This is a genomic window from Alistipes sp. An54, assembly GCF_002159375.1.
GTDB classification, from domain to species: domain Bacteria; phylum Bacteroidota; class Bacteroidia; order Bacteroidales; family Rikenellaceae; genus Alistipes; species Alistipes megaguti.
The window spans coordinates 57,672-115,342 of record NZ_NFIA01000008.1; the positions used below are offsets into that span (position 1 = coordinate 57,672).

The window sequence follows — 57,671 nt, forward strand, 5'->3', positions numbered from 1 at the left end:
CTCTTCGCCAAGACCTCCAAGGCGCTGACGCGGCTGAACGAAATGCTGCGTCAGGGGCGGATCCACAAGATCTACTGGGCGCTGACCGAGGCGACGCCCGTCCCCGAGCAGGGGGAACTGCACCACTACATCCTGCGCGACGGCCGTACGAACCGTTCGCGGGCTCTGGACGCCCCGAAAGGGGATGCCAAGGAGGCGCGGCTGCGCTACGAGACGCGGGGTCGCGGCCGCAACTACACGCTTGTCGAGGTGGAGCTCCTGACGGGACGTCACCACCAGATCCGGGCCCAGCTCTCGAAGATCGGCTGCCCGATCCGCGGCGACCTGAAGTACGGGGCGCGGCGTTCGCTGCCTGGCGGGGGAATCTCGCTCCACTCGCGGCGGGTGGAGTTCGAACACCCGGTGCGTCACGAACTGATTTCGGTTGTGGCGCCCGTTCCGGCGGGGGACAACCTCTGGGCCGCCTTCGAGAATCTGTAGCGGAGGCCGCACGACGCCTCTGCTGCGCAGGAATGAAATCCCGAACGATATGCGACTGTTGATACAACGTGTGAAATGGGCCTCCGTGACGATCGGCGGCCGGCTCTACTCCCGCATCGGAGCGGGTTTGCTGGTGTTCGTCGGCGTGGGGAACGACGATGGGGAGGAGGATCTCGAATACCTGGCCGGCAAGCTCATACGGCTTCGGATCTTCGACGACGAGGCGGGCGTCATGAACCGTGACGTGGTGCAGACCTCCGGCGAGGTGCTGGTGGTGAGCCAGTTCACGCTGATGGCCTCGACGCGCAAGGGCAACCGCCCGAGCTACATCAAGGCGGCACCCGAAGCCGTTTCGCGGCCGCTTTACGAACGCTTCGCCGTGCGGGTTGGCGAACTGCTGGGACGGCCCGTTGCCACGGGACAGTTCGGTGCCGACATGCAGGTTGAACTGCTCAATGACGGTCCGGTAACCATCTGGATCGACTCCAAAAACAAAGAATAACACGCCTGAACCTTTCCTTATGAAGAAGACGATGCTGCTGCTGAGTGCAGCCTGGGCCTTCGGGACCGTATTCTTCGCATGCGGCGATGACAAGCCGGAATCATCCGGCGAGTGGTTCGATACGCCGACGGTCGAGGTTGAGGGGATGATGGCGCGGGTGAGCTGCACCACGACCCTCGGTGAGGGGATTGTGACGGCGGAGAATGCGGGATTCGTCTGTACGGCGGAGTCCGGGAGCTCGCAGACCGAGCGGGACATCACCGTGACGGGCACGACGCTGACGGGACGGTTGCAGGATCTGCAGCCCGATACCCGCTATACGGTCCGGGCCTTTGCGACGCTGGGCTCCGTACGGATCGAGAGCCCCGCGGCGACGTTCCGCACGGGGACCGTTCCCGCGCCCGAGAGCCAGGATCTTACGACCCGGACGGGATGGGCCGAACTCCCGGCGATGGATCCCGCCTCGGAGGAGCTCTTCTATGCGGCCCACTACTGCGAGGGGCTTCCCGGCGGCCGCAACTATACGGTCTGCTGCGACGTGGAGGGGCGGATCGGAGTATGGTCGGCCTTCCCGCTGCACAAATGCTACCAGGGCAATCAGACGCGGACCAACAAGTGGGCCTATGATCCCGAGGTGCCGCGGTTGATCCAGCCGTCGCTGACCAGCGGTTCCTACCAGCCGCAGCCCGGCTACTCGAAGGGGCATCTGCTGGCTTCGGAGGACCGCACGGTGAACTATGCGGCCAACGTGCAGACCTTTTATGTGACGAACGTGGCGCCACAGTGGCAGAAAAGTTTCAACAGCGGCGTCTGGTCGTCGCTCGAGGGCGATTGCTGGAACAACATCTGCGCAGATACGCTCTACGTCGTTTCGGGCGTGTGGGGCGTGCACGAGACGGCGACGGTTACCGACAAGGCCGGAAATCCGTGTCGGGTTCCGAGCCACTTCTTCCGGGTGCTGCTGCGTTCGAAGGATGGCGATACGGGGCGGAAGGTGCAGGAGATGTCGGCCGAAGAGCTCCAGTGTGTGGGTTTCTGGTTCGAGAACAGGGCCTATCCGAGCGGCAAGCCTTCGGCCAACATGGTGTCGGTGGCCGAGATCGAGCGGCTGACCGGCATGCGCTTTTTCGTAAACGTCCCCAATGCCCCGAAGGAGACGTTCGATGCCTCGGCGTGGAGTTTTCGATGACAAACCATTTAACGACAGAAAAATAACTCATGTGGATCGGGGATGTTGTAAGATGCCCCGGCAAGAATGATCCGTTAAGTTTATGAAACGCATTTTTACCCTTTTGATGGGCGGTCTGGTGCTCTTTTCGACCGCCTGTGACTCCGACAAGGAGAGTGGTGTGACGGGCAGCGAATGGTTCCTGACCCCCGAGAGTACGGTGAACGGCACGACCGTTGAGGTACGTTGCGAGACGAAATTCGGCGCCGGCGTGCTGACCGGAGCGAATTCGGGCTTCACCTATGCCGCGGTGACATCGGCCGGCGTCGGCTCCTTCGAGTCGACGGCTACGGCCACCGCTTCGGGCAGCACGATCGCCGCCACGCTGAGCAACCTGCAGCCCGAGACGCTCTATGTGGTCTATGCCTATGCCGATTTCGGCGGGGCCCGCATGCAGAGCACCGGCACGACCTTTACGACGGGAACCGTCACCGATCTTCCGGACCCGGATCCCGACGGCCCGGCCTTCGGCACGCCCGAGGCTACGAACGTTACGGCTTCGGGTGCGACACTCAGCTGCGGTTTCGCCTTTGAGCAGCCGACGGCAGACTATACGCTGTATTTCGAGTATCGTCCGGTTTCGGGCGGCAGTTATACACAGAAGAGCGTGACGGCGGGTACGGGCGTCAAGAGCGTGACGCTGAGCGGACTGACGGCTTCGACCGCGTATGAATTCCGCCTCTGCGCCGAGTGGCAGGGCGAGAGCTACGTGAGCGGTATGGGCCGCTTCACGACGTCGTCATCCGAGGGCGGCCTGACCGCCTATTCGGGCTGGGCGGAACTCCCGATGGTGCAGGATAAAAGCGACTATTATTATGCCTACCACCTTTGCCCCGATGTTTATGTTCCCGGGACGAATAATCGCCAGTTGAGACGTAATTACAGTGTCTGCTACAGTGACGATTTGAAGTGTGCCATTTGGGTGGCAGCTCCCATGCATACGTGTTATGCCCAAAAAAATACAAAGCGTACGGATGCTTATCGGGAAGATCCTGATATTTCCGTTTCACAACCGGGCAAATGGGAAGGTTACACACGGGGACACTTGCTGGGTTCGAGCGAACGGCTGGTAAGCAATGCCACCAACCGGCAGGTCTTCTATTATTCGAATATCGCACCCCAGTTGGGTCAGCCGTATTTTAATACGGGAGGTGGAGCCTGGAATACCCTGGAAGACTGGGTGGATACCCAATGGGGAAATACAGCAGATACGACCTATCAGGTGATCGGTTGTTATTGGGCCGATCGCAACAAAAAGGTGAGCGGCACGACCATTCCGACTCATTTCTACAAGGTGTTGTTGCGGACCAAAGGTCACAAGAACAAATGGGTCGTGGATTGTTCCCGTGATGAATTGCAGTGTATTGCCATTATGATTGAGCATCGGACCTATTCGAAATCCGAGGTTCCGCAGCCGAGTCAGTATGCATCGAAAGGCCTGCTCATGTCGGTCAAGGCGTTGGAAGAAAAGACCGGTCTGACTTTCTTTGCGAACGTCCCGAACGCCCCGAAGGACACCTACAACCCTTTGGACTGGGACCTTTAACCGCACGCGGGGACGATGATCTATCCGTGGGGTGACAGCCGGCGGTTCAACTCCTATGCGGGGTACTTCCGCCGGCGGTTCGGCGGCCGGGTGCAGAAGCTCTCGGTCGATGCGGGCTTCACCTGTCCGAACCGCGACGGAACGCTGGGGCGCGGCGGGTGTACGTTCTGCATCAACGGCGCCTTCACGCCGTCGTACTGCTCGCCGTCGAAGAGCATCACGCAGCAGATCGACGAGGGAATCGAGTTTCACCGCAACCGCTACCGCACGGCACAGCGCTACCTGGTCTATTTCCAGTCCTACTCGAACACCTACGCGCCGTTGGAGCGCCTGCAGGAGCTTTACGGCGAGGCGCTGCGCCATCCGGATGTGGCGGGGCTGGTGATCGGCACGCGTCCGGACTGCATCGACGAGCGGACGCTCGACTATCTGGCCCGCGTGGCCCGCGACCGCTACGTGGCCGTCGAGTACGGCATCGAGTCGACCTTCGATACGACGCTGCGGGCCGTGAACCGCGGCCACGACTTTGCCGCCGCCCGGCGGGCCGTGCGGATGACCGCCGAACGGGGCCTCAGCGTCGGAGGGCACTTCATTCTGGGGCTCCCGGGCGAGACCGACGTGATGCTTCTCGAACAGACGGCACGGATCAACGCCCTGCCGCTCACGACCGTGAAGTTTCACCAGCTGCAGGTTTTCCGCGGCACGGCCATGGCCGCCGAGTACGACGCCCACCCCGAACGCTTCCGCTTCTGGACGCTCGACGAGTACCTCGATCTCTTCGTGGAGATCCTCCGCCGCCTGCGCCCCGATCTGGTTGTCGAACGCTTCGCTTCGGAGGCCCCGCCGCGCTACCACTACGGCCGCAACTGGGGCCTGGTGCGCAACGAACAACTTCTCTCGATGTTGGAGCGAAGATTGGAGGAACGGGATGTTTGGCAAGGCGAAATTTTTACTACCTTTGTGGAGGATAAAGAAAACAATCCCCAATAGGAGCGTCCGAAGCGGCGGAATCCGGATCTCCGGGATCGACCGTACGGGGCCTGTTGCCGAATAATCAATCGCCCATGAAACCTAAAATTACACTGGAACTGGTGCTGAGGAGCGTCAAGGAGTATTTCCTGATGTTTTTCGGCATGATGTTGTATTCGTTCGGCTGGATCGGCTGCATTCTTCCGGCCAACGGTGTCGGCGGTGGTGCCGCGGGACTTTCGCTGGTGCTGTGCACGGCGCTCGAGAACATCGGCTTCCACATCCAGATCGGTACGATGGTCTTCCTGATCAACACCGCGCTGCTGATTGTTGCCGGGTTCATCGTGGGGTGGAATTTCGGCATCAAGACGATCTTCTGCGTGCTGGTCATCTCCGTGGGGATGAACTTCTGGCAGGATGTGCTTCCCGAGGGCAATTTCCTGGGCATCGACAACCTGCTGGCCATCGTCATGGGCGGTATTCTGGCCGGTGCGGGTATTGCGCTCTGCTTCTCGCAGGGGGGCTCGACGGGCGGTACGGACATCGTGGCGATGATCATCAACAAGTACCGTACGATCAGCTACGGCAAGATCCTCATCTATTCGGATTTCGTCATCATCGCCTCGTCGCTGCTCGTCGGCAAGGGCATCAGCGCCGTGATCTACGGCTACGTGATGACGGCCGTGGTGGGCTATACGGTCGACATGATCATGGCCGGCAACCGGCAGTCGAGCCAGGTGCTGATCGTCACGCACGACTACGAGAAGATGGCCGACGCCATCGCGCAGAACATCCACCGCGGCGTGACGCTGATCGATTCGCAGGGGTGGTACTCGAAGGAGAAGTCGAAGATCGTGATGGTGGTCTGCCGCAAGAGCGAGACGACGATGATCCTGAAGTTCGTCAAGACGATCGATCCGGACGCCTTCCTCACCGTGGGTTCGGTGATGGGGGTCTACGGCAAGGGTTTCCAGGCCATCAACAAGGTCTGACGCGATCGAATGCCGCAATATGCCGATATCGTCCTGCCGCTGGCGCAACCGGCCTATACGTTTGCTGTGCCCGAGGGGCTGACGCTCCGCGAAGGGCAGGCCGTAGCGGTTCGGTTCGGCCCGCGCAACAGGTTCTGTACGGGGATCGTCTGGCGGCTGCATGAGCGGCGTCCCGATTTCCCGCGTATCAAATCCGTACAACGTATTCTCTACGACGAGCCGCTTCTTTCGGCCCCGCAACGGCGGCTGTGGGAGTGGATCGCCTCGTATTACATGTGCTCGGTGGGCGAGGTGATGCGCTGTGCGCTGCCGTCGCTGATGAAGCCCTCGGGCGATACCGAGGAGGAGTTTTCGGAGGAGGAGTTCCGCCCCCGGATGGAGAGTTACGTCTCGCTGGCGCCGGAACTTGGCGGCGAGGAGGCCTTCCACGAGGTGTGCGAACGCCTCGAACGGCGGGCTCCGCGCCAGTACGAGGCGCTGCTGGAGATCGCCTCGGCGGGCGACGAGACGCGCATCTCGACGGGCGAGGTGGCGCGGCGACTGCTGCAGGCCGATTCGACGGTGCTGCATACGCTCGAACGCAAGGGGCTGATCCGGCGCACGGCGCACGAACGTACCGTCGAACGGGGCGGCTCGACCTTCCGCCTGCCGCAGCTGAGTCCCCACCAGCAGCAGGCGCTCGATACGCTGCGCGCCCAGTTTGCCGCCGGGCGGAGCACGGCGCTGCTGCAGGGAATCACGGGCTCGGGCAAGACCGAAATCTATATCCACCTGATCGCCGAAGTGCTGGCGCGGGGGGGCGACGTGCTGCTGCTCGTGCCGGAGATTGCGCTGACGGCCCAGCTGATCGAACGCATGGAGCGGATCTTCGGCAGCCGCGTGACGGCCTACCACTCGAAACTCACGAACCGCCGCCGTACGGAGACCTACCTGCGGCTGAGCCGGTCGCAGGGGGGCGAGTTTGTCGTCGGGGTACGGTCGTCGATCTTCCTGCCGTTGAAACACCTGCAACTGATCGTCGTCGACGAGGAGCACGACGCCAGCTACAAGCAGGTGGATCCGGCGCCGCGCTACAACGCCCGGGACTGCGCCGTGGTGATGGCGCGGCTGACCGGGGGCCGCACGCTGCTCGGCAGCGCCACGCCGTCGTTGGAGTCGTGGTCGAATGCCGCTTCGGGCAAATACGGAAAGGCGGTGCTGAACGAACGCTACGGCGAGGCGCGGCTGCCGGTGGTCTACATCTCGGACACGCTGCGTGCGGCCCGCCGGGGCGAGCGCCACGCCCACTTCAACAAGCTGCTGCTGGACAAGATCGGGGAGACGCTCCAGCGTGGCGAACAGGTGATGCTGTTCCAGAACCGGCGGGGGTTCTCGCCCTATGTCGAGTGTACGGAGTGCGGGTGGACGGCACGCTGCCCGAACTGCAACGTGACGCTGACCTACCACAAGAGCGGCCGGAAGCTGGTCTGCCACTACTGCGGCCATACGGAGGAGGTGCCGGCGAAGTGCCCCTCGTGCCGTGTGACGGATGTGGTCCCGGTGGGCTTCGGAACCGAAAAGATCGAGGAGGAGATCGCGCGGATCTTCCCCGAGGCGCGTGTGGCGCGACTGGACCGCGACAGCGTCACCTCGGAGCGCGCCTTCAACGCCATTATCGACGACTTCGCGGCGCGGCGCACCGACATTCTGGTCGGTACGCAGATGATCACCAAGGGGTTTGACTTTGCGGGGGTCTCGCTTGTCGGAATCCTCAATGCGGACAACCTGCTGAACAACCCCGATTTCCGGGCCGCGGAGCGGGCCTTCCAGCTGATGATGCAGGTCTCGGGCCGGGCCGGGCGGCGCGGTGACGGGGGTGAGGTGGTGATCCAGACGGGTGACCCGACCAATCCGGTGATCCGCCAGGTGGCCACGGGCGACTACGAGGCGATGGTGCGCACGCAACTGGCCGAGCGGCAGCAGTTCTTCTACCCGCCCTACGCGCGGCTGACGTCGCTTACGCTGCGCCACCGCGATCCCGAGACGCTGCGCAGCGGCGTCATGGAGCTGGCGCAACGGCTGCGCGTGCGCTTCGGGCGGCGCGTGCTGGGGCCGATGACCCCGCCGGTCGACCGCATCCGGGGCGAATACCTCGTAGGGCTGCTGCTCAAGATCGAGAGCGGGGCCTCGTCGGCCCGGGCCCGCGAACTGCTGGGCGCCGAGCTGAAATCTTTCTCTGAAAATCCGGCCTGCAGGGCCATAACCGTCGTGGTGGATGTCGATCCTCAGTGAGTTGCTGCACGATGTGGCGTCGTTGTTCTTCCCGGCGCAGTGTGCCGTCTGCGGCGAACCACTCGCGCGGGGCGAGCGGACGGTCTGCACGCTCTGCCGCGCCACGGCCCCGCTGACGGGCTTCTGGCGCGAGGCGGACAACCCCGTCGTGCGCCGATGCTGGGGTCAGGTGCCCGTCGTGCAGGCCTCGGGATTCCTCTATTTCGTCCACCGGAGCGGCTGGCGGCAGCTGATCCACTCGTTCAAGTACCGCGGGGCGTGGCGTACGGCGCGCGAGATGGGCGAGTGGTACGGGCGCTACCTGCGCGAGAGCGGGCTCTACGGCGATGTGGATTGTGTCGTTCCGCTGCCGCTGCACCCTTTCAAGCGGTGCCGGCGGGGCTACAACCAGTCGGAATACATTGCCGAGGGGATTGCCCGCCAGCTGGGCGTCGGGGTCGAGCGGCGGAGCGTCTACCGGCGGCGCAACACGCAGAGCCAGGCTCGCAAGTCGCGCCGCGAACGGGCCGGGAATGTCGAGGGGGCCTTTGCCGTGCGGCATGCGGAGCGATTGTCCGGTCGCCACGTGCTGCTGGTCGACGACGTGATGACGACGGGCTCGACCCTGTTGTCGTGTGCCGCGGAGATCCTGCGGGCGGTTCCCGACTGCCGGATCAGCCTGGCGGCGCTGGCCGTTTCGCAGCGTGAACTGGGTGTCGGGGAGTGATCCGGCCGCGCCTCTCGCTGCGGTGGTGGCCGCGGCGGGGCGAATCTGAAAAAAGTATGCCCGGGAGGTTTTGATATGTCGGGCCGAATCCGTATTTTTGAGGTCCGAACAGAGCGGAAAATTCATGGCAAGAGACTACAACAATACAACCCAGCGCGGCAGCGCCTATTCGCGCAACCGCGAGGCCTACGAGGCCCTGACGGAGGGTGCGGGCAACGTGCCGCCCCAGGCTGTCGAGCTGGAGGAGGCGGTGCTCGGCGCGCTGATGCTCGAGAAGGACAGCATCATTGCCGTGCAGGAGTTCATCACCCCGGAGGCCTTCTACACCGAGGAGCACCGGTTGATCTACAAGGCCATCGAGGAGCTCTCGATGGAGCTCAAGCCCATCGACCTCTACACGGTGACCGAGCGGCTGAAGGCCAAGAAGGAGCTGAAGAAGGTGGGCGGCGCCGCCTATCTGGCTCAGCTGACCCAGAAGGTGGACTCGGCGGCCAACGTGGAGTTCCATGCCAAGATCATTGCCCAGAAGTATGTCCAGCGCGAGTTGATCCGCTCGGCTACGGAGATCCAGAAGCGGTCGTACGACGAGTCGACCGACGTCACGGAGCTGATCGGTTTTGCCGAGGGCGAGATCTTCAAGGTGGCCGAGGGACACGTCAAGCGCTCCGTGCAGTCGTCGAAGGAGATCCTGGCCCGGGCGCTCGAGCAGATCGAGGAGGCCTCGAAGAATACCAGCTCGTACAGCGGCGTGCCGTCGGGCTTCGCGGCGCTGGACCGCGTGACGCTGGGCTGGCAGCTGTCGGACCTGATCATCGTGGCGGCGCGTCCTTCGATGGGTAAGACGGCCTTCGTGCTGTCGATGGCGCGCAACATGGCCGTCGACCACGAACAGGGCGTGGCCTTCTTCTCGCTGGAGATGTCGGCCGTGCAGCTGATGATGCGTCTGATCATCGCCGAGACGGGCCTCTCGGGCAACGACGTCAAGTCGGGCCGTCTGACCCCCGAGCAGTGGCGCCACCTCGAGTCGGCGACCAAGCCGCTGGGTGCCGCTCCGCTCTATATCGACGATACGCCGGCCCTGTCGGTCTTCGAGTTCCGCTCGAAGGCGCGGCGTCTGAAGATCCACCACGACATCAAGATCATCATCATCGACTACCTGCAGCTGATGACCGGCAACCAGGATACGAAGGGCAACCGCGAACAGGAGGTGGCCTTCATCTCGCGTACGCTCAAGGCGATCGCCAAGGAGCTGAACGTGCCGGTGATCGCCCTTTCGCAGCTGAGCCGTGCGACGGAGATGCGCGGCGGTTCGAAACGCCCGCAGCTGTCGGACCTCCGCGAGTCGGGTGCCATCGAGCAGGATGCCGACATCGTGGCCTTCATCCACCGTCCGGAGTATTACGGCATTACGCAGGATGAGAACGGCATGCCCACGGCGGGTATGGCCGAGATTATCCTTGCGAAGCACCGTAACGGTGCGGTGTGCGACGTGCCGCTGCGCTTCCTCAAGGAGCAGGCGCGCTTTGCCGACCTGGACGATTCGATGCTGCCGCCGGCCGATGCGACCGAGAGCCAGCAGGCCTACGACGATTATGCGAGCGGTTCGAACAACTTCCCCACGGGGGCGGCTCCGGCAGGCGGAGCCCTGAGCGGTGCCATGGGGGGCGAGTTCGACGTCAACCGTTCGGCCAATCTGAACGACGAGGCGCCGTTCTGATCCGAAAAAAACGCGTCCATCATGTTTGTCCGTACATACGCCGGAGCCCTGTTGGGAATCGACGCCGTGAAGGTGACCGTCGAGGTCAACATCACGGGCGGCGGGCTGGGTCTGTATCTGGTAGGGCTTCCGGACAACGCCGTCAAGGAGAGCGAACAGCGCATCCGGGCGGCGTTCGAGAACTCGGGCGAACGGATGTCGGGCCGCAAGGTGGTTGTGAGCCTGGCTCCGGCCGACCTGCGCAAGGAGGGGTCGGGATTCGATCTGCCGATCGCCGTGGGAATCCTCGCGGCGATGGAGCGCATCGCGGCCGACGCGGTGGCCGATACGATGTTCGTCGGCGAGTTGTCGCTCGACGGCTCGCTGAGACCCGTGCGTGGGGTGCTTCCGCTGGCTGTTGCGGCGCGGCGCGAGGGGTTGCGGCGGTTGATCCTCCCGGCGGAGAATGCCGCCGAGGCGGCCGTGGTCGAGGGGATCGAGGTGGTGGGCGCCGCCACGCTCGGCGAGGTCATCGCCCACCTGAACGGCGAACGGACGATCGCGCCGACCCTTCCGTCCGCAGAGGATCCGTTCGACGCCTCGCGGATGCACTATGCCGAGGATTTCGCCGATGTCAAGGGGCAGACCCACGTCAAGCGGGCGTTGGAGATCGCTGCGGCCGGAGGCCACAACGTGCTGATGATCGGCGCCCCGGGTTCGGGCAAGACGATGCTGGCGCGGCGTCTGCCGACGATCCTCCCGCCGCTGACGCGCGAGGAGGCCCTCGAGACGACGAAGATCCATTCCGTAGCCGGGAAGAGCGGCTTTGCCGGCGGACTGATGACGCTGCGCCCCTTCCGGGCTCCGCACCACCTCACCTCGCAGGTGGCGCTGATCGGCGGCGGACAGTCGCCGCGTCCGGGCGAGGTGTCGCTGGCCCACAACGGCGTGCTGTTCCTCGACGAGCTGCCCGAATTCGGGCGGAGTGTCCTCGAGGTGCTGCGCCAGCCGCTCGAGGAGAAGCGCATCGTGGTCTCGCGGGCGAAGTACAGCGTCGAGTATCCGGCCAACTTTACGCTCGTGGCGGCGATGAATCCCTGCCCGTGCGGCTACTACAACCATCCGACCAAACCCTGTACCTGTTCGCCGGGGGCCGTGCACCGCTACATGGGGCGCATTTCGGGTCCGCTGCTGGACCGCATCGACCTGCAGGTTGAGGTGACGCCCGTCACCCCCGCGGAACTGGCCTCGGCGGCCCCGGGCGAACCGAGTGCCGCGATTCGCGAGCGGGTGATCCGGGCCCGGGCGTTTCAGGCCGAACGCTTCCGCGACGTCGAGGGGGTGCATACCAACTCGATGATGAATTCGCGTCTGCTGCGCGAGTATTGCCGGTTGGACAGTGCTTCGGAGGCGTTGCTTCAGCGGGCCATGGAGCAGTTGTCGCTGTCGGCGCGGGCCTACGACCGGATTCTGAAGGTGGCCCGCACGATTGCCGATCTGGCCGGTCGCCGGGAGATTGCCGCGGCGGACGTGGCCGAAGCGATCGGCTACCGCTCGCTGGACCGCGGGACCTGGGGCCGATAAAGGGCCGATAAAGGACCGATGGAGAGACGGCGAAGGACGGCAAAGAGATGATGAAGAGGCGACGAACGGGCGATGAAGATGGAAGGGTGGCGAGGCGGTGATGAAAGGAGGATGAGGGAGTTGGCTAAAGGGCGGCGCGGACGAATGGCCCGAACCCAAAACCCCGGTTCCCGAACAAAGAGTCGGATGTAGAAACCGAAGACGTGGGTTTTCCGGGTCCCGATTCGGCTGGAGAAAATGGAAAAGTTGAAACGGAAAAACGATATGAAACGAATTATTCTTTCGGGCGGCGGTACGGGCGGCCATATCTATCCGGCCGTGGCGGTTGCCGAGGCGCTGAAACGCCGTCTGGGCGACGAGGTCGAACTGCTGTTCGTCGGCGCCGAAGGGAAGATGGAGATGGAGAAGGTCCCGGCGCTGGGTTACCGGATCGTCGGTCTGCCGATCGCCGGTCTGCAGCGCCGTCTGGACTGGCACAATCTGCTCGTGCCGCTGAAGGTGCTGCGAAGCCTGCGGATGGCGCGGCGCGTGATCCGTGATTTCGGGGCCGATGCCGTGGTGGGCTTCGGCGGCTATGCGAGTGCTCCGGTGCTGTGGGCGGCCCAGCACATGGGCGTCCCGACGGTGATCCAGGAGCAGAACTCCTACGCCGGGGTGACGAACAAGATCCTGGCCCGGCGGGCACGGCGCATCTGCACGGCCTACGAGGGGATGGAGCGCTTCTTCCCGTCCGACCGCATCACGCTGACGGGCAATCCGCTGCGGGGACGCTTCTCGAAGCAGGGGGCCGACCGTGCCGAGGCGCTGAAATACTATGGACTGACGGCCGATCTGCCGACGATTCTGGTCGTAGGCGGATCGCTCGGGACACGTTCGCTCAACGAGATGATGAAGCAATGGATCCTCGATACGGGGGGTAAGGCACCCGTGCAGGTGATCTGGCAGACGGGCAAGTATTACGAGCGGGAGATGCAGGCCTTTTTGGCGGCCCACCCCGCGGCGCATGTCTGGCAGGGGGCCTTCATCGAACGCATGGACTACGCCTATGCGGCGGCCGATCTGGTCGTCTCGCGCAGCGGTGCCGGCACGGTTTCGGAACTGTGTCTGGTGGCCCGTCCGGTGCTCTTCGTCCCCTCGCCCAACGTGGCCGAAGACCACCAGACGAAGAATGCCCGGGCCCTTGAAGCGAAAGGGGCGGCCGTGGTGGTTCCCGACGCGGAGTGCCGCACGCGGGCCATGCCGCTGGCCCTGGAGCTGTTGGGCGACCGTGAGCGGCTGGCGGCGATGAGCCGCAACCTGGAGTTGCTGGCCAAACCCCACGCAGCGGACGATATTGTCGATGAGATCCTCAAAGTGATAAAATGATGGAACGCAAGAGTGTCTATTTTCTCGGAATCGGGGGCATCGGAATGAGTGCCCTGGCGCGTTATTTTCTGCACGAAGGGTGCCGGGTGGGCGGTTACGACCGCACGCGGACCCGTCTGACCGATCAGCTGGAGGCCGAAGGGGCCGCCGTCCACTACGAGGACGACGTGCGGCTGATCCCGGCGGAGTTCCTCGACCCGGCCCGCACGATTGTGGTCTACACGCCGGCCGTGCCGCACGACCACAGCGAATACACCTACTTCCGCGAACACGGCTTCCGTATCGAGAAGCGTTCGCAGATGCTGGGACATCTCTCCGAGGGGAAATACGTGATGGCGGTGGCCGGCACGCACGGCAAAACGACCACCTCGACCCTCATCGCATGGTTGAACCGTGCGCTGACGGGCGGCGGCTCGGCCTTTCTGGGCGGCATCTCGAAGAACTTCGACGGCAATCTGGTGCTGGGCGACGGCAAACGGCTGGCCGTCGAGGCCGATGAATTCGACCGTTCGTTCCTGCACCTGTACCCCGACGTGGCGGTGGTCACCTCGGCCGACCCGGACCACCTGGACATCTACGGTACGCACGAGGCTCTGAAGGCGGCCTTCGTGCAGTTCATCCGCCAGATCCGCCCCGACGGCTACCTCGTCATCAAGCAGGGGCTTGATCTGACGATCGACAATTCGGAGATCACCGTCTATCGCTACGCCTATGATACGCCGTGCGACTTCTACGCCCGCAACGTCGAGCTGATCGGCGGCGGACACTATCGCTACGACATCGTCACGCCGTCGGGGGCGATCGAGGGGTGTACGCTCGGCGTCCCGGGGTGGGTCAACATCGAAAACTCGGTGGGTGCCGTGGCGGCCGTCTGGTGTGCGGCCCACTTCGTGGGTCAGGAACTGGACGCCGATCGGATTCGTGAGGCGCTGGCCTCCTTCTCGGGGGTGAAGCGCCGCTTCGAGTTCTATGTCAATACGCCGAAGCAGGTCTACATGGACGACTATGCGCACCATCCGCGCGAACTGGCCGCCACGCTGACGTCGGTGCGGAAGATGTTCCCCGGACGGCGCATCACGGCCCTGTTCCAGCCTCACCTCTATACCCGCACGCGGGACCTCTACGTGGAGTTTGCCGAGGCGCTGTCGCATGCCGACGAGGTGGTGCTGCTGCCGATCTACCCGGCCCGCGAGGAGCCCATCGAGGGGATCACGTCGGAGATCATCGCCCAACGGGTGACGGTCCCGTGCCGCATCGTCGACCGCGAACATCTGGCCGAGACGGTCGCCGCGATGGATACCGACGTGGTGATCAGCTTCGGAGCCGGGAACATCGACGCCTGCTGCGAGGCGCTGGCCGAGGTGCTCAAACGGAAATCCTGATCCCGAAGCCCGATGGCGAAACCGACCCTGAAATATCTCCGACCGGTCATTCTGGGAGCCCTGTGGCTGGGGGTTCTCGTCTACATGGTGTGGGCGGGGATCTCGGTGTGCCGTGCACGCAGGGTCCGGCAGGTCCGGAGTCTGGAGATCGAGGTGGTCGACAGTACGTCGCAGGGCTATCTGGTGACGGGCCGGCAGGTGCGGAGCTGGATTGCACAGAGCGGAATCGGCACGATCGGCACGGCAGTTGGAGAGGTGGATCTGCACGCAATCGAACGGCTGATCGCCCGCAACGGCTTTGTGGAGCGGGTGGTGGCCTACGTCTCCGATCCGGGGGTGCTGCACGTGAAGATCGCGCCGCGCGAGCCGCTGCTGCGACTGCTGACCGACGGGATGAATGCCTATGTCACCTCGGCGGGATATGTCTTTGCGGCACCGCGGGCCTCGTCGCTCTACGTGCCGGTGGTGACGGGCTCCTACAGACCTCCCTTCCCGACGGATTATGTGGGCGATGCGCGCGATTACCTGGACGAGCGGTTGCGGCAGTGCGACGAGCGGATTGCCGAACTCGAACGGTCGAAGATCCCGGTTTACCGGCGTGAACAGACCTACGAGAATGAATATCGGATGATTCGTCGCGAACGGCTGAGGCGCCGCTGGTGGAAGGGCGAGAGTGCCGAGGCTTTCGACAAACGCGTCGAACAGCTGCGGGAGAAGAAGGCGCAGGCGCGTCGGACGTGGCGTTACCGCACGCGGGTGATTCGCGACGAGCTCGACCGGATCGACCGCCAGCAGGAGGCCGAGCTCCGCAAACAAAAAAAGTTGGAGAAAAGCTACGAAGATTTCATGAAACTCCTTACCTTTGTGGAGACTGTCGAAGAGGATGATTTCTGGAGGTCGGAGGTGGTGCAGATAGCCGCTTATACGACCCCCAGCGGAGCATTGGAGGTAGAGCTGACCCCGCGCAGCGGCAGCTATACGATCCTTTTCGGTCGGTTGGAGGAGGTGGACCGCAAGTTCGACAAACTGTTGTGCTTCTACCGCAACGGTCTTTCGACGCTGGGCTGGGACACCTACCGGGTGATCGACATCCGATACGACAATCAGGTAGTCTGCAAAAAGTAAAGGAACAATATACCGTGGAAAGAAAAAATTATACCGTAGCGATCGATCTGGGGTGCTCGTCGGTGAAGGTAGCCGTCGGGGAGCGGACTCCGGAGGGTTTGCTCGATGTGGCGTGTGTCGTCACGAAGCCCGTGAAGGAGGGTGTTCATGCGGGCCTGATCGAGAACATCGAACTGGTGAGTCAGGCTGTCCGGTCGGCGGTTTCGGAGGTCGAAGAGCAGTTCGGCATCCGCATCACGGAGGCTTATGCGGGGATCTCCGGCGAGTTCGTGCGCTGCGCCCGCCATACGGACCACGTCTTTGTCTACGATCCTCAGAACGGCGTCAACCAGAAGGATGTCGACGCCCTGTTTGACCGGATGCGCAACGTCCAGGCGCCCGATGACGAGACGATCATGGAGCGTGTCCCCCAGAACTACGTGGTCGACGACAGCCAGGAGGTGCATAACCCCGTGGGGTCGTTCGGCAAGAAACTCGGCTCGACATTCAACTTCATCCTCTGCCAGAAGACGCCGATACAGCGTCTCGACATGGCTCTGAAACGTCTCGGCATCCGGATGCTGGGGGTGGTCTCCGATGCGATGGCCACGCCCGAGGCCGTGCTGCTCCCCGACGAGAAGGAGGAGGGGGCTGCGGTGGTCAACGTGGGCGCCGGTGTGACCGACGTGACGGTCTACTACCGCAACGTGATCCGCTACATCGCCTCGATCCCGATGGGCGCCTCGGCCATCAACAGCGACATCCGCACGATGAGCGTGCCCGAGAAGCTGGTCGAAAGCCTCAAACTCAAATATGGTTCGGCAGTGGCCGAACTGGCCCCCGAGGACAAACTCGTCCGCGTCAACGGACGCACGCCCCGCGAGGCCAAGGACATCCTGCTGCGGAACCTGGCCACGGTGATCGAGGCCCGGGCCACGGATATCGTGGAGTTCGTGCAGCAGGAGATCAAGGATTCGGGTTTTGCCGACAAACTGGTCTACGGCATTGTGCTGACGGGCGGCTCGGCCAAACTCAAACATCTCGACGAGCTCTTTCGCCGCATAACGGGCATGGATGTCCGTGTTGCGCTCCCCGAAGAGGGGATCACCGGGACGTCGAAGGCCAAGGTGGCCGATCCGGCTCTTTCGACGGTGGTCGGCATCCTGCTTCACGGCGCTGAGCTGGGCGGTTGTATGGTCATCGAGAATCCGGTGGCCCCGGCCGCCACGACGCAGAGTGCTGCTTCGGCAGCAGCTGCTCCGGGGATGAATATTCCCAATCCGGTGCGGCCTTCAGGCATGCGTCAGCCCTATACGCCGACGCCTCCGGCCCCGGAGAGCTTCCGCCACGTGCCGCCGCGCCAGCCGCAGCCGACTCCTGCGGCCGTTGCTCCCGAGCCGGCCGAATCGGAGCCGGCAGCTCCCGCCGAGGAGCCGCAGGAGGAGAAGCATCAGCCCGAAACCCGCCGCAAACGTGACTGGCGCTCGATCTTCCAGAATACCTTCGACAAGATCAACAAGAGCTTCTCGGCCGCCGAGGACGAGGAAATCTGATCGAGGGGGGGGGGTGAAGAAGGGGCCGCCGAGGGGCATCTGAGAAGGAGGGCCGCCGGAGAATGTGGACGCCGAGAAGGGACCGCCGAAGCCGGGGACGGACTGTGATGGCGGACAGTGCGAGCAGGAAAAGATATGGAGTGTGGGTTTTGGGAGACCGGTTTGCCGAAGTCCCCGACCCGCCTCGAATGGAGACGATAAAAAAGAGAATTCAGATATGACAGACGAATTGATGTCGGAAATCAAGGTTCCGCGTACCGATGGATCGATTATCATGGTGGTCGGCGTGGGCGGAGCCGGAGGCAATGCCGTGAATCACATGTGGAACCTCGGGATCCGGGGCGTCACCTTCATGGTGTGCAATACCGACCAGCAGGCGCTGGACAAGAGCCCCGTGGAGAAGAAGATCCGCCTGGGGTCCGAGGGCCTCGGAGCGGGCAACGATCCCGAAAACGGACGCCGTGCGGCCGTCGAGACACTCCCCGAGATCCGGCAGGCACTTGAGGAGGCCGGCACCAAGATGCTCTTCATCACGGCCGGCATGGGCGGCGGAACCGGTACGGGAGCCTCGCCCGTGATTGCGAAACTTGCCAAGGAGATGGGGCTCCTGACGGTGGCCATCGTCACCTCGCCGCTGGCTGTCGAGGGTAAGATCCGTTACGAACAGGCCTTCCGCGGTATCGACGAACTGCGCGGTACGACCGATTCGCTGCTGATTATCAACAACGAAAACATTCTGGAGATCTACGGACGCCTCTCGCTCAAGCAGGCTTTCGGAAAGGCCGATGACATTCTGGCCTCGGCGGCCAAGGGCATTGCCGAGATCATCACCGTGGAGAGCGATCTGGTGAATGTCGACTTTGCCGATGTCTCGAAGGTGATGCGCGACAGCGGCCGGGCCCACATGGCCGTTGCCACGGCCGAGGGCGACAATCGTGCCGAGGCGGTTGCCGAGGCTTCACTGCGCTCGCCGCTGCTGGACCACAATCTGATCTCCGGAGCCAAGAATATCCTGCTGAACATCTCGGTGTCGAATGCCGACAGCCTGATGTACGAGGAGGTGGTCAAGATTCTGGAGTACATCCAGTCGCATGCCAGCGTGCAGGACGAACAGGGGGTCATCCACAATGCCAACATCATCTGGGGTACGAGCGAGAAACCGCAGCTGGGCAATGCCATCGAGCTGGTGGTGGTCGCCACGGGATTCGACGGCGACGAGGAGGCCCATGGCATGAAGCCCATTATCCCGGCGCAGCGTACGGCAGAACAGACGACGCCGAAGCCCGAGCAGGCCTCCGTACCTCCGGTGCTGGAGCCGATCAAGCCGGCGGCGCCCAAACCGGTTGTTCGTCAGCCCGAGCAGGTGATGCTGGGTGCGAAATCCTCCCGTTATGGAGATATCGATGCGTTGCTGGCCAAACCGGCCTACCAGACGCGCAATTCGAAGTTCATCGTCCAGATGCCCGGCGGGCGCAAGGAGGTGATCAAGGAGGAGACCCCCGCAAAAAATACGCAGCGTGAAGAGCCGAAGGGCGGATCGCTGTTTGATTAACCAATAACCGGAAAACTTGGAAGAAGCCGCTTATTCCTGGATCGCCTTTCACGGGTTTACGCCTCATGTCGTCGTACTGTGTGCGGTGACACTCTTCTTGTTGAGTATTTCGGCGCTGGTATCCGGCTCCGAAACCTCGTTCTTCTCGCTTTCGCACAACGATATCCGCCAGTTTCAGAAGAGTCGCAGCCCCCGGGCCGCGGCTGTCCTGCGCATGCTCTCGGATGTCGATCTGCTGCTGGCCACGATTCTGGTGGTCAACAACCTGGTCAATATCTGCATCGTCATCCTCACGGCAGGGATCATCGATTCGCTGTTCACCTTCCTGCGTTTCGAATTCCTCTTCAAGACGGTGCTGGTCACCTTCCTGCTGCTGTTGTTCGGCGAGATTCTTCCGAAGGTGCTGGCGCAGACCATGCCCGTGCGTTTCGCCCTCATGGTGGCCCGTCCGCTGTCGGTCCTGCGGTGGATCTTCTACCCGCTCTCCTACCTGCTGGTCCATGCCAGCAGCCGCATCAGCGAGAAGGCCGCCCACAAGAGCGAGATTTCGCTCGACGAGCTGGCCGACGCCGTGGACATGACCCAGAGTTCGAGCCCCGAGGAGCACGAGATGCTCTCGGGCATCGTCAACTTTGTCAACACCGAGGTGCAGGAGATCATGAAGCCGCGCGTCGACATGACGGCTCTCGACATCACGGACGACTACGACCATGTGAAGCATACGATCATCGAGTCGGGCTTCTCGCGCATTCCGGTCTACGAGGAGGATATGGACAACATCCGCGGAACCCTCTACGTGAAGGATCTGCTCCCCTATATCAACAACGGGAAGGATTTTGCCTGGCAGCAGCTGATGCGCAAACCCTACTTTGTCCCCGAGCATAAGAAGATCAACGATCTGCTGGCCGATTTCCAGACGAACAAGGTGCACATGGCCATTGTGGTTGACGAGTACGGTTCGACGCTGGGGCTGGTTTCGCTCGAAGACATCATCGAGGAGATCGTCGGGGAGATTTCGGACGAAAGCGACAACGAAGAGACCTTCTATACGCGTCTCGATGCCAAGACCTACCTCTTCGAGGGCAAGACCCATCTGGGCGACTTCGAGCGGATCCTCGAACTCGACGAGGATACCTTCGCCGACGTGAAGGGCGAGGCCGATACCCTGGCCGGTCTGATGCTCGAACTCAAGCGGGACTTCCCGCGCAAGGGGGATACCTTCCTCTCACATGGTATCCGCTTCACGGTTCAGGAGATGGAGGGGCACCGGATCGACAAAATCCGCGTCGATCTTCCATGATACCCCGTCTGATCATCGAACGGCCGATGACACCCGACGAAACGGCCGCATGGACCACTCCCGGGGAGCAGGTCCGTGCCGCCACGTTCCGCAACGAACGCCGCCGCAGCGAATACCTCACCTGGCGGACCCTGGTAAGACGCGAGCTGGGACGGGATGTCCGGATTGCGTATAACGACCTGGGAGCCCCGATTCTTCCCGACGGGGAGGCCTTCGTTTCGGTCTCGCACTGCGACGGACGGGTGGCTGTCTGCCTCTCCCAACATCCTTGTGCCATTGATATCGAACCGTCCGGCCGGGATTTCTCCCGTGTGGCCGACCGTTATATGACGTCGGCCGAGCGCTGTCTGTCAACGGATCCGTTGTGGCCGGGCTATGTGTGGTGTGCCAAGGAGACTCTCTACAAACTGGCCGGTCGGAGCGGGCTCGATTTCCGCGAGGATCTCCATATCGAAGCGGCCGATCTGGCCGGCGGCCGGCTGGTCGGGCGTATTGGTTCCGGTAGGCCGGTAACGCTCTCCTCGGCCTGTTCCGACGGTTTCCTGGTGGTCTCTTTTTGTTGAGAGGCTCTTCTTGGAATTTTATCCGGACGTCGGACCGCCCCCGTTTCTTCTCCGGATGTAGTGTAATCTATTGTAATACAGTATGTTGATCGGGTGTATCCCTTGTGTGTTCGACCGTTCTTCTGGTTATTCTTCAAAAAATTTATATATTTCGTAAAAAATCTTAATAAAATATTTGCAAGTTTGCTTCTGCCGCATTACCTTTGCCGTCGCTTTAATGATAAAATATTTTAATAATTATTTAAAATTATTTACTATGAAGGCAAAGCTTGGTGAGTGGTTACGTACTGCTCTGATTATGTTGGGAGAGAGCATCAAGTATCGTGAGATGTAAATCTCCCTTTAACAACGACTTAAATTTAAAACTTCAATAAAAAGGGAAGCGCCCGACTCCGTAGTGAGTCGGGCGCTTCCCTTTTGGGAAGATCGGTTGGGGGGGGGTATTACCAGCCGAGTTTCTTGCGGATCTCCTTGGGGACGGCGTTGCGGTTGACCATGATCGAGGTGGTCTTGTAGGCGACGAACGGACGCGAGAAGTACCAGAAACCGTCGTAGGGCGGTACGACGTTCCACGAATTCTGGACCTTGTAGTATCGGTTCCCGATCTGATCCGTGGCCGTGCCGACGATCACCATGCCGTGGTCGTCCGTGGTTTCGTAGTTGTCGAAGGCCTCCTGGCGCATCTGCTGGTCGATCGTGCGCTCCTTGCCGGGCTTGTCGAGGCTATAGAGGGCAGCCTCCTTCTCACGGTCTGTGAGTTTGCCCCATTTCTCGGCCTCCGTGCCGCTCATCCCTTCGAGACTGGCTTCGGGGATGATGCCGATGCCTTTCGTACGGCTGAATCCCTTTTCGCTGACGTCCGTGCCCCAGGCTACCGTATAGCCGTTTTCGAGGGCATGGTCGATGGTCTGCATCATCTCGTCGAGCGGCAGGTTCCAGACCGAAGCCCACATCCAGTTGTCGGGCACCTCGATCATGAAGGGCTCGTAGAAGGGGTGGTGCGTGAAGGAGGAGAGATCGACGTAGTCGTCCATGCGGATCGGAAGCGATTCGGCAAACGTCTGCGGGGTATACTCCTTGCCCTGGTAGGTGAAACGCTCGGGCAGGGGACCGAAGTATTCGTCGAGAATGGCGTTGAAACCGCGTTTCCAGGCCGTGGAGAGGGGCTTCTTCTCGCCCGAAGCCTCGATGACGGCATCGAGATAAGCCTTCAGTACGGCCGAAATCTCATGGAAGTCGGGCTTCTCCGTACCGTAGTTCAATCCGGGATAGACCTCGAAGGGGACGATTCCGTGGCGTTTGATTCCCTCGGTCACATCGTGCGAGGCGCCGCCTTCGGCGAAGTTGAGCTTCCCGTGCAGGCGGACGTATTTCTCGCCCTTGTCCATGAATGAGTGGCGGACGATCCACATCTCCGAGAGGTGCATCTCGGGACCTCCGGCGCGGAGGATCTCGCTCTCGAGCATCGTCATCGTCGAGTAGCACCAGCAGGTGCCGCTGCGGCTCTGGTCCTTGACCGGCGTCGTGCGGAGGATCTTGCCTTCGGTGAAGCGGTACCCTTGGGTCGAATCGGGTGTCTGGGCTGCGGCTCCGAGTGCGAGGCAGAGTGCGAGAGCCGTCGTAAGCAGGTTTTTCATCGTATCCTTGAGGTTTTTGGTGTGATCTATTTTTTCGAGGCCGCAACGATCTTCAGGCACTCCTCGAGGGTCAGCTCCTCGGGTTTCGTCCCTTTGGGGATGCGGTAGTTCTTGCCCTTGTAGGCGATGTAGGCGCCGTAGCGGCCGTTCTTGACGAGCATGTCGGGATCCTCCTCGAAACTGCGCAGCGGCGTGTGGGCGGCAGCTGCGGCAGCCTGATGTTCGCGGACGATCTCCACGGCCCGTTCGTGGGTCAGCGTGTAGGGGTCGTCGCCCTTGGGCAGCGAGGCGAACGAGTTGCCGTAGCGGACGTAGGGTCCGTATTTGCCGATTCCGATCGTCAGTTTTTCGCCGTCGAGTTCGCCGACCTCGCGCGGCAGGGCGAAGAGCTCCAGCGCCTCGTCCAGGGTGATCGACTCGATGAGCTGCCCCTTCTTGAGCGAAGCGAAGCGGCTCTTCTCGCCCTCGGCCCCTTCGATCTCGACCATCGGGCCGTAGCGGCCGATGCGGGCCTTGACCGTGTGGCCCGTTTTGGGATCGGTGCCCAGGATGCGGACCTCGCGGGGTTTGGTGTTCTGCGAGGTGATGGCCGCGTCGACCATCTTGTGGAACGGTCCGTAGAAGTCGCCGATCATCTTCTCCCAGGTGATGTCTCCTTCGGCGATGCGGTCGAACTCCTTCTCGACGTTGGCCGTGAAGTTGTAGTCGATGATCGGTCCGAACTGCTCCTCGAGGTAGTCGTTGACCACCATGCCGATATCCGTGGGCGAGAGGCGGTTCTTCTCCTTGCCGTAGTTCTCCGTGAGGGTTTCGCCGGCGATCTTGCCCTCCTTGAGCGTCAGCTGCGTGTAGCTGCGTTTCTGTCCGTCGCGGTTCTGCTTGACGACGTAGCCGCGGTTGATGATCGTCGTGATGGTCGGGGCGTAGGTCGACGGGCGCCCGATGCCGAGCTCCTCGAGGCGTTTGACCAGCGAGGCCTCGTTGTAGCGGGCCGGAGCCGACGTAAAGCGCTCCGTCGCGGTGATCTGTGCGGCCTCGAGGCGGTCGCCCGTGGCGAGTTTCGGCAGACGTCCTTCGCCGCTTTCGGCCGCCTGGTCGTCGTCCGTCGACTCGGAATAGAGGCGCAGGAAACCGTCGAAACGGATCACTTCGCCCTGGGCCACGAACTGGTGCTGCGATCCCGACATGTCGATGGTGATCGTCGTGCGGTCCAGCTCGGCGCAGACCATCTGCGAGGCGACCGTGCGCTTCCAGATCAGGTCGTAGAGCCGCTTCTCCTCGGCCGTGCCCTCGATCGACTGGCGGTCGATGTACGACGGACGGATGGCCTCGTGCGCCTCCTGGGCCCCTTTGGTCTTGGTCTTGTAGTTATACCAGCGCGAGTACTTCTCGCCGTAGAGCTTGATGACCTCCTCCTTGCACTGGGCCAGCGCCTGCTGCGAGAGGTTCACCGAGTCGGTACGCATGTAGGTGATCAATCCCTGTTCGTAGAGCCGCTGTGCGACGGCCATTGTCCGCGAGACCGACATGCCCAGTTTGCGGCCGGCCTCCTGCTGCAGCGTCGAGGTGGTGAACGGCGGGGCGGGGTAGCGCTGGGCGGGTTTCTCCTCCGACCTGGCGACGGTGAACGTGGCGCCGATGCACGACCGCAGGAACGCTTCGGCCTCCTCGGCCGTCTCGAAGCGGGTCGGGAGTTCGGCTCTGAAGAGGGTCTTGTCGGGATTCTCTGCGGCGTGGAACTGCGCCACGACCCGGAAATAGGGGGTCGAATGGAAGGCGATGATCTCGCGTTCGCGCTCGACGATCAGCCGTACGGCCACCGACTGCACGCGTCCGGCCGAGAGCGACGGCCGCACCTTTTTCCACAGCACAGGCGAGAGTTCGAAACCCACCAGGCGGTCGAGGATGCGGCGGGCCTGCTGGGCGTTGACCAGGTTCATGTTGACCGTACGCGGTTTTTCGATGGCCTCGAGGATGGCGCGTTTGGTAATTTCGTGGAAGACGATGCGTTTGGTCTGGTCGACGGGGAGCCCCAACACTTCGGTGAGGTGCCATGCGATGGCTTCTCCTTCGCGGTCTTCATCGGAGGCGAGCCAGACGGTCTTCTTTTTGGCCAGTTTGTTGAGTTCGTCGACGACCTTTTTCTTGTCGGCTGGGATTTCGTAGATGGGTTTGAAGCCCTCTTCGATATTGATGCCGAGGTCCTTTTTCGCCAGATCGCGGATGTGTCCGAAGCTCGATTTGACGACGAAGTCCTTCCCGAGGAACTTCTCGATGGTCTTGGCTTTGGCCGGGGACTCGACGATTACTAGATTCTCCTGCATGAATGGTATATTGATGGCTTGTAAATGCGAAAACCTAAGTTTTGCACTTAGGTTCCGCCAAAGGGTTTGTCACTACGGTTACTTGATCAGGTTGTAGGCCAGATCGAAACGGATCGGACTGTTGAGTTCGTTGTCTGCGGTCGAGGCTCCCTGCATCACGCCGAACGAGTTGGTGAAGAAGCTGTAGGCTTCCGGCCCGATGTAGACCGTGCGGTTGGCCACCTTGTCCCAGTCGACGGCCTTCTCCCAGGCTTCGTAACCCGTCTGGAAGGCGGCCAGATCTCCGGCCGGGATGCTGCCCTGTGCATCGGCCTGCGGCAGCATGGGATAGACGGCGCCGGCGGCCTCCTTGACCTTGATGTAACTGTTCCACAGCTGCTGCAGATAGCCCGTGATGTTGAGTACGTAGCAGCCGCGGCTGCGGTTGATGTATCCGCCGTAGGCGAGCGTCGTGCTGTAGTTCTGCTCGTAGCTGTAGGCGTAGTCCGAGACGGGCGACAGCGATTTGTAGTTGGTGTAGAGGCCCAGCCGGTTCGGTGCGGCGTTCATCTCCTCGATGAGCGACAGCAGGGGCGAGGCGCCTCCGTCCGTCGACGGATTCGGGTCGAGATCGCCCCAGTCGTAGCTGCTTTCGGAGAAGTAGATCGACATGCGGGCCTGGCTGAAGGCCAGCGTGCGGAAGTTCTTGCCGTCCTTGGCATTCTCCTGGGCGATGACCTCCTCGAGTTTGGCGAAGAATTCGGGGGTGAAGGTCATCTCGGTAATGGCACCGCCCATTCCCTCGACGCGCAGCTGCGTGACGGGCTGGCGCGTATCCTCGGCGCCGGATTCCGGCTCCTGGGCGTTGGTCGCGGCGTCGAACTTCAGTTCCGGGACTGTGATCTGCGCATAGTCATGCTGGATTGAGTTGACCGAGACGTTTCCGTTCGAAGCGTATGAGTCATAAAAGTAGAAGACCATGCCGATCGTATCCTGGATGAGGGCAGGATCCCCCTTGACGCGGTTACGTCCGTAGATCGAGAGTCCCGAGGCATCGAGCTGCGTGGCAAAGATCGTTCCGACGTTGCTCTTGCCCGTCTTGTCGAGCCGGTAGGCGGGATCCGGGGCAATATAGAGTCCGGGGAACTCTTCGATGAAGTACTTGAGGCTGTCGGTCGTGTAGATCGAGTATTTATCCTTGTAGGTGCCCTCCTGCAGCATGAGTCGTCTGATGTAGGCTTCGCCCTGTCGGGTTGCGGTCATGGTGACGGCCGAGGTGGTGGAGGGGGACTTGTCCTCGCCGCCGAGCGTGAAGCGGAAGAGCGGCTCCTCGTCGGTGTTGACGGTCTGCTTGTCGGGGGTGAAGCCCAGATAGAAGACCGTATCGCTCCGCTCGCGCTGGGTAATGTAGTCGTTGTTGCGGATCTCGTAGACGGCAAAGTGCTGTTCGGTCAGGGAGTCGCGTCCGAGGCTCTTGATGCTCAACAGGATCTGGGCCGAGTCGAAGATCGGCATATAGCCGAAGTAGCCTTCCGGCACGGCATAGTAACTGACCATCTGGGAGAGGAATCCGGCGGTCCGCGTTCCGATCGAATCGTTCATCTGGGTGCCGAAATAGCCGTACGAGAGGTTCGAACCGACGATCGAGTCGGTTTTGAAGAGCCGGGTTTCGACATACCGTCTGGGATTCAGTCCGTCGATGGTTTTGGTTGTTCCGTCGATGGTCACGAATCCGGCGCGCATCTGCTGGTTGTCGGGGATAAGGTTGCCGCCGAGCGTATCGTCGACCTGGGTGCAACTGCCGAGCAGGAGGGCTCCGGCCAGTCCGATCAGGGAGTAGCGGAGCGCACAGCGGCGGGCGTTATGGAATCGCTTCATAGAATCGGTTGTAATTATCGAAAAAGTCCTCTGCGTCGGGGCTTTGGTATTCGAGCAGGGGTTTTCCCGAGTTGCGGGCCCACTCCAACACCTTGGGGTCGAGATCCTGCGATGCGGCGACCACCCCGTCGGCATAATGCATAACGAAGCGGCAGAGATTTTCGTATGAAGGGAGGTCGAGAAGGTCGAGATTTTTGTCTTTGACCCCTTCACCGGCGATCTTCTCCTTGATTTGCGGGTCGAGATTCCCGGGGAACGAGTCTCCGTAGAGGGAGACGACGACCTTGACGTTTCGGAAGAGGGGGTCGTCGGCAAAGACCTTCTTCAGATAGACGGGGACCACGCCGGCGAACCAGCCGTGGCAGTGGACCACGGTCGGGGTCCAGCGCAGCTTCTTGACGGTCTCCAGCACGCCGCGGGCGAAGAAGATGGCACGTTCGTCGTTGTCGGGGAAGAAGTTGCCGTCGGGATCCGTCAGGACGGCTTTTCTGGAAAAGTAGTCGTCGTTGTCGATGAAGTAGATCTGTACGCGGGCGGCGGGGATCGAGGCGACCTTGATGATGAGCTGGTGGTCGTTGTCGTCGATGATGAGGTTCATGCCGGAGAGGCGGATGACCTCGTGCAGCTGATGCCTGCGTTCGTTGATACAGCCGTAACGGGGCATGAAGGTGCGGATTTCGTTTCCTCGCTCCTGCATGGCCTGTATCAGTTCACGGCAAAGCCGGGACCCCTCCGTTTCGGGGAGATAGGGGGTGATTTCCTGACATACGTACAGAATCTTGTTTGCCATGGTTCCGGGGGTTTATACCTGCAAAGATACGAAAAATTTTTTAAAGAATGAGCATGGCGTCGCCGTAAGTGCCGAAGCGGTACCCCTCTTCGCGGGCGATCTTGTAGGCGTTCATGACGGTTTCGTACCCTCCGAAGGCGGCCACCATCATCAGTTGGGTGGAGTAGGGGAGGTGGAAGTTGCTGACCATGGCGTTGGCGACGGTGAAGTCGTAGGGGGCGAAGATGAACTTGTTGGTCCAGCCCTCCATGGGGGTGATCATGCCGTTGGTCGAGACGGCGGTTTCGAGCGTGCGCATGACGGTCGTGCCGATGGCGACGACCTTGTGTCCGGCGCGTTTGGCCGAGTTGACGGCCTGGGCGGCCTCTTCGGTGACGAAGAACTGTTCGGAGTCCATCTTGTGTTTGGAGAGGTCCTCGACGTCGACCGTGCGGAAGTTTCCCAGCCCGACGTGCAGGGTGATGAATGCGCTGTCGATGCCCTTGATCTCCATGCGTTTCATCAGGTGCTTGGAGAAGTGCATGCCGGCCGTCGGGGCGGCCACGGCGCCTTCGTGGCGGGCGAAGATGGTCTGATAGCGTTCGGCGTCTTCGGGTTCGACCTTTTCGCGGACCCACTTGGGCAGCGGCGTTTCGCCCAGCGAGAAGAGCGTTTTCTTGAACTCCTCGTACGAACCGTCGAAGAGGAAGCGCAGCGTACGGCCGCGTGAGGTGGTGTTGTCGATGACCTCGGCCACGAGCAGGTCGTCGTCGCCGAAGTAGAGTTTGTTTCCGATGCGGATCTTGCGGGCGGGGTCGACCAGCACGTCCCACAGGCGCAGGTCGCGGTTGAGTTCGCGCAGCAGGAAGATTTCGATTTCGGCGCCGGTCTTCTCCTTGTTTCCGTAGAGGCGGGCGGGGAAGACCTTCGTGTCGTTGAAGACGAAGAGGTCCTTCTCCTCGAAATATTCGATGATGTCCTTGAAGATGCGGTGCTCGATGGTTCCCTTGGCGCGGTTGATGACCATCAGACGGGCTTCGTCGCGATTCTCGGCCGGATATTTGGCCAGCATCTCGGGGGAGAACTCGTAGCCGTATTGCGATAACTTCATAGCAAAAAACGCTTTTTTACGTTCAGAAAAATAAGACAGATTATTCTCTATACGTAAAAAACGTCATTTTGTTTCAAGATTTTGCAGATTTTCAAGGAATTCGTCCAGCGACCAGGCGTTTTCGACGGTAAAACCGCCGCTTCGGGTGCGGCGCAGGGCCGTCAGGTGGGCGCCGCTCTGCAGTGCCTCACCGATCTCGCGGGCCAGCGAGCGGATGTAGGTGCCCTTGCTGCAGCGGACGCGGATGCGGATCTTCGGCAGCTCGCACTCGAGCAGCTCCATCTCGTAGATGGTGATCAGCGCCTGCCGCACGGCCACCTCCTCGCCGGCGCGGGCCAGTTCGTAGGCGCGCGTTCCGTCGATCTTCTTGGCCGAGTAGACGGGCGGGGTCTGGAGGCGTTGGCCCGTCAGGTCGGCCAGCGCCTTCTCCACGGCCTGGCGGGTGATGTGCTCCCAGGGATAGGTGTGGTCGATTTCGTGTTCGAGGTCGAAGCTGGGGGTCGTGGCGCCGAGCATGACGTCGGCGATGTACTCCTTCTCCTCGGCCTGCAGGGCGTCGACCATCTTGGTGGCGCGGCCGATGCAGACCAGCAGGACGCCCGTGGCCAGGGGGTCGAGCGTTCCGGCGTGGCCGACCTTGATGCGGCGGTAGCCGAGTTTGCGGAGCGAGAACTTGATCTTGCGGACCACGTCGGTCGAGGTCCAGCGCAGCGGTTTGTCCAGTACGGCGATGTAGCCCTCCTCGAAGTTGATGCCGTGCAGATCGGGGGTCTGTTTCATCAGCAGAGATAGCTTATGATGGATACCAGTCCGGCAGCGGCGCAGTATACGGCGAACCAGATGAGCCGTCCGCGCTGTACGATCTCGAGCATGAAGCGGCAGGCCAGACATCCGGTGATGAACGAGGCGAGGAATCCGGCCATGAGGGGCACGGTTCCGACGCCGGCGGTAAGTTCTCCCTTGACCGCCTCGAGGAACGTCTCGCCGAGGATCGGCAGCAGCACCATGAGGAACGAGAACTGGGCGACAGCCGCTTTTTTGTTGCCCAGGAGCAGCCCGGTGGCGATGGTCGACCCCGATCGCGAGAGTCCGGGCATGGCGGCGCAGGCCTGCGCCAGACCGATGATCAGGGCGTCGCGGTAGGAGATCGACTCCTTCTGGCGGGGTTTGGCCCAGTAGGCGAAGGCGAGCAGGACGGCTGTCAGCAGGAGCATGGCGCCGACGACAACCAGAATATAGGGGGCGTTGAGCAGGGCGTCGAGCCGGTCCTTGAGCAGAAACCCGACGATGCCGATGGGGATCATCGAGAGGAGGATCTTGAGGACGTAGGCCTGTTCGTCGTTGAACCTGCGGGAGAAGAGCCCCGTGAGGAGTCGGCGGACCTGGCTCCACAGGACGACGATTGTGCTCAGAACGGTTGCGGCATGGAGTGTGACGTCGAAGGTGAGGTTCTCTTCGAGCTGGACGCCGAGCAGCTCCTTGGCGATCTGGAGGTGACCGCTGCTCGAGACGGGGAGGAATTCGGTGATTCCCTGTACGATGCCGAGCAGAATGGCTTGCAGTGTATCCATCGTGTGAAGGCGAACGGGTTAATTGAAGCGTTTCAGGATGGCGTAGATCTCGAAGGCGAAACCGCCGATCACGAGGATCGGTGCGAGGGTGATTCTCCGCCAGGAGAACATGGCGTAGTTGAACTCGTCGGGGGAGTCGCTGCCGCCTCCGGCCATCAGGAGGAATCCGACGAGGATGATGGCAAGGCCGATGACCAGCAGGATGTAGTTTTTACGCGAGAGGGGCATGCGGGGGTTTTCCGGCTGCTGCTCGGGCGTTTTGGCGGGATTCTTTTTCATTTAATAAAGGTATATCTTGTTTGACTTCATGTTGACGAATTTGTTGAGGGCCACCCAGGTGAAGAGTCCCGAGATGAGCACGCCGCCGAGGATCATGGCGCCGAGGATGATACCCAGCCGGCGCATTTCGGCCAGCGTGAGCAGTTCGGGCACCGCCTCGTTGAGGCCGTAGACCGCGAGGCCGAAGAGCAGCGAGGCGGCCACGCCGGCGATGATCCCCTGCGTGATGCTGTTTCCGAGGAAGGGCTTCATGATGAACCACTTGGTGGCGCCGACCAGCTTCATCGTGTTGATCAGATAGCGTTTCGAGAAGATGGCCAGCCGGATGGTGTTGTTCAGCAGCACGAGCGAGACGACGAGCAGCGCTCCGCCGAAGAGGATCAGGATGAGGCGGATCTTGCTCACCGTGGCGTGGAGGCGTTCGGCGACCCGGGCGGGATAGGAGACCCGCTCGACGCCGGGGATGCGTTCGAGGGCACCGATCAGGTCGTCGAGCAGGGCCTGGTCGGCCGATGCGGCGGTGAGCGTCAGTTCGAACGAGTCGAGCAGCGGATTCTCCTCGAGCACCTCCTCGAATTCGGCGCCGAACATGCGGCGGAACTCCGTATCTTCGGCCTTCGCCTCCTTCGACGAGAAGGTGATCGTGGCGATGAGATCCTCGGCCGCGAGCCGCTTTTCGATCTCGGCGCGCTGCTCCTCGGAGAGGTCGTTCGAGAGTTCGACCGTCACGGCGACGCTCTCCTGAAGGGTCCTTGCGACCTGCAGGGCGGCGGCCATCAGATAGCCGACCGATCCCAGCAGAAAGAGGACGAGCGTGATGCTGAGGGTCGAGATGATGTAGGAGTTCCGAACCTTGCGTTTGAGTCTTTTGTCATCCTTCATGGTGTGCGGATTTTTTCTTGCGAAGGGCAAATACGATGATGGCGGCCAGGGTTCCGAGCAGGATCAACGCCGAGCAGATGCCCGTGACGGCCTCGACGGTGTTCCAGGCCGGGGCGCGGAAACGCCACTCGACGGTGTGCTGCCCGGCCGGCAGGCGCATGGCGCGCAGCACGTAGTCGGCGCGGAAGGCGGGGCTTTCGATACCGTCGACATAGGCTTTCCACCCCTTGTCGTAGTAGATTTCGGAGAAGACCGCGACGGCCTCCTCGGGCGTGGAATATTCGTAACGGAGGTAGTTGGGGCGGTACTCCGCCAGATTGATGCGGGCCGTGGAGTCCTGTCCGAGGGGCATCTGCCGAGCGGCGACCGCTTCGGCCTGTGCGGTGTTTACGACGGCCGTCGTGCGGAGGTTGACCTGCCCTAACAGGTCGATTTCCTCCCGGGCCGAAGCGGCGCCGGCCAGCGAATCGACGAACCACGCCGCACCGTAGGCTGTCGTGCGGCGCTGGGCCTGCGGCTGGCCGTCCTCGCCGGGGACGATCACGTAGCGGGTGTTCAGCATGTCGAGCACCGCGGGGTTCAAATCGTTCAGATAGCGGTCGATCAGATCCTGATAGCGGGCCAGTTTGGCGCCGTGATAACCGCCTACCGAGCGGTGGAAATAGGAGGTCGTGGCGTCGTTGAAGGGGCTGACCGTGAGGTTCAGCACGCGGTATCCGGGATCCTTGTCCTGCATGATGGCCCGGTCGGCGGCCGAGGGGGAGACCTGCGTGCTGCGGGGCGAGACGAAATCCTCCGAGGAGAGGAAGCGGCGGTCGACCGGCACCAGGTCGATCAGCATTACACAGGCCAGTGCGGCGATCAGCACGTTGCGGCCCATCTTTTTCAGCCCCCAGAGGGCGATGCAGCCTGCGGCCAGGAGCACCATGAGGAGCGAACGCCAGGCGTCGGCCTGCATCATGGCCTGCCGGTCGGCTGCGATTCCGCGGGCCACGGCGTCGCCCCATTCGACATCCATGCCGCGGTCGACGTAGCTCTGGAGGCCGTTGGCCTGGAAGAGCTGGCGGAAGGTTTCGCCCATCTGTTCGGCGCTGGCCGCGCGCCCGAAGTCGAAGAGCGAGCCTCCGGCCACGGCGAAGAGCAGGCAGAGACCTCCGGTGACGCCGGCGGCCCAAGCCAATCCCTTCCAGAAGCGCTCGCGGGGGATCTCCTCGCGCCAGATGCGCATCAGGGCGAAGGCACCGAGCAGCGGCACGGCCCACTGGATGACGACGAGCGTCATCGAGACGGTGCGGAACTTGTTGTATCCGGGCAGGTATCGGAAGGCCAGTTCGGTGAATCCCATCCAGTTGCGGCCCCAGGCCAGCAGCAGCATCAGCAGCGAGACGGCCAGGATCCACCAACGGTTTCGGCCGCTGGTCCAGATGGCACCGAGCAGGGCCAGGAAGATGGCCGCAGCCCCGAGATAGGTCGGGCCGGCGGTGTAGGGCTGTTCGCCCCAGTAGGCGGGAAGTTGGGCGGCCCAGCTTCCGAGCGAGGGGGCGCCCAGCTGCCGGCCGATGTCGGTCAGTTCGGCGGCGGTCTGTCCGTCGGCTGGGAGCGGCGCGGCCGATTCGCGGCCCATGAAGTCGGGGATCAGCAGATTGAAGCTCTCGGCCTTGCCGTAGCTCCAGGCCGTGGCGTAGTCGAGGTCCAGACCGCGGGAGTCGCTTTCCGAGGTGGCGCCGCCGTTGTCTGCGGCGGCCAGCTCCGAGCCGCCGCGGATGGTCTCCTTCGAGTGCTGGGCGGTGTACCAGAGCGGGGCGAAGTTCGATCCCAGGGCCAGCAGTCCGGCCGCGGCGAGGGCTGCCGTGCGTACGGCGAATTGTTTGAGGTGCTTCTCCCGCAGCGCGACGATGCCTTCGCTGATCCAGAGGGCGGCCATGGCCACCAGGAAATAATAGGTGATCTGCGGGTGGTTGGCGCCGATTTCGAGCGAGGTGGCCAGCGCCGTCAGGACCATTCCGGCCCAGACGTTGCGGCGCAGGGTTGCCCACGCCCCGCCCATCATCAGCGGGGCGTAGACCAGCGCCCACATCTTGGTGATGTGGCCGGCGCCGATGATCAGCAGGAAGTAGGTCGAGAAGCCGTAGGCCAGTGCCGGGACGACCCCGACCCAGGGGTTCACGCCGCAGATCAGGAGCATGAGCCACATCGAGAGCATGGCGAAGAAGAGGAAGGCCGCCGGGGTGTCGATCCAACGGACGACCTTTCCGACGTGGTTTTTGACCAGCTGAGCGGGGTAGGCGACGTTGATCAGATAGGCGGGCATTCCGCCGAACATACCTCCGGTCCACTGGGGGTCCTCGCCGGTCTGGGCCCTCATCCGGGAGATATCCCGGGCCATGCCTTCGTATTGGATGACGTCGTGCTGCGGGAGGACCTCGCCGCGGAACTGCGGGGCGCAGTAGAGAGCCGCGGCCACGAAAAAGATCAGGATGGCAGCGATCGCGGGGATCATCCCGACGATGTTCTTGCGGTTGAAATTCATTTCATCGACTCTTAATCAACGGCCAAAGGTACGAAAAAAGCGCGAGAGTCCGAGTCAGGATTGGGAAAAATGACTATCTTTGCGAGTATGATTACGCTTGAAAACATCCGCAAGCCCGTCACGGCGGAACTGGCCGCGTTCGAAGAGTTTGTCGAACGGCAGTTCACGGCCGAGGGCGAATTGCTCTCCGATATGTTGCGCTATGCGCTTTCCGCGCGGGGAAAGGGGATCCGGCCGACGCTGGTGATGCTCTCCGCGGCGATGAATGCCTCGGTCAAGGGGGCCTCGACGGGGCGTCGGGCCTGCCTGGCGGCCATGCTGGTGGAGATGATCCACGTGGCGTCGCTGATCCACGACGACGTGATCGACGAATCCGACACGCGCCGGGGCCGGGCCTCGGTGAATGCCCGCTGGCAGTCGCACAAGGCCGTTATTCTGGGCGACTACATCCTGGCGCGGAACATGAATATCGGGCTTCAGAGCGGGCAGTTCGACCTGGTGACGCACATCTGCGGATCCATGGCTGCATTATGTGAGGGAGAGGTGTTGCAGGACGAATGTGCTGCCAACCGGACGATGACCCGCAAGTCCTATCTCGAAATCATCTACAAGAAGACGGCCTGTCTGCTGGGGATCAGCTCCTCGGCCGGCGCCCTGGCCGTGGGGGCGACCCGCGACAAGGTGACGACGATGCGCCGTTTCGGCGAGGCGCTGGGCATGGCTTTCCAGATCCAGGACGACATCCTGGACTATACGCCGACGGCCCAGACCGGCAAACCGGCCTGCAACGACCTGCGTGAAGGCAAGATCACGCTTCCGCTGCTGGTCATACTCGAGGACGCCGCGGAGCAGCGGCGTGCGGAGCTCCTCGAACGGCTTGCCCATTGCCACGAGGATGATGCCGCGGTGGAGTACCTCCGCTCGACGGTGGAGCAGGAGGGGGGCCTCCGTCAGGCCGGCGAGGTGATGCAGGGCTATATCACGCGGGCCGTCGAGATGCTTTCGGACTACGAAGATTCGGAGTATCGTTCGGCGCTTGTGAACCTCTGCGCCTATGTGGCGGAGCGGGACCGATGACTCGAACTCAATTAACCTAACATTTCTAAAACCATATGGAACAAACGCAAAAGAAAAACTACACGTTGCCCATCATCATGATGTTCGCGCTGTTTGCGATGATTTCGTTCGTGACGGGCCTCACGAACCCGTTGGGCGTAATCGTGAAGAACCAGTTCTCGGTGGCGAACTGGATGTCGCAGCTGGGTAACGCCGCCAACTTCATTGCCTATGCCTTCATGGGTCTGCCGGCGGGTCTGATGCTCAAGCGCATCGGTTACAAGAAGACGGCACTGGTGGCCATTGCCGTGGGCTTTATCGGCGTGGGCATCCAGTTCCTCTCGGGTGAGGCGGGCAGCTTCGGCATCTATCTGGCCGGCGCCTTCATCTCGGGCTTCTCGATGTGCATGCTCAACACGGTGGTCAACCCGATGCTCAACACGTTGGGCGGCGGCGGCAAGAAGGGCAACCAGCTGATCCAGTTCGGCGGTTCGCTGAACTCGATCTCGGCGACGATCGTGCCGATTCTGGTGGGTTACCTGATGGGCAATGCCGCCAATGCGACGATCAGCGATGCGGCTCCCGCTCTGTTCATCGCCATGGGTATCTTTGCCGTGGTCTTCGTGGTGCTGCTGGCCATGAAGATCCCCGAGCCGTATGCCATTCAGGAGGCCAAGGCCGAGAAGAAGGACACGCACAGCGCCTTGTCGTTCCGTCACTTCGTGCTGGGTACGGTAGCCATCTTCATCTATGTCGGCATTGAGGTGGGTATTCCGAACTTCATGAACCTCTTCCTGACGGCAGCTCCCGATGCCGCAACGAGCGGTATGGGCATGGCAGCCGCCGCAGCCGGATCGCTGGTGGGCACCTACTGGTTCCTGATGATGGTCGGCCGGCTGTTGGGCGGCATGATCGGCGGCAAGGTCTCGAGCCGCGTGCAGCTGACATTCGTGAGCCTGCTGGCCATCGTCTTCGTGCTGCTGGGCATTTTTGCCCCGACGACGGTTGCGGGCCGCATGCCGGTCTTCACGGGTACGGGCTTCGCAATGATCGAGGTGCCGATCGGCGTGATGTTCCTCACGCTGTGCGGACTGTGCACGTCGGTGATGTGGGGCGGCATCTTCAACCTGGCGGTCGAGGGCCTCGGCAAATACACCTCGATGGGTTCGGGTATCTTCATGATGATGGTTTGCGGCGGCGGTATCCTTCCGCTGATCCAGGGCTACGTGGCCGACATCGCCGGTTATCTGTCGAGCTACTGGGTGATCATCGTCAGCCTGGCCTTCCTGCTCTACTACGCACTGATCGGTTCGAAGAACGTGAACAAGGATATTCCGGTGGAGTAGTTCCGCGGAGTCCGGATTCGGAAAAACGGGGCGCTCTCGATGGGGAGTGCCCCGTTTTTTTGAGGGAGGGGGCTGAGGAGGGAGGGAGCTGAGAGGAGGAAGGCTCGGCGGACAGACGGGTGTGCGTTGACGGATGCGTGTTGACGGGTGCTCCATGCCGTTTCGAGGTGCAAAAAAAATGTCTCACGGACAACCGTGAGACATTTTTTCGTGCGATTTCCGCCGAAGCCTATTTCTCCGTGCGGGTCATGCGCTTCTCCTTGATGCGGGCCTTCTTTCCGGTCAGATCGCGGAGATAGTAGATGCGGGCGCGACGTACGACACCGACCTTGTTGACTTCGATCTTGTCGATGTGAGGGGAGTAGAGGGGGAAGATACGCTCTACGCCTACGCCGTTCGAAACCTTGCGGATGGTGAACATCTTGGTTTTGCCCGAACCCTTGATCTGGATCACGACACCGCGGAAGCTCTGCAGGCGCTCCTTGTTACCCTCGATGATTCGGTAAGATACGGTGATCGTGTCACCGGCCTTGAACGACGGTACGTCAGCATCCGTCTTGGGCCACATCTGCTCGTTGACGAGCTTGATGATTGCGTCCTTGTTCATTGTTGCAACAAATTTTTTAAAGTTTCGCACTCGACATTCCCGCTGCGGTCTGGCTACCATACCGGAATTTTCCCGATAATCCTGCGGTGTGAGAGGTGTTCGGCGAAGGCTTGTCCACTCCGTTGGATTGTCCGTTTTCCGGCCCTCCACCGGCTGTGAGCCTTCCGTTGCTCACCCCCCCCCGCGTTGCTCTACCGCCCAATGAAAGAGGTCGATATACGCCCTGTCGGGAGCGCAAAGATAAGGAGAAAAAACGAAACGACATAGGAAAGCGCGAAAAAAGAGCGATTTATTCGTATCTTTGTCTCCGCTGTCCGCCCCGGAGAGCTCCTCCCGAGCCGCTCCAACTCCGGCAGGACCCGACGAAGAGTCCGCCGCAGATGCCATGCCGGCATTGCCCCTCCCCGGTGAGGAGGGCCGGCTAAGGTCTCGACGAGGATGCCCCGGACGTGGCCTGCCGACGGGAGGCTGCGATCCCCGAATCGCAGCCCGACTGCGCGGGACAACGCTTCGGACGGCAAGACCGAAAAAACGAAGAAGATGGAAAACGAACGATTGATCCTGGTCACCAACGATGACGGCTACGCATCGAAAGGCTTTGCCGCAGCTATCGAGGTGGCGCGGAATTTCGGCCGGGTGGTGGCCGTGGCCCCCGAGACGCCGCAGAGCGGCATGAGCCAGGCCATCACGATGTATAATCCGCTCTACCTGCGCAAGATCCGCGAGGAGGAGGGGCTTGAGGTCTACTCCTTTTCGGGGACGCCGGTCGACTGCGTGAAGATGGCCTTCGACTACCTGCTGCGCGAGCAGCGGATCGACCTGGTGATCTCGGGCATCAACCACGGCTCGAATTCGGCGGTCAATATTCTCTATTCGGGGACGATGGGGGCAGCCATCGAGGGGAGTTTCTACGGATGTCCCTCGGTGGGGCTGTCGCTCGACGACCACGGCGCCGATGCCGATTTCGACGGGGCGGTGCTCTACGGGCGGCAGATCATCGGCGACCTGCTCGCCGGGGAGATCCTGCTGCCGCTGTGCCTGAACGTGAACGTTCCCGTCGGGCGTCCCGAGGAGCTGCGCGGCATCCGGCTGTGCCGTCAGAACCGGGGCTTCTGGCGCGAGGAGTTCTACCGCCACGAGGATCCGCGCGGGCGGGAGTATTTCTGGCTGACGGGGGCCTTCGTCGACGGCGAGCCCGAGGCGGAGGATACGGACGAGTGGGCCCTGCGCAACAAATACGTCTCGGTGGTTCCCGTACATACCGATCTGACGGATTACCGCCAGCTGAAGCATCTGCGGCGCTTTTTCCCCGTGGCGTGCGACGGAGAGCCCGAATCCCGAAAATAACGGCCGAATCGTGCGGCCGATTGGCTGCCGTTTCGTATCTTTGTAGGGAGTAGAAAAAGAGTACCGCCTATGCTCATCCGGATTCTGTTGGTCATTTCGATCGTCATCCAGTGCGTGGCCACGGGTTATGCACTGCGTCTGGTCCACACCACGAAGTACAATTCGGTGTGGATCCTCTTCATCGTGGGCTTCTCGCTGTTGTCCGTCGAACGGCTGATCCAGCTGCTCGTGGAGTCGGGCGTGGAGGTGATCTCGCGGTGGTGGTTCGCCTATCTGGGCATCGTGATCTCGGTCTGCCTTTCGATCGGGGTGATGTATGCCCACAAGCTCTTCAAGTACATTGCGCGGCTGAACCGCCAGCGGTCGCTGCTCAACAAACGGATCCTCACGGCCGTATTGCGCACCGAGGAGAAGGCTCGTTCGCGCTTCTCGAAGGAGCTGCACGACGGACTGGGGCCGCTGTTGTCGTCGGCCAAGATGTCGCTGTCGGCCCTTTCGCGCGGTGAGCAGAGCCCCGAACAGCGCGAGATCATCGCCAATACGACCTATGTGATCGACGAGGCGATCCGTTCGCTGCGCGAGATCTCGAACAACCTCTCGCCCCACGTGCTGAACGATTTCGGACTGGCGCGCGGCGTGCAGAACTTTATCGACAAGAGCGCGGCGATGCACAACGTGAAGATCCGCTTCACGACCAACCTGCGCAGCGAGCGTTATGATACGGACATCGAGGTGATCCTCTACCGGGTGATCTGCGAGCTGATCAACAACTCGCTCAAACATGCCGCCTGCACGGAGGTGAACCTGTCGTTGTCGCAGAACGGACCGGAGCTGGCGCTCGACTATTCGGACAATGGCCGGGGATTCAATCCGCAGGCGATGATGGACTGCGGCATGGGGCTTTCGAACATTGCCTCGCGGATCAACTCGCTGGGCGGGACGTTCGACATCACCTCGTCGAAGGGTAAGGGGATGCGGGCCGCCATCCGGGTGAATACGCAACAGGAGCCGGCTCCCGCACCGCGCAAACGCAAACGCCGCCGCTGACATGGACCGCCGCATCATCCTCGTAGACGACCATTCGCTCTTCCGCAACGGACTGCGGGGGCTGTTGGAGCATTGCGCCGGGTGCCACGTCGTGGGCGAAGCCGCCAGCGGCGAGGAGTTTCTGGCGATGATCGACCGTGTGGAGGCGGATATCGTCTTCATGGACTTTGCGATGCCGGGGCTGGACGGGGCGCAGACCACCGAACGGGCCCTGGCGCGCCATCCCGAACTGCGTATCATCACGCTGTCGATGTTCGGCGAGGAGAGCTACTATTCGCGCATGGTGGAGGCCGGGGCGAAGGGCTTCCTGCTGAAGGATTCCGACATCGGCGACGTGCTGGAGGCAATGGATGCGGTGATGGCCGGCGGGAGCTACTTCTCGCCGCAGCTGCTTTCGTCGCTGACGGGGCGGATGCGCACCCGCGACGACGCGCCGGATGAACAGCTTTCGGCACGTGAGCGGGAGATTCTGGTGGCCGTATGCCAGGGGCTTTCGAACCAGGAGATCGCTGATGCCCTCTTCATCTCGAAGCGCACGGTGGACAAGCACCGGGCCAATATCCTCGAAAAGACCGGCTGCAAGAATACGGCCTCGCTGGTGGTCTACGCCATCCGCAACGGCATTGTGGAGCTCTGACCCCCCCCCGGCCGGTAGGGCCCTGTCGCGTGATTCCGGTTTGTCGAGCCGCTCCCCGAGGGCGGCTTCTGTCGTTCCGGGGGCGTCAGAGTTCGGAAGCAACGTTCCGTATCCGCGGCCTCAGAGCAGCGGCGAGAAGAGGCGCATGAGCGATTCGGCCCACCGCCGCGGCCGCGGGCGGTTGAACCATTCGGCCGGAGTCAGCGGATGGGAGTTCGAGGCGTCGTGGTCGAAGATGGCGGCCATGCGGGCCGTGAATTCGGCGTCGTAAAGGAAGGCGTTGACCTCGAAGTTGTGCTCGAAACTGCGGAAATCCATGTTCGCGGAGCCGATCACCGTCAGGTCGTCGTCGACAATCAGGAGTTTGGAATGGAGAAATCCCGGGGTGTAGAAGAGAATCTTCACTCCGGCCTTCATCATGTCGTCCAGATAGGAGTGCGAGGCGAGGTCGACCACGCGCGAATCGGAGCGTGCCGGGAGCATCAGCCGTACGTCGATTCCGGCCAGTGCGGCGGTCTGCAGGGCGGAGTTCAGCACCTCGGAGGGGAGGTAGTAGGGGGTCTGGATCCAGATGCGGCGGCAGGCCCGGGCGACGGCGTAACTGTCGGCCTGGAGCAGCGTGCGCCACTTGCCGAAGGGACCGCTGGGGACGATCTGCAGCACGTCGCGGGTGAAGTGCCGGGTCGGCGGGTAGTACTCGGCCCCGGTGATGCGCTGTTTGGTGGTGGCCGACCAGTCGCTCAGGAACGAGGCCTGGAGTCCGGCCACGCCGTTTCCCTCGATGCGGAAGTGGGTGTCGCGCCAGATGCCCCAGTCGGTGCCGTAGACGTATCGGTCGGCGATGTTCATGCCGCCGATGAATCCCACGCGGCCGTCGATGACGGCGATTTTGCGGTGGTTGCGGTAGTTGATCTTGCTGGTGAAGCGCGGGAAGCGGACGTGGAGGAAGGCGCGAACCTCGATTCCGTCGCGGCGGAGCGACGCGAAGAAGGATTTCTTGACGCTGCTGCTGCCGACGTCGTCGTAGAGGATGCGGACCTGAACCCCTTCGCGGGCCTTGGCGCGCAGGGCGTCGCACAGCCGGTTTCCGGTCCGATCGTTGCAGAGGATGTAGTACTGGAGGTGGATATGGTGGCGTGCGCGGGCTATTTCATCGAGCAGGGCCTCCATTTTGGAGGCACCGTCGGTGTAGGGGGTGATGCGGCTTCCGTAGAGCGGCACGGCGTGAATGGTGCTCTTGAGCAGGCGGGCGAGGGGCTGCCAGTGTTCGGGAATCTCGGGCCGCGAGGGATCCTGGGCCTCGACCAGCCGCATGGAGATGCGTTTGCGGGTCCGGCGGGAGATGATGCGCTGTTTGGAGAGGTTCTGCCCGAAGAAGAAGTAGAAGACCAGACCGACTACGGGTGCGAAGAGGAGCACGATGACCCACGGCAGGGTCTTCAGCGGGTTCCGGTTGTCGGTGATGATGACCAGAATGATGCTGAGGATCGTGACCGAATAGAGCGCGATGAAGAGGTATGTCAGGATCTGCGGCATGTACTTTCCATCCTACGTACGTTCCGTCTGACGTATGTTGCATATCCGGCCGGACCGTTTGCCGGATCTCTTCGTTGTTCGTCGGTTTGCGCCGTGTTCCGCAGCTCCGGTCTGGGGCGTCGGAGCGGTTCATCCGGGGTTTCCGGCAAGGGCCTTCCGGCCTGCGTCACAGCGTTTTATTTCTGCGTGGCGGCGTCGGGGAACTGGATCGTGTAGAGCAGGTGCTCGATGCCGCGGATGTAGTTGCGCTTGCGGGGTTTGTTCAGATCCGGCGCGTAGACGTAGCCGTCGAGGGTGATGACGCGGTTGGTCTTGGTGTCGACGGTGGTGTAGCTGACGAACGGACCGCCCATGAAGTCGCCGTAGACATCCCAAAAGCCTCGCATTTCACACCAGAGCCGACCCTCGAGCCGGAACATGCGGAAATCCGGGGCGAAGGCGTCCGAAGTGGTCATGTAGGAGCCGTCGGAGGGTCCGGGGATCAGCGCCGCAAATTCGTTGCGGGCCTTGACGAGCGCCTCGGGCGTGAGCGATTCGGGACCTTCGTAGGGGTAGGCGTAGATGAAGAAGCCCTGGCTGGCGGTGGGGTATTCGTAACGGGCCCAGAGGAAGTCGTCGGTCTGCTTGGCCAGCACGTAGCCCTTCGGGACGCGGATCTCCATGCCGAAGAGTTTGCGGACGGCGGCTTCGATGCCGGGGTTGTTGAACGAGGTATAGGAGTTGACGTCCCGGTCGCGTTCGGCCTGTTCGAGGACGTGTAGCAGGTTGTTGCGGTTTTTGGAGAGGTATCCGACCACGGCGTTGTCATCGGGGCCCTGGAGCGTGATGACGATCTGGGGTTCGGAGGTGACGTCATACTCCACGGCGGCCGAGGCCTCCTGGAGCGCAGGGTCGACGACCACCTTGAGGATGTTGCGGTGGTCGGCAATCATGTCCTTGAAACCGCGTTCGGTGACGCGCAGCACGTCGAACAGGGGTTCGTCCTGGTTCAGGTAGGGTACCGGTGCGGTGAAGATGGCTCTCAGCGAGTCGCCGAGCTCTCCGTTCCACTCCATCTGAGGGCATACGACGATGAGTTCGTAGGGGCGGCCCTGGGCAGCCTTTTTCTTGCTCAACGTCTTGAAGGCGTCGCATCCCACCATCGTCAACAGGATCATGACGATCCCCATTCCCTGAAAAAAGCGTTTCATAATCGATTGCAATGAACTGAACATCCACAAATATACAACTATTTTTCCAAAAGGCACGGAAAATGATTATTTTTGCGGACGTATGCGCTTGAAACCGCCAAAAATCATCCGGCGTCTGATGCCGGACCTGATCTGGGAGATCAACGACCCGGACGGGGTCTTTCTGACCTTCGACGACGGCCCCACGCCGGGCATCACCGAGTGGATTCTCTCGACGCTGGAGAAGTACGATGCCAAGGCGACCTTCTTCGTGCTGGGCAAGAACGTGGAGATGTACCCCGACCTTTACCAGCGGATTCTGGATGCCGGGCACAAGATCGGCAATCATACCTATTCGCATCAGAAGGGGTGGGGCATGAGCCTCGAGCGCTATACGGAGGATGTCGACTTTGCCAACGATCTGCTGCATACGGAGCTCTTCCGCCCGCCCTACGCGCAGATCACGCCGGCGCAGGCGCGCCTGCTGGGACAGCGCTACAAGCTGGTGATGTGGGACATCATCTCGCGCGACTACAACCGGCAGCTCTCGCCGCGCACGTGTCTGAAGAACGTGACGAAGTATCTGGCCCCCGGTGCGATCGTCGTCTTCCACGACAGCGAGAAGGCCTTCCGCAACATGCGCTACGCTCTTCCGCGGACGCTGGAGAAGATCCGCCAGCTGGGTCTTCGCTGCAAGGCGATCGAGTTGTAGCCGAGCGGCATGAGGGGCGGATGCGGGCTGTCGGGTCGGCGATTCTGCCTCCGCGGAGGCCTGTCCGGCCGGGATTAGGAATTTCGGGATATTTTGTGTACCTTTGGGGCCGCAAGATCCATCGACGCGAAAACACTTAAAAAATACAAAATACAATACCTATGGCAACAACCGCAGATATCAAGATCGGCATGTGCATCGAGCTGGACGGCAAGACGTTCCAGATTGTCGATTTCCAGCATGTGAAACCCGGCAAGGGCCCGGCTTTCGTACGTACGAAACTCAAGAACCTGGAGAACGGCCGTGTGCTGGACAACACCTTCTCGGCCGGCGCCCGCATCGAGCCGGTGCGTGTCGAGCGTCGTCCGTACCAGTTTACCTACGAGGATGACCTGGGCATGCACTTCATGCACACGGAGACCTTCGAGGAGATCATCATCGACAAGAACCTGATCAACAACTACGACCTGATGGCCGACGGCCAGATCGTCGAGGTGATGTTCCACACGGAGAAGGAGACGGTTCTTTCGGCCGAGCTCCCGCCGATCGTCGACATGGAGGTGACCTATACGGAGCCGGGAGTGAAGGGCGATACGGCGTCGACGAACTCGCTCAAGCCGGCGACGGTGAACACGGGTGCCACGATCCGCGTGCCGTTGTTCATCAACACGGGCGACAAGATCCGCGTCGACACCCGTACGCGCGAATACTACGAGCGCATCAAGTAGTCCGCACCCCGCGCGATATTACGCAAAGAAAGGGCTCCGAAAGTTCGGGGCCCTTTTTGTGTCGGGTTCGGGATTTCAGTCCGCGTAGAAGATTTCCAGAATCGTGAGGGGTTCGCCGTCCTCGTCGATTTCGATCTTCGAGATGTATTCGCCCTCCATTGTATAGCGATAGGTGTCGATTCCGTTCTCCCCGTAATCGACCGTGGACGGGAGCTTTTTCAGCCGGTTCCCTCCGGCTCCGACCAGATAGATCCGGTCAAGATCGGTCGAGGTGATGAAGTCGCTGATTCCGTAGAGGTCGATGTTGAGGTTGTTCGGACGTTCGGGGTTGTTCGTGTAGGAGGCATTCCCGCCATACCACTCCTCGGAATCTTCGGCCTCCCGGACCTGCGTCATACATCCGTTCACGACGGTATAGATGCTCTTTGCGGAGTAGGTCTTTTCGGGATTCTCGATCCAGGTGCTGGTTGCGATGTACCCGTTTGCGTCGTAGGTGAAGGTGTAGTCGTCGGGGTAGTGGTTGTTGGCCGCGACGCCGGTGATGGTTGTGGCCCGGCCGTCGGCCAGCGTGAGGATCGACTGTGCGCCGGAGGGTTCGGTGATGACGATGCGGTCGTTCTCGTAGGAGATTTCGGTCACTTCATCCTGGGCCGTGGTTCCGGAATAGGCGTATTGCTGGTCCATCTCCGTGATGGACGTGATGCGGCCCTGTTCGTCGTATGCGAATTGCTGGACGAAGGAGAGGTCGTCCGGGTAGGTGACCTTGATGTGGGAGATTCGTCGGGGAAGTATCTCGGCCGGCTGTTCCTCCTCTTCGGGAAAGACCAGCGTGCCGATATTCCAGGCCCCGCCGTCCTGCCGGAGTTCGATGCTTTGGGGCCCGCAGAGGTCGGGAGCCGTGAAGCGGAGGGCGGAGGCGGAAACTTCGAGGATCTCGGCCTGCACCCCTGCGGATGCTGCGGTCCGGGTCTCTTCGAAGAGCCAGATTTCGCAATCGGCCTCGAATCCGTATCCCCGGATTTCGACCGTGCTTCCGGGTTCGATGGGAGCCTGTGCGCTCGATTGCGGGAGTTCGATGTCGGTGACGGGGCAGGGCCCGGCCCCGTCTTGTCCGTTGTCCTTGTCGCAGGCGGTCAGTGCCGCGGCGAGGAGCCATCCCAAAAACAGCAGTTTCTTCATGTCGGATTAGTTGTTAGGTTGTCCCGCCTGCCCCCGCAGGACCGAATACGATAAAAAAAGACGTGGGACAGTACTTTTATCTGTTCTTGAGGTCTTCGACTACCTTGCAACCAAATAAACGAGTAAAGCCCACGTTCCCGTGGGCGTCCCCGCTTTACTCCTGGCTGCTCTGAAAGTGTCGAAGTTTCAAGAACAGGAATGAAAGCTGACGCCTTGTAAACGATATGTCTATATGTCTCTAATTCATTTTCGAGTCTTTCTTCTGAGGGAAACCCTGTTTGCAAAGATAGGTAAAATAATTTGGATATGCCGTGCTGTCTTGTGACTCTTTTGCCTGCCGGTACAGATTTCCGCGTTTCGGAAAGGGCTTGCATGAGGGCTTTCTTTGCGATTAGTCTCCGCGGTGCAGGAACGGTCGATTCGCCCTTTTTTATTTTTCGTTTTTTGCGCTGCGACAGCGGATGGAGCCGTCGACCGGGACGACGGGACAGCGGTGCCGACGTCCGAAAGCCTCGATTTCGGGACGCCGGGCCCTTGTGCCGTCAGGACCCATCAACTCGCACAACACGGCACAGGGCTCTACCCCCCCCCGGCCCCCTCATTACAACTCCTCCTGCAATCCCGGAGTCTCGAATTCGCGCATGACGGCCTCCATCTTGCGGCGGATTTCTGCGGTGCAGAGATTTCCGATGCTCCCCTCGTGGGTGTGGTGTACCTCGCGCGTGGGACGGTACTCGCCGCGCTGGACGGCCATGCCCACCTGGCGGTAGGCTTCACGGAAGGGCACGCCCTGCAGCACCAGCCGGTTGACATCCTCCACCGTGAAGAGGTAGTCGTAGCGGCTGTCGTCGAGGATGTGGTCGTTGACCCGCACGTGGGCCAGCATGAAGTCGCACATCCGGAGCGTGCGCTTGATCTCCCCGATGGCCGGGAAGAGAATGTCCTTCATCAGTTGCAGATCGCGGTGGTAGCCGACCGGGAGATTGGTGGTCAGCAGGGCGATCTCGTTGGGCAGCGACTGCAGGCGGTTGCAGCGGCCGCGCATGATCTCGAAGACGTCGGGATTCTTCTTGTGGGGCATGATGCTCGAACCGGTCGTCAACTCGTCGGGCAGCGAGATGAATCCGAAGTTCTGACTCATGAAGAGGCAGGCATCCATGGCCAGCCGTCCGATGGTGGCGGCCACGGCGGCGATGGCCGCAGCGGCGGCACGTTCGCTCTTTCCGCGGCTCATCTGGGCGGCGACGACGTTGTAGTGGAGCGTCTCGAAGTGGAGCAGACGGGTGGTCATCGTGCGGTCGAGGGGGAATGACGAACCGTATCCGGCGGCCGAACCGAGCGGATTCTGGTTGGCGATGTGCCAGGCGGCCGTGAGCAGCCTCATGTCGTCGACGAGCGTCTCGGCATAGGCGCCGAACCACAATCCGAACGACGAGGGCATGGCGATCTGCAGATGGGTGTATCCGGGCATCAGCACGTCGCGGTAACGCTCGCTCTGCTCCTGCAGGCGGTCGAAGACCGTGCGCACGGCGTCGGCGATCTGGCGCAGTTCGTCGCGCAGGAAGAGCTTCAGATCGACCAGCACCTGGTCGTTGCGCGAACGCCCCGAGTGGATCTTCTTGCCGACGTCGCCCAGCCGGCGGGTCAGCATCAGCTCGACCTGCGAGTGGACATCCTCCGTGTCGGGTTCGATGGCGAAGCGTCCGGCCTCGATCTCGGCGGCGATCTCCTGCAGACCGGCCGTCAGCGTGCGGAGCTCGTCGGCCGTGAGGAGCCCGATCTTTTCGAGCATGGCGATGTGGGCCAGTGACCCCTGTACGTCGTAACGGGCCAGCTGGAGGTCCAGTTCGCGGTCGTTGCCGACGGTGTACTCTTCGATCATCTTGTCGGGTTCGAAACCCTTGTCCCAAAGTTTGGTGCTGCTCATGCGTACAGTTTGGCTAATTGTTCGATGTATTGTTCGTAGATGGTGATGGCCTCGTCGATCTCCGCGACGAGGACGAATTCGTCGGCCGAGTGGGATCGGGCCGACTCGCCGGGTCCCATCTTGAGCGACGGGAAGGGCATCAGCGTGCGGTCGGAGGTTGTGGGCGAGACGAAGGTCTGCCGTCCGACGGCCCGTGCGGCGCGGACCAGCGGATGGTCGTCGCCCACGGCGGCGGCGCGGATGCGCGTCGAGCGCGGTACGACGTCGGAGTGCAGCGCGGCGCGGAGCTGTTCGACGACCTCCTCGTTCGAGTAGGTGTCGGTCGTACGCACGTCGACGACGAAGCGGCACGTGTCCGGAACGACGTTGTGCTGCGTGCCGGCCCCGATCTGCGTCACGGCGATGCCGACGGGGCCGAGCAGCTGCGATTCGCGCTCGAAACGGAACGTGCGCAGCCGGGCGATGTCGTCCATCGCAATATAGAGGGCATTGATTCCTTCGCCGCGGGCGGCATGTCCGCTGCGGCCGTGGGCCGTGCAGTCCAGGACGACCAGCCCGCGTTCACCCGTGGCGGCCTGCATGCCGGTGGGTTCGCCGACCAGCGCCATGTCGATCGGTCCGAGGGCCGGCAGCAGGGCCCGCATGCCGTGTTCGCCCATGCACTCCTCCTCGGCCGAGAGAGCCACAACGAGGTTGAAGGGCAGCCGGCGCGTACGGAACGTGAGGAAGGTCTCGGCCAGCGAGACGACCGAGGCTCCGGCGTCGTTGCTTCCCAGCCCGTAGAGCCGCTCCTCTTCAAGGGTCGGCGCATAGGGATCGCGCGTGTAGGAGGCGGCCGGTCGCACCGTGTCGTGGTGCGAGTTCAGCAGCAGCGTGGGGCGTCGGGGGTCGAACCCCTCGGCGCGGGCCCAGACGTTGTTGTAGAGTCGTTCGGGGGCGGCTCCGTGGTCCGCCAGAAAGGCGAAGAGCAGATCGCCCGTGCGGGCCTCGTCACGCGACGTGGAGGGCGTTGCGATCAACGCCTGCAGCAGTTCGACGGCTTCCTTGGTTTTCGGCTTCATGCTGTTTTTGAGATTTGTCGGGACTTACAGGGACGGGACCCAAAGTTTAGCGGATGACGGTTCCGATGCCGTTCGCGAGGTGGGTCGAGCTGCGGATCGTGACGCTGCGCACCCCCTGGCTGACGGCCTTCAGGGCATTCTCCACCTTGGGGATCATCCCCTTGCTGATCGTCCCGTCGGCCTTGAGTGCCGCGAAACTTTCGGCCGTGATTTCGGGAATGACCGAACGTTCGTCCTCCGGATCGCGCAGCACGCCGGCCTTCTCGAAGCAGTAGACCAGATCGACCGGTGCCAGGCGTGCGGCACCGAGAGCCACGGCCGAAGCGACGCTGTCGGCGTTGCAGTTGAGCAGCGTGCCGTGCCCGTCGTGCATGATGGCCGAGAAGACGGGCACCAGCCCCCCATCCAGCAGTCGTCCGAGCAGTTCGGAGTCGACCCGTTCGATGTCGCCTACGAAGCCGTAGTCGATCGGTTCGGGGTTGCGGCGGCGGGCCGTCACGACGTTTCCGTCGGCTCCGGACAACCCGATGGCGTTGCATCCGACGGCCTGCAGCCCGGCGACGATCTGTTTGTTGATCAACCCGGCATAGACCATCGTCACCACGTCGAGCGTGCCCTTGTCCGTAATGCGGCGTCCGTCGACCATCTGCACCTTCAGTTCGAGGCGTTCGGCAAGACGCGTGGCCAGTTTCCCGCCGCCGTGGACCAGCATCTTGGCCCCTTCGACGGCGGCGAACTCGCGGAGAAAACGCTTCAATGCTTCGGGGTTGTCGATGACGTTGCCCCCGATCTTCATGACCGTGATCGATTTCATTGCAGCCCCTCCAGCAGACGTTTCAGCACCACCTGGGCCGAGATTTCGCGGTTGGCGGCCTCGGGGATCACCAGCGAGCGCGGCGATTCGATCACTTCGTCCGTGACGATCATGTTGCGCCGCACGGGCAGGCAGTGCATGAAGTAGGCGTTGTTCGTCAGGGCCATCTTCTCCGAGTCGACCGTCCACGAGCGGTCGCGCGAGAGGACCTTGCCGTAGTTCGGGTCGGCATAGGCGGCCCAGTTCTTGGCGTAGACGAAGTCGGCACCCTCGAGGGCCTTGCGCTGGTCATACTCGACGCGGGCCGAGCCGACGAATTTCGGATCGAGTTCATAGCCTTCGGGGTGGGTGATGACGAAGTCGTAACCGGCGGCGTTCATCCACTCGGCGAAGGAGTTGGGCACGGCTTGCGGCAGAGCGTTGGGGTGGGGAGCCCAGGTCATGACGACCTTCGGGCGTTCGGTCTGCTTGTACTCCTCGATGGTGATCAGATCGGCGAAGCTCTGCAGCGGGTGGCGTGTGGCGGCCTCCATCGAGAAGACCGGGCGGCCCGAGTAGCGGATAAACTGCTCCAGGACATGCTCCTCGTAATCCTCGGCCTTGTTCTGGAAGCGGGCGAACGACCTCACGCCGATCACGTCACAGTAGGAGCCCATGACCGGAATGGCTTCGAGCAGGTGTTCGGCCTTGTCGCCGTCCATCACCACGCCGCGTTCGGTTTCGAGTTTCCAGGCTCCCTGGTTGACGTCGAGGACCATGACGTTCATGCCCAGATTCATGGCGGCCTTCTGGGTCGAGAGGCGCGTGCGGAGGCTCGAGTTGAAGAAGAGCATCAGCAGCGTGCGGTTGCGGCCCAGTCCGGTGAACTGGAAGCGGTTTCGTTTGATTTCGAATGCCTCGGCGAGGGCTTGTTTCAGATCGCCGATATCCTGTACACAAGTGAATTTTTTCATCTCATCGATTGCTTTTCCTGTAACGCCGGTCTCCTTCAGCCGGGAATCGGCGGCGGGAGGAGTGTCGAGCTTCTCCCGACTCATTTTTGTTGCGGGTTTTCGGGAACCCGGTGCGACCGTCGGGCGGGCCGGGTAGCGGTCTGAACTCCGGATCTTCAGCGGTTGGGTTGCGGGGTTCGTCGTCAATCGGAGCCCCGTCCTGCCGGCCTTTCGCCGGTTATCGGTTCTGCATCATCTCGCGGAAGGCCTCGAGGAAGCGGTCGGCCAGCTCACGCGTGAGGCACAGCGCCGGCAGCAGCCGCACGACCGAAGCGCCGGCTCCGCCCGTGAAGATGTGCTTCTCGAAGAGCAGCCGCTTGCGGAGTTCCGACCCCGAGCCGTCGATCTCGATGCCGATCATCAGACCGCGTCCGCGGACCTCCTTCAGCTCCTTCATGGCGTGGAGTTCGTCGAGCAGGTATTGCCCCACCCGGGCGGCATTCTCGACCAGACCGTCGCGTTCGATCACCTTCAGTACGGCGATGGCCGCCGCGCAGGCCAGATGGTTGCCTCCGAAGGTGGTTCCCAGCATGCCGGGGCGCGCCTCGAAGTGGGGGGCGATCAGCACGCCTCCGATCGGGAAACCGTTGGCCATTCCCTTGGCCGTGGTGATCAGGTCGGGGCGGATGCCGGCCTGCTGGTGGGCGAAGAAGCGCCCCGTGCGGCCGTATCCCGACTGGATTTCGTCCAGAATGAGCTGCGTGCCGGTCTCGGAGGCCGCTTCGCGCAGTCCGCGCAGGAAGTCGTCCGTCGGGCAGTGGATGCCCGAGACGCCCTGGATGCCCTCGACGATCACGGCGGCGAACTCCCGGGTCGAGAGCTTCGCGCGGGCCGTCTCGAGGTCGTTCAGCGGGGTGAACTCCACGTTGGGCGTGCGGTTGAAGGGCGACGAGATGGCCGGGTTGTCCGTCACGGCTACGGCGCCCGACGTGCGGCCGTGGAAGGCCCGCTCGATGGCCAGCACCTTGCTGCGGCCCGTATGGAACGAGGCGAGCTTCAGGGCGTTTTCGTTGGCCTCGGCGCCCGAGTTGCAGAGGAAGAGCCGGTAGTCGTCATATCCCGAGACGCGGCCCAGCCGGTGGGCGAGTTCGACCTGCAGCGAGTTCTGCACCGAGTTGGAGTAGAAGCCCAGCCGGCCGACCTGCTCCGAGACGGCCTTGACGTAGTCGGGCTGTGCGTGGCCGATCGAGATGACGGCATGACCGCCGTAGAGGTCGAGGTATTCGGTACCCTGCTCGTCGTAGACGAAGCACCCCTTGCCCCGCACCGGCTCGATCGGATAGAGTGAATATACGTTGAATAGTTCCATGATGAAAGTTCTGTTGTTTTCGTTTTCGGGAGCGGCCGTGCCGCCCGGGGCCGTGTTGTCCGGGGTCGTGCCGTCCGGGGCCGTGTCGTCCGGGGCCGTGTCGCCCGGCCGTGTTACCCTGTTGTGCCATCCGGCCGTGTCGCCCGGGCCGTTGCCTCGCTTCGGATCCCCCGGATCCCCACGCAGACGTTCGGCCTGTGCTCCCGGCTTCGTGCCCCCTTCCCTCGTTAGAAGGCGCTGGCCTTCAGACGCAATCCTTCGCGCTCGTCGAGCCCGAACATGAGGTTCATGTTCTGCACGGCCTGTCCCGAGGCACCCTTCAGCAGGTTGTCGACGACCGAGACGGCATGCAGTTTCGAGCCGTGCTTGGCCACCTGCACGAGGGCCTTGTTGGTGTTGACGACCTGTTTGAGGTCGACATCGTGCTCTACGGCGTGTGTGAAGGCGGCCGTGGCATAGCAGTCGGCATAGAGTTGCCGGGCTTCGGCCTCGTCGAGCGGACAGGAGGTGTAGACGCTGGCCAGAATGCCGCGCGTAAAGTTGCCGCGCATCGGCACGAAGTTGATCTCGCTGTTGAATGAGGGCTCCAGTAGCTGCAGATTGCGTCCGATCTCCTTCAGGTGTTGATGCGTGAAGGCCTTGTAGACCGAGAGGTTCGAGGCCCGCCAGCTGAAGTGGGTCGTGGCCGAGGGTTTCACGCCGGCACCGGTCGAGCCCGTAATGGCGGTCACGTGGATCTCGTCCCGGAGCAGACCTGCGGCAGCCAGCGGCAGCAGTGCCAGTTGGATGGCCGTGGCGAAACAGCCCGGATTGGCGACGCGGCGGGCCTGACGGATCCGCTCGCGGTTCATCTCCGGCAATCCGTAGACGAATCCTTGCGATTCGTCGCGGAAGTCCTGCGCCAGGTCGATCAGCCGCAGCTCCTCGGGGAGCTTCTGCTCCGCGAGCCACGTGCGGCTCTGACCGTGAGCCGAGCAGAGGAAGACGACGTCGACCTCCCTCAGGTCGTACTCCGCGCAGAAGCGCATGCGGGTCTCGCCCTCCAGCCCGCCGTGGACCTCCGTGAGGAGGTTCCCGGCGTTGGACGAACTGTGGACGAAGCGGATCTCCGCCTGCGGGTGGTTGATCAGCAGACGGATCAGCTCACCGGCCGTGTAGCCGGCGCCTCCGATGATACCGACGCGGATCATTTTTCGGTCTTTTCGTTGCGTTTCTGGACGTTGTAGTAGATCTTGATCGGATTGCCGAGGACCTTCGTGAAACCCTTCACGTCGTCGGCCGTCCAGGCCTTGTTGACCTCGCCGTACTCGCCGAAGTCGGTCTTCATCAGATCGTAGGTCGAATCGACGCCCACGAGCGTGTAGTTCCGCGGGCGGAGGATCAGCTCGACGGTACCCGTGACGTTGCGCTGCGAGGAGACGAGCATCGCCTCGATGTCGCGCATGACGGGTTCGAGATACTGCGCCTCGTGGAGGAACATGCCGTACCACGTGGCCACCTGATCCTTCCAGTAGATCTGCCACTTGGTGAGCGTGTGCTTTTCGAGCATCTTGTGGGCGGCGATGATGAGCATCGGCGCGGCGGCCTCAAAGCCCACACGGCCCTTGATGCCGATGATCGTGTCGCCGATGTGCATGTCGCGGCCGATGCCGAACTTCGAACCGATGGCCTCCACGGCGCGGATGGCCTCGACCTTGTCGGCGTAGGGTTTGCCGTTGACGGCCGAGAGTTCGCCCTTTTCGAACGAGAGTTTCAGATGCTCCTCACCCTGGGCCGTGATCTGGCTCGGGTAGGCCTCTTCGGGCAGGGTCTGCTCCGAATGGAGGGTCTCCTTGCCGCCGATCGAGGTGCCCCACAACCCCTTGTTGATCGAGTACTCCATCTTCTTGTAGTCGGCCGTGATGCCGTGCTTGCGCAGGTAGTCGATCTCGTATTCGCGCGTGAGGGTCATGTCACGTGTCGGGGTGATGATCTCGATGCCGGGAGCGAGGATCTGGAACGTCAGGTCGAAGCGCACCTGGTCGTTGCCGGCGCCCGTCGAACCGTGGGCCACGGCATCGGCGCCGATCTGCTTGGCGTATTCGATGATGGCGATGGCCTGGAAGATACGCTCCGAGCTCACCGAGATGGGGTAGGTTCCGTTGCGGAGGATATTGCCGAAGACCATGTATCGGATACTCTTTTCGTAGTACTCCTGCTCGATGTCGAGCGTGGCGTGCTTGACGGCGCCGAGTTCCATGGCGCGTTTTTCGATGCGGGCGAGCTCCTCCTTCGAGAAACCGCCCGTATTGGCGATGGCCGTGTAGACATCGTAACCCTTCTCTTCGGAGAGGTATTTGGCACAGAACGAGGTGTCGAGACCTCCGCTGAAAGCCAGCACTACTTTTTTCTTCTTGTTATCCATGATCGTTGCTTTTTTCGGTTTTACTTCAGGTGAAAGATCTTTTTGAACTTGTTCTTCAGGAACATGACATAGGGGGCCAGGCGGGACTGCTTTTTGGGTGGCTCCTTGGCCGGGTCGTAGAGCATTCCGGTGCAGAGACACATCCGGCGGTTGTTTCGCTGGAGGATATCGTAGTTGCAGCACCCCTCGCAACCCTTCCAGAACTCCTCGTCTTCGGTGAGTTCGGAGAAGGTCACGGGGACGTATCCCATGCGTGAGTTCAGTTTCATGACTGGCAGCGACGTGGTGATACTGAATAACTTCGCGTACGGGAATCGTCGTCGGGCCAGCTCGAAGGTTCGTCGTTTGATCTGCTCCGCGAGTCCCATGTGTCGGTACTCGGGGGCGACGATCAGTCCCGAGGTGGCGACGAAATCGCCATGGCCCCAGCACTCGATGTAGCTGAACCCGACCAGTTTTTCACCGTCCAGCGCCACGACGGCCTTGCCACCGGTCATTTTTGCTGCGATGTATTCGGGTGATCGCTTGGCGATACCCGTTCCCCGCTGCAAGGCGGACTCGTAGATCAGCTGGCAGATACGCGGAGCGTAGTGCGCATGCGACGAGTCGGCAAATACGACGCTGATTGAGTTGTTATTCATTTATCGTAAGGTGGATAAAAATGAAAAAAGGTTTCGAAAGGAGTTTCGATCGGAGGCGGGGGATCAGTTGACGCGGTAGGCTCGCTGAACCCCCTTGATTCGCAGGATCTGATGGATCAGCGTATCGACGACCCCCGTACCGGGTACCTCGACCGAGACCGTACCGGCGATGCAACCGTTGCCGGCCGCGGCGAAGTTGATGGATCGGATGTTGAGTTTCAGATCGCGGATGATCACCTCGGTGATGTGGTTGGCCATGCCGGTGGTGTCGGCCGCGACGATGCGGATCGAGACGCGGAAGGCTCCCTCGGCCGACTCTCGCCAGCGGGCTTCGACCACCCGATAGGGGTAGTTTTCGCGCATGCGCTTGGCATTGGGGCAGTCGCAACGGTGGATCGTGATGCCGGAGTTGATCGTCACGAAGCCGAAGATCTCGTCGCCCTTGATCGGGTTGCAGCACTTGGCCAGCTTGTACTGGATTTTCGACAGGTCGTCGTCGATGACCAGGGCATCCTGCTGCTGGGGGGATTTTTCCTGAGCGGCGTGCTGTGCGGCCTTCTGGCGTTCGACCTCGGCGGCCGCGGCGCGGCGCTCCTCCTCGGCCTCGCCCGAGAGATGGCGCGACAAGAGCTCCTTGATGGTTGCGAAGTCGAGCTTCTGGGTGGCGATCAGCCCGTAGACCTCCGTGCCGAGCCGCAGCCGGAAGTGGCGGGCCAGATAGGCCACCGCCTCGTCGATTGAGATCGGGAGTTTCCAGTTCTTGAGTTTTCGCTCGAGCTCTTCGCGGCCCATGCGCGTATGTTTGGCCTGCTCCTCGCGCAGGAAGGACTTGATCTTGTTGCGGGCCTTCGAGGTGACCACGAATGAGAGCCAGTCGGATTTCGGGGTCTGGTTCTTCTGGGTCTGGATCTCGACGATATCGCCGTTGTGGAGCGGTTCGCGGATCGAGACGGCGCGGTTGTTGACCTTGCCGCCGACGCACGTCGAGCCGAGCGACGTATGGATGTCGAAGGCGAAGTCGAGCAGCGTGGCCCCTTCGGGCAGTTTGCGCAGGTCGCCGTTGGGCGTGAAGACGAAGATCTCGCCCGAGGCGGGCTTGGCGTCGAAGCGTTGTGCCAGCGAGTGGGTGGTATCCTCCATCAGCTCGCGCAGACGGCTGAGCCACATTTCGCTGGTCTGGGCCCCCTGGCCGACCCCCTTGTAGCGCCAGTGTGCGGCGATACCGCGTTCGGCGACCTCGTCCATGCGTTCGGTGCGGATCTGTACCTCGACCCAGCGGCCTTCGGCCGAGACGGTGGTGTGCAGCGACTCGTAGCCGTTCGACTTGGGGATCGAGATCCAGTCGCGCATGCGGTTGGGGTTGGGCGTATAGAAGTCCGTGACGATCGAGTAGACGGTCCAGCAGAGGGGTTTCTCCTGTTCGCGCGGGCAGTCGATGATGATGCGGATGGCGAAGATGTCGTAGACACCCTCGAACGGCACGTGCTGCTTCTGCATCTTGTTCCAGATCGAGAAGATCGACTTGGTGCGGCTCTTGATGTGGTACTTGATGCCGAGGCGGTTGAGTCGCTGCTCGATCGGCACGATGAAGCGGGCGATGAAGGCCTTGCGCTCGTCGGCACTCTCCTCGAGTTTGTTGACGATGTGTTCGTAGCCCTTCGGTTCGAGGTATTTGAGGGCGATGTCCTCCAGTTCGCTCTTGATTGAGTAGAGACCCAGCTTGTGGGCGATCTGTGCGTAGAGGTTCATCGACTCCCAGCTCTTTTTGCGCCACTTTTCGTGGGGGAAGATCCCGAGCGAGCGCATCACCTCGAGGCGGTCGGCCAGCTTGATGAGGATCACGCGGGGATCTTCGGAGTAGCTGACGATCAGATCGCGGAAGTTGTCGGCCTGCTCCTTGGCGACCTTCAGTTTGAGTTCCGAGATGTTGGCCAGCCCCATGGTGATTCCGACGACCTGGTCGCCGAATCGGCTCTGGATGTCGCGGGTCAGGGCGAGGAACTCCTCGTCGGGGAGCTGCTTGTGTGCGATGCGCACCACGTCGTGCAGGATCGACGAGAGGGTCGAATTCCGTCCGAGGCCGATCTCGGAGATGACGATCCGGGCCACGGCGACGCCATGTCCGATGAGGGGCGAGCCGTCGTAGCGGGTCAGGCCGTCGAGTTTGGACTCGGCATACTCGAGCGCTTCGTCGACCAGACGCTGGGTCTGTTCCGAGAAGTTGGTCCGCACCAGGGTGCGGAGATTTTCGTAGCGTGAAAAGTCCATTTTCGACTCTCTTTAACCTGACCTGATAACCTTGATGGCAAAGATATGAAAAAAAATTATAAATTTGACACGTTGAATCTAATGGATGAGTGATGAAGACAAAAAAAGGGCTTTATGTCCCGACTTTGGGGGAAGAGGTGGCCAATACGGTGACCCACGGCGTGATGGCGATGCTGACACTCGTGTCGTTGCCCTTTGCGGCGGTATGGGCCTATGTGCATGATCCCGACGGGGTTGTGGCATCGGTGAGCGTGTCGGTTTTCGTGATCTCGATCTTTCTGATGTTTCTGGCCTCGACGCTCTACCACGCGATGCATCCGGCGTCGCGACACAAGGAGGTTTTCCACATCCTGGACCACATCTTCATCTACGTGGCCATTGCCGGGAGCTATACGCCCATTGCGCTGTCGGTGATCGGGGGCTGGCAGGGGATTCTGATTGCAGTGCTGCAGTGGGTGATGGTGCTTTTCGGGATTTTCTACAAGTCGCTGTCGCGGCGGTCGATTCCGGCCGTGAGCCTGACGATCTATCTGGTGATGGGGTGGACGATCGTCTTTTTTCTGCCGCTCTTCATCCGTCATGCTTCCGTGCAGCTGTTGTGGTTGATTGCCGCCGGCGGAGTGTTCTATACCGTGGGGGCGTGGTTCTACGCCCGCAAGGGGTTCCGCTACCACCACATGGTATGGCATCTGCTGATCAATCTGGCGGTTGTCTGCCACTTCATCGGCATTGTCTTCTACCTCTACTGATATTTTTCACGGCGTTTTTATTCTATGGCGCGCGTCTTGCGCTCCGGAGGTTATTTTCTGATTGTCTGTGAAGCCGGTGATCCCGACGATCTCCGGTGGATCAAATGGGCCCGTCGGGTCGGTAGCATGACCGTTTATTCAGCGGCGACCCTGACGCGGCAACTTTTCGGAGCGGGATTTAGCCACGTTACCGAACATCGCCATCCAAAGGGGTGTCTTTGTCTCGAGGCGCGACGCTCCTGACCTCGCCTCCGGGTCAGTGCTTGTAGACCACGTAGATGTGGTCGTCGGGCAGCGCGTAACGGCGTCGCTCCTCGTCGGTGAGCGATGCGGCGTAGTCGATGTCGGCCGCTTCGAATCCTGCCCCGCGCAGCCGCTCGACATAATCC

49 protein-coding genes (2 of these 49 cut by a window edge) are annotated in these 57,671 nt (G+C 61.8%); 25 read left to right on the top strand and 24 right to left on the bottom strand.

What is annotated here, in order from left to right:
• The 17 genes from B5G09_RS08915 to B5G09_RS08995 all read left to right on the top strand — a co-directional run.
• On the top strand, positions 1-480 hold the 3' portion of the coding sequence (locus tag B5G09_RS08915; protein ID WP_087309661.1) for an RNA pseudouridine synthase. 207 nt of this gene lie to the left of the window's left edge; only the last 480 of its 687 coding nucleotides appear in the window; its start codon lies off the left edge, out of view; it ends in the stop codon at positions 478-480.
• A 49-nt stretch (positions 481-529) separates the two neighbouring features.
• Positions 530-982, top strand: coding sequence for a D-aminoacyl-tRNA deacylase (gene dtd / locus B5G09_RS08920; RefSeq protein ID WP_087404919.1), 453 nt, complete (start codon positions 530-532; stop codon positions 980-982).
• 19 nt (positions 983-1,001) lie between these two features.
• A complete protein-coding gene (locus B5G09_RS08925) occupies positions 1,002-2,171 on the top strand; it encodes a DNA/RNA non-specific endonuclease (RefSeq protein WP_087404920.1) in 1,170 nt (389 codons plus the stop codon).
• An 82-nt stretch (positions 2,172-2,253) separates the two neighbouring features.
• Positions 2,254-3,756: a DNA/RNA non-specific endonuclease gene (locus B5G09_RS08930; RefSeq protein ID WP_087404921.1), complete on the top strand. Its 1,503-nt coding sequence runs from the start codon at positions 2,254-2,256 to the stop codon at positions 3,754-3,756.
• Positions 3,757-3,771: 15 nt separating this feature from the next.
• Positions 3,772-4,746, top strand: a complete 975-nt coding sequence (locus B5G09_RS08935) for a TIGR01212 family radical SAM protein (protein WP_087404922.1) — start codon at positions 3,772-3,774, stop codon at positions 4,744-4,746.
• 74 nt (positions 4,747-4,820) lie between these two features.
• The gene (locus B5G09_RS08940; RefSeq protein WP_087404923.1) at positions 4,821-5,717 is read left to right on the top strand and encodes a YitT family protein; all 897 of its coding nucleotides are present in this window, start codon (positions 4,821-4,823) and stop codon (positions 5,715-5,717) included.
• Between the two features lie 9 nt (positions 5,718-5,726).
• Entirely contained in the window at positions 5,727-7,988 is a 2,262-nt protein-coding gene (gene priA / locus B5G09_RS08945; protein ID WP_087404924.1) for a primosomal protein N', read from the top strand.
• On the top strand, positions 7,972-8,694 hold the full coding sequence (locus tag B5G09_RS08950; protein ID WP_087404925.1) for a ComF family protein: 723 nt from the start codon (positions 7,972-7,974) through the stop codon (positions 8,692-8,694). Before priA ends, B5G09_RS08950 begins: the two co-directional genes overlap by 17 nt.
• A gap of 124 nt (positions 8,695-8,818) precedes the next feature.
• On the top strand, positions 8,819-10,411 hold the full coding sequence (dnaB, locus tag B5G09_RS08955; protein ID WP_087309677.1) for a replicative DNA helicase: 1,593 nt from the start codon (positions 8,819-8,821) through the stop codon (positions 10,409-10,411).
• Between the two features lie 21 nt (positions 10,412-10,432).
• Positions 10,433-11,974 carry a YifB family Mg chelatase-like AAA ATPase gene (locus B5G09_RS08960; protein WP_087404926.1) on the top strand — a complete coding sequence of 514 codons (1,542 nt, stop codon included), beginning with the start codon at positions 10,433-10,435 and terminating at the stop codon, positions 11,972-11,974.
• A gap of 264 nt (positions 11,975-12,238) precedes the next feature.
• Positions 12,239-13,339, top strand: a complete 1,101-nt coding sequence (gene murG, locus B5G09_RS08965) for an undecaprenyldiphospho-muramoylpentapeptide beta-N-acetylglucosaminyltransferase (protein ID WP_087404927.1) — start codon at positions 12,239-12,241, stop codon at positions 13,337-13,339.
• The gene (gene murC / locus B5G09_RS08970) at positions 13,339-14,721 is read left to right on the top strand and encodes a UDP-N-acetylmuramate--L-alanine ligase (RefSeq protein WP_087404928.1); all 1,383 of its coding nucleotides are present in this window, start codon (positions 13,339-13,341) and stop codon (positions 14,719-14,721) included. The genes murG and murC overlap by 1 nt, the downstream gene beginning before the upstream one ends.
• Before the next feature lie 12 nt (positions 14,722-14,733).
• Positions 14,734-15,846 (top strand): hypothetical protein, encoded by a 1,113-nt coding sequence (locus B5G09_RS08975; protein ID WP_087404929.1) that lies wholly within the window; start codon positions 14,734-14,736, stop codon positions 15,844-15,846.
• 14 nt (positions 15,847-15,860) lie between these two features.
• A complete protein-coding gene (gene ftsA, locus B5G09_RS08980) occupies positions 15,861-17,378 on the top strand; it encodes a cell division protein FtsA (RefSeq protein ID WP_087404930.1) in 1,518 nt (505 codons plus the stop codon).
• A gap of 217 nt (positions 17,379-17,595) precedes the next feature.
• Positions 17,596-18,930, top strand: a complete 1,335-nt coding sequence (ftsZ, locus tag B5G09_RS08985) for a cell division protein FtsZ (protein ID WP_087309685.1) — start codon at positions 17,596-17,598, stop codon at positions 18,928-18,930.
• Positions 18,931-18,946: 16 nt separating this feature from the next.
• Complete coding sequence (gene gldE / locus B5G09_RS08990; RefSeq protein ID WP_087404931.1) at positions 18,947-20,230, top strand: gliding motility-associated protein GldE; 1,284 nt, start codon at positions 18,947-18,949, stop codon at positions 20,228-20,230.
• The gene (locus tag B5G09_RS08995; RefSeq protein ID WP_087404932.1) at positions 20,227-20,793 is read left to right on the top strand and encodes a 4'-phosphopantetheinyl transferase superfamily protein; all 567 of its coding nucleotides are present in this window, start codon (positions 20,227-20,229) and stop codon (positions 20,791-20,793) included. Before gldE ends, B5G09_RS08995 begins: the two co-directional genes overlap by 4 nt.
• A gap of 443 nt (positions 20,794-21,236) precedes the next feature.
• On the opposite strand, the gene B5G09_RS09000 is transcribed toward B5G09_RS08995, so the two are convergent.
• The 10 genes from B5G09_RS09000 to B5G09_RS09045 all read right to left on the bottom strand — a co-directional run bounded on the left by B5G09_RS09000 (position 21,237) and on the right by B5G09_RS09045 (position 33,753).
• A complete protein-coding gene (locus tag B5G09_RS09000) occupies positions 21,237-22,430 on the bottom strand; it encodes a C1 family peptidase (protein ID WP_087404933.1) in 1,194 nt (397 codons plus the stop codon).
• A 26-nt stretch (positions 22,431-22,456) separates the two neighbouring features.
• Positions 22,457-24,754, bottom strand: coding sequence for a type I DNA topoisomerase (gene topA / locus B5G09_RS09005; protein WP_087404934.1), 2,298 nt, complete (start codon positions 24,752-24,754; stop codon positions 22,457-22,459).
• A gap of 78 nt (positions 24,755-24,832) precedes the next feature.
• On the bottom strand, positions 24,833-26,611 hold the full coding sequence (locus B5G09_RS09010) for a DUF4270 family protein (RefSeq protein WP_087309695.1): 1,779 nt from the start codon (positions 26,609-26,611) through the stop codon (positions 24,833-24,835).
• Positions 26,595-27,401, bottom strand: a complete 807-nt coding sequence (locus B5G09_RS09015; RefSeq protein WP_087309697.1) for a glycogen/starch synthase — start codon at positions 27,399-27,401, stop codon at positions 26,595-26,597. The genes B5G09_RS09010 and B5G09_RS09015 overlap by 17 nt, the downstream gene beginning before the upstream one ends.
• 40 nt (positions 27,402-27,441) lie before the next feature.
• Positions 27,442-28,491 carry a tRNA preQ1(34) S-adenosylmethionine ribosyltransferase-isomerase QueA gene (gene queA / locus B5G09_RS09020; protein ID WP_087309699.1) on the bottom strand — a complete coding sequence of 350 codons (1,050 nt, stop codon included), beginning with the start codon at positions 28,489-28,491 and terminating at the stop codon, positions 27,442-27,444.
• Positions 28,492-28,554: 63 nt separating this feature from the next.
• Complete coding sequence (gene truB / locus B5G09_RS09025; protein ID WP_197714872.1) at positions 28,555-29,244, bottom strand: tRNA pseudouridine(55) synthase TruB; 690 nt, start codon at positions 29,242-29,244, stop codon at positions 28,555-28,557.
• 26 nt (positions 29,245-29,270) lie between these two features.
• The gene (locus B5G09_RS09030; RefSeq protein WP_087309703.1) at positions 29,271-30,062 is read right to left on the bottom strand and encodes an undecaprenyl-diphosphate phosphatase; all 792 of its coding nucleotides are present in this window, start codon (positions 30,060-30,062) and stop codon (positions 29,271-29,273) included.
• An 18-nt stretch (positions 30,063-30,080) separates the two neighbouring features.
• Complete coding sequence (locus B5G09_RS09035) at positions 30,081-30,341, bottom strand: DUF3098 domain-containing protein (protein WP_087404936.1); 261 nt, start codon at positions 30,339-30,341, stop codon at positions 30,081-30,083.
• On the bottom strand, positions 30,342-31,223 hold the full coding sequence (locus B5G09_RS09040) for a permease-like cell division protein FtsX (protein ID WP_087309707.1): 882 nt from the start codon (positions 31,221-31,223) through the stop codon (positions 30,342-30,344). It lies immediately after the preceding gene.
• Complete coding sequence (locus tag B5G09_RS09045; protein WP_087404937.1) at positions 31,213-33,753, bottom strand: YfhO family protein; 2,541 nt, start codon at positions 33,751-33,753, stop codon at positions 31,213-31,215. Before B5G09_RS09045 ends, B5G09_RS09040 begins: the two co-directional genes overlap by 11 nt.
• Before the next feature lie 87 nt (positions 33,754-33,840).
• On the opposite strand from B5G09_RS09045, the gene B5G09_RS09050 reads away from it, so the two are divergent.
• Complete coding sequence (locus tag B5G09_RS09050; protein ID WP_087309710.1) at positions 33,841-34,830, top strand: polyprenyl synthetase family protein; 990 nt, start codon at positions 33,841-33,843, stop codon at positions 34,828-34,830.
• 35 nt (positions 34,831-34,865) lie between these two features.
• Positions 34,866-36,155 (top strand): MFS transporter, encoded by a 1,290-nt coding sequence (locus tag B5G09_RS09055; protein ID WP_087404938.1) that lies wholly within the window; start codon positions 34,866-34,868, stop codon positions 36,153-36,155.
• A gap of 229 nt (positions 36,156-36,384) precedes the next feature.
• Here the strand turns inward: B5G09_RS09055 and rplS are convergent, their stop codons facing one another.
• Complete coding sequence (rplS, locus tag B5G09_RS09060; RefSeq protein ID WP_087404939.1) at positions 36,385-36,762, bottom strand: 50S ribosomal protein L19; 378 nt, start codon at positions 36,760-36,762, stop codon at positions 36,385-36,387.
• Between the two features lie 540 nt (positions 36,763-37,302).
• On the opposite strand from rplS, the gene surE reads away from it, so the two are divergent.
• The 3 genes from surE (at position 37,303) to B5G09_RS09075 (ending at position 39,793) form a co-directional block, all read left to right on the top strand.
• Positions 37,303-38,109, top strand: coding sequence for a 5'/3'-nucleotidase SurE (surE, locus tag B5G09_RS09065; RefSeq protein ID WP_087404940.1), 807 nt, complete (start codon positions 37,303-37,305; stop codon positions 38,107-38,109).
• 69 nt (positions 38,110-38,178) lie between these two features.
• Positions 38,179-39,156, top strand: coding sequence for an ATP-binding protein (locus B5G09_RS09070; RefSeq protein WP_087309718.1), 978 nt, complete (start codon positions 38,179-38,181; stop codon positions 39,154-39,156).
• A 1-nt stretch (position 39,157) separates the two neighbouring features.
• Positions 39,158-39,793 (top strand): response regulator transcription factor, encoded by a 636-nt coding sequence (locus B5G09_RS09075; RefSeq protein WP_087309720.1) that lies wholly within the window; start codon positions 39,158-39,160, stop codon positions 39,791-39,793.
• 120 nt (positions 39,794-39,913) lie between these two features.
• On the opposite strand, the gene cls is transcribed toward B5G09_RS09075, so the two are convergent.
• Entirely contained in the window at positions 39,914-41,329 is a 1,416-nt protein-coding gene (gene cls, locus B5G09_RS09080) for a cardiolipin synthase (protein WP_087404941.1), read from the bottom strand.
• A gap of 176 nt (positions 41,330-41,505) precedes the next feature.
• A complete protein-coding gene (locus tag B5G09_RS09085) occupies positions 41,506-42,519 on the bottom strand; it encodes a DUF4837 family protein (RefSeq protein ID WP_087309724.1) in 1,014 nt (337 codons plus the stop codon).
• A gap of 118 nt (positions 42,520-42,637) precedes the next feature.
• Between B5G09_RS09085 and B5G09_RS09090 the strand changes: the two genes are divergently transcribed.
• A complete protein-coding gene (locus B5G09_RS09090; protein WP_087309813.1) occupies positions 42,638-43,210 on the top strand; it encodes a polysaccharide deacetylase family protein in 573 nt (190 codons plus the stop codon).
• Positions 43,211-43,371: 161 nt separating this feature from the next.
• Positions 43,372-43,938, top strand: a complete 567-nt coding sequence (efp, locus tag B5G09_RS09095) for an elongation factor P (protein ID WP_087309726.1) — start codon at positions 43,372-43,374, stop codon at positions 43,936-43,938.
• Between the two features lie 75 nt (positions 43,939-44,013).
• Here the strand turns inward: efp and B5G09_RS09100 are convergent, their stop codons facing one another.
• The 10 genes from B5G09_RS09100 to B5G09_RS09150 all read right to left on the bottom strand — a co-directional run bounded on the left by B5G09_RS09100 (position 44,014) and on the right by B5G09_RS09150 (position 56,533).
• Positions 44,014-45,117: a DUF4595 domain-containing protein gene (locus tag B5G09_RS09100; protein WP_087309728.1), complete on the bottom strand. Its 1,104-nt coding sequence runs from the start codon at positions 45,115-45,117 to the stop codon at positions 44,014-44,016.
• A gap of 601 nt (positions 45,118-45,718) precedes the next feature.
• On the bottom strand, positions 45,719-47,044 hold the full coding sequence (gene argH, locus B5G09_RS09110) for an argininosuccinate lyase (protein ID WP_087309732.1): 1,326 nt from the start codon (positions 47,042-47,044) through the stop codon (positions 45,719-45,721).
• Positions 47,041-48,105 (bottom strand): M20 family metallo-hydrolase, encoded by a 1,065-nt coding sequence (locus tag B5G09_RS09115; protein ID WP_087404942.1) that lies wholly within the window; start codon positions 48,103-48,105, stop codon positions 47,041-47,043. The genes argH and B5G09_RS09115 overlap by 4 nt, the downstream gene beginning before the upstream one ends.
• A gap of 46 nt (positions 48,106-48,151) precedes the next feature.
• Positions 48,152-48,919, bottom strand: coding sequence for an acetylglutamate kinase (gene argB, locus B5G09_RS09120; RefSeq protein WP_087404943.1), 768 nt, complete (start codon positions 48,917-48,919; stop codon positions 48,152-48,154).
• Positions 48,916-49,872, bottom strand: a complete 957-nt coding sequence (locus tag B5G09_RS09125) for an N-acetylornithine carbamoyltransferase (protein WP_087404968.1) — start codon at positions 49,870-49,872, stop codon at positions 48,916-48,918. The genes argB and B5G09_RS09125 overlap by 4 nt, the downstream gene beginning before the upstream one ends.
• A gap of 217 nt (positions 49,873-50,089) precedes the next feature.
• On the bottom strand, positions 50,090-51,220 hold the full coding sequence (locus B5G09_RS09130) for an aminotransferase class III-fold pyridoxal phosphate-dependent enzyme (protein WP_087404944.1): 1,131 nt from the start codon (positions 51,218-51,220) through the stop codon (positions 50,090-50,092).
• A 227-nt stretch (positions 51,221-51,447) separates the two neighbouring features.
• A complete protein-coding gene (gene argC, locus B5G09_RS09135) occupies positions 51,448-52,410 on the bottom strand; it encodes an N-acetyl-gamma-glutamyl-phosphate reductase (protein ID WP_087404945.1) in 963 nt (320 codons plus the stop codon).
• Positions 52,407-53,624, bottom strand: a complete 1,218-nt coding sequence (argG, locus tag B5G09_RS09140) for an argininosuccinate synthase (RefSeq protein ID WP_087309745.1) — start codon at positions 53,622-53,624, stop codon at positions 52,407-52,409. Before argG ends, argC begins: the two co-directional genes overlap by 4 nt.
• Positions 53,625-53,644: 20 nt before the next feature.
• A complete protein-coding gene (locus B5G09_RS09145) occupies positions 53,645-54,265 on the bottom strand; it encodes a GNAT family N-acetyltransferase (protein WP_087309747.1) in 621 nt (206 codons plus the stop codon).
• A 63-nt stretch (positions 54,266-54,328) separates the two neighbouring features.
• Positions 54,329-56,533, bottom strand: coding sequence for a RelA/SpoT family protein (locus tag B5G09_RS09150; RefSeq protein WP_087309749.1), 2,205 nt, complete (start codon positions 56,531-56,533; stop codon positions 54,329-54,331).
• A gap of 92 nt (positions 56,534-56,625) precedes the next feature.
• Between B5G09_RS09150 and B5G09_RS09155 the strand changes: the two genes are divergently transcribed.
• Positions 56,626-57,282 (top strand): hemolysin III family protein, encoded by a 657-nt coding sequence (locus B5G09_RS09155; RefSeq protein ID WP_087404946.1) that lies wholly within the window; start codon positions 56,626-56,628, stop codon positions 57,280-57,282.
• Between the two features lie 256 nt (positions 57,283-57,538).
• Here B5G09_RS09155 and B5G09_RS09160 read toward each other — a convergent pair whose 3' ends face one another.
• On the bottom strand, positions 57,539-57,671 hold the 3' end of the coding sequence (locus B5G09_RS09160; protein WP_087404947.1) for a class I SAM-dependent methyltransferase. It continues 641 nt past the right edge of the window; only the last 133 of its 774 coding nucleotides appear in the window; its start codon lies beyond the right edge, outside the window; the stop codon is at positions 57,539-57,541.

Excerpts from the sequence above, each read along its gene's own strand:
- dtd (WP_087404919.1), top strand. The coding sequence starts at position 530 with ATGCGACTGTTGATACAACGTGTGAAATGGGCCTCCGTGACGATCGGC.
- B5G09_RS08925 (WP_087404920.1), top strand. The coding sequence starts at position 1,002 with ATGAAGAAGACGATGCTGCTGCTGAGTGCAGCCTGGGCCTTCGGGACC.
- B5G09_RS08930 (WP_087404921.1), top strand. The coding sequence starts at position 2,254 with ATGAAACGCATTTTTACCCTTTTGATGGGCGGTCTGGTGCTCTTTTCG.
- B5G09_RS08935 (WP_087404922.1), top strand. The coding sequence starts at position 3,772 with ATGATCTATCCGTGGGGTGACAGCCGGCGGTTCAACTCCTATGCGGGG.
- B5G09_RS08940 (WP_087404923.1), top strand. The coding sequence starts at position 4,821 with ATGAAACCTAAAATTACACTGGAACTGGTGCTGAGGAGCGTCAAGGAG.
- priA (WP_087404924.1), top strand. The coding sequence starts at position 5,727 with ATGCCGCAATATGCCGATATCGTCCTGCCGCTGGCGCAACCGGCCTAT.
- B5G09_RS08950 (WP_087404925.1), top strand. The coding sequence starts at position 7,972 with ATGTCGATCCTCAGTGAGTTGCTGCACGATGTGGCGTCGTTGTTCTTC.
- dnaB (WP_087309677.1), top strand. The coding sequence starts at position 8,819 with ATGGCAAGAGACTACAACAATACAACCCAGCGCGGCAGCGCCTATTCG.
- B5G09_RS08960 (WP_087404926.1), top strand. The coding sequence starts at position 10,433 with ATGTTTGTCCGTACATACGCCGGAGCCCTGTTGGGAATCGACGCCGTG.
- murG (WP_087404927.1), top strand. The coding sequence starts at position 12,239 with ATGAAACGAATTATTCTTTCGGGCGGCGGTACGGGCGGCCATATCTAT.
- murC (WP_087404928.1), top strand. The coding sequence starts at position 13,339 with ATGGAACGCAAGAGTGTCTATTTTCTCGGAATCGGGGGCATCGGAATG.
- B5G09_RS08975 (WP_087404929.1), top strand. The coding sequence starts at position 14,734 with ATGGCGAAACCGACCCTGAAATATCTCCGACCGGTCATTCTGGGAGCC.
- ftsZ (WP_087309685.1), top strand. The coding sequence starts at position 17,596 with ATGACAGACGAATTGATGTCGGAAATCAAGGTTCCGCGTACCGATGGA.
- B5G09_RS08995 (WP_087404932.1), top strand. The coding sequence starts at position 20,227 with ATGATACCCCGTCTGATCATCGAACGGCCGATGACACCCGACGAAACG.
- B5G09_RS09000 (WP_087404933.1), bottom strand. The coding sequence starts at position 22,430 with ATGAAAAACCTGCTTACGACGGCTCTCGCACTCTGCCTCGCACTCGGA.
- topA (WP_087404934.1), bottom strand. The coding sequence starts at position 24,754 with ATGCAGGAGAATCTAGTAATCGTCGAGTCCCCGGCCAAAGCCAAGACC.
- B5G09_RS09010 (WP_087309695.1), bottom strand. The coding sequence starts at position 26,611 with ATGAAGCGATTCCATAACGCCCGCCGCTGTGCGCTCCGCTACTCCCTG.
- B5G09_RS09015 (WP_087309697.1), bottom strand. The coding sequence starts at position 27,401 with ATGGCAAACAAGATTCTGTACGTATGTCAGGAAATCACCCCCTATCTC.
- queA (WP_087309699.1), bottom strand. The coding sequence starts at position 28,491 with ATGAAGTTATCGCAATACGGCTACGAGTTCTCCCCCGAGATGCTGGCC.
- B5G09_RS09030 (WP_087309703.1), bottom strand. The coding sequence starts at position 30,062 with ATGGATACACTGCAAGCCATTCTGCTCGGCATCGTACAGGGAATCACC.
- B5G09_RS09035 (WP_087404936.1), bottom strand. The coding sequence starts at position 30,341 with ATGAAAAAGAATCCCGCCAAAACGCCCGAGCAGCAGCCGGAAAACCCC.
- B5G09_RS09040 (WP_087309707.1), bottom strand. The coding sequence starts at position 31,223 with ATGAAGGATGACAAAAGACTCAAACGCAAGGTTCGGAACTCCTACATC.
- B5G09_RS09045 (WP_087404937.1), bottom strand. The coding sequence starts at position 33,753 with ATGAATTTCAACCGCAAGAACATCGTCGGGATGATCCCCGCGATCGCT.
- B5G09_RS09050 (WP_087309710.1), top strand. The coding sequence starts at position 33,841 with ATGATTACGCTTGAAAACATCCGCAAGCCCGTCACGGCGGAACTGGCC.
- B5G09_RS09055 (WP_087404938.1), top strand. The coding sequence starts at position 34,866 with ATGGAACAAACGCAAAAGAAAAACTACACGTTGCCCATCATCATGATG.
- rplS (WP_087404939.1), bottom strand. The coding sequence starts at position 36,762 with ATGAACAAGGACGCAATCATCAAGCTCGTCAACGAGCAGATGTGGCCC.
- surE (WP_087404940.1), top strand. The coding sequence starts at position 37,303 with ATGGAAAACGAACGATTGATCCTGGTCACCAACGATGACGGCTACGCA.
- B5G09_RS09070 (WP_087309718.1), top strand. The coding sequence starts at position 38,179 with ATGCTCATCCGGATTCTGTTGGTCATTTCGATCGTCATCCAGTGCGTG.
- B5G09_RS09075 (WP_087309720.1), top strand. The coding sequence starts at position 39,158 with ATGGACCGCCGCATCATCCTCGTAGACGACCATTCGCTCTTCCGCAAC.
- cls (WP_087404941.1), bottom strand. The coding sequence starts at position 41,329 with ATGCCGCAGATCCTGACATACCTCTTCATCGCGCTCTATTCGGTCACG.
- B5G09_RS09085 (WP_087309724.1), bottom strand. The coding sequence starts at position 42,519 with ATGAAACGCTTTTTTCAGGGAATGGGGATCGTCATGATCCTGTTGACG.
- B5G09_RS09090 (WP_087309813.1), top strand. The coding sequence starts at position 42,638 with ATGCCGGACCTGATCTGGGAGATCAACGACCCGGACGGGGTCTTTCTG.
- efp (WP_087309726.1), top strand. The coding sequence starts at position 43,372 with ATGGCAACAACCGCAGATATCAAGATCGGCATGTGCATCGAGCTGGAC.
- B5G09_RS09100 (WP_087309728.1), bottom strand. The coding sequence starts at position 45,117 with ATGAAGAAACTGCTGTTTTTGGGATGGCTCCTCGCCGCGGCACTGACC.
- argH (WP_087309732.1), bottom strand. The coding sequence starts at position 47,044 with ATGAGCAGCACCAAACTTTGGGACAAGGGTTTCGAACCCGACAAGATG.
- B5G09_RS09115 (WP_087404942.1), bottom strand. The coding sequence starts at position 48,105 with ATGAAGCCGAAAACCAAGGAAGCCGTCGAACTGCTGCAGGCGTTGATC.
- argB (WP_087404943.1), bottom strand. The coding sequence starts at position 48,919 with ATGAAATCGATCACGGTCATGAAGATCGGGGGCAACGTCATCGACAAC.
- B5G09_RS09125 (WP_087404968.1), bottom strand. The coding sequence starts at position 49,872 with ATGAAAAAATTCACTTGTGTACAGGATATCGGCGATCTGAAACAAGCC.
- B5G09_RS09130 (WP_087404944.1), bottom strand. The coding sequence starts at position 51,220 with ATGGAACTATTCAACGTATATTCACTCTATCCGATCGAGCCGGTGCGG.
- argC (WP_087404945.1), bottom strand. The coding sequence starts at position 52,410 with ATGATCCGCGTCGGTATCATCGGAGGCGCCGGCTACACGGCCGGTGAG.
- argG (WP_087309745.1), bottom strand. The coding sequence starts at position 53,624 with ATGGATAACAAGAAGAAAAAAGTAGTGCTGGCTTTCAGCGGAGGTCTC.
- B5G09_RS09145 (WP_087309747.1), bottom strand. The coding sequence starts at position 54,265 with ATGAATAACAACTCAATCAGCGTCGTATTTGCCGACTCGTCGCATGCG.
- B5G09_RS09150 (WP_087309749.1), bottom strand. The coding sequence starts at position 56,533 with ATGGACTTTTCACGCTACGAAAATCTCCGCACCCTGGTGCGGACCAAC.
- B5G09_RS09155 (WP_087404946.1), top strand. The coding sequence starts at position 56,626 with ATGAAGACAAAAAAAGGGCTTTATGTCCCGACTTTGGGGGAAGAGGTG.